Source organism: Lactiplantibacillus sp. 3062 (assembly GCF_055413545.1).
On record NZ_JBVAYE010000004.1, the window covers coordinates 1 to 57,671 of the forward strand.

A 57,671-nucleotide genomic window follows, 5' to 3' on the forward strand; every position below is an offset into this window, starting at 1 on the left:
GTTTCTCGTCCCATTTGCTTATACAGAGGCTAGTTATGTCACAGCCTCTTCGTGTTCAGTTGATTTTTGATTGGCGGTTGCAAGCAATTCAATCTGCCGCAGAATGAGCCTGTCCTTGTCCACAAGCCATCAGTTCAGCTTGGTAGGCATCATTGATGCGATTGAGTGCTTGGTGAAATTCCGTGATAACTTTGTTCATTTGGCGCTGATACTTTTCATCCAACGAATAACCGTTTTGAACTTGAGTTTTAGGCCCCGTTGTTTGATTCAAGTACGCCTTTAAGTCATCGTCTGGCTGTAACTTTTCGTATAAATCGACATTGTCTAGTAAGCGGACGATCCGGTTGTATTTACCCGTAAAGGTCCGCCGAATAATCTGTATTCGGTGACGAAAGACATAGCAACCGGCCTGAATGACGGCTTGAGGTTCTGGATAGGTTGTCGTTTGTTGGTAGTGTTGGACGATTTCAGGAACAATCTGCCGAATCGCATTATTGATAGTCGGTGTAATTAAGGCCGCCGCGATTTTAGTTGGGTCGGATACGCCCTGTTCAGTCTGTGAGGCCGAACTGAACAAGTCACTAGAAAGAATGTTCGGATTGGTCGTAGTTAGGTCCACATATTCCCATAGTAGGACATTGAATTCTGAATGATTGAGACCACCATTTTGAAAGACAGCGGTGACATATTCAGTCAAACTACCGTATAAAAGGTAATTAGTGGATACGTCAAAGTATGCAGCTACTTTAGCGAGTCGGTCCGCGTTAGCTAGCGTACGTCCCTTTTCCCAGTCATTAATTGTGCTTTTTCCAGCCAAGCCAATCGCAGATGCAAGTTTGGCCATACTTAAACCAGCGGCAATTCGAAGTTGGTGAATACGATTACCAACTTGTTGTTTATCAATCTGCAATTTGATTTCCCCCCTGATTGGTTCTTAGTATATTCTAACATAGGGAGGGAAGCGCTCGCATTGTTAACACTGAATATATTAGCACTTTCGATGATTGGCGTGGTAACGACAGATAAGTAGTATCAAGTGCTTAGTGATACTTATGAATAATTGTCATAAAAGCGGTGCTATTATTTACCGGCCAGCCGTCTAGTTGGATTTCATAAGGTTGTTCCGTACCAGGATAAATATGACCGGGAATCGCAACCTTTTGCCGGTGGTCGTGAATGATCAGGAAAAACATCGCAGGTCGACAAAGGATGGTCACGTGTGCGGCCAGGCAGTCGCTAAGCGTGGCTGCTAAATGCTGGCGAATGGTCGTTAGTCCCGCAGCCCCTTCATTAATAACGATCGACCAATCGAATGCCAAGTCTGAATAGGCGGCTAATGGTGTTAATTGTTGCATGTTGAATGCCTCCTCCAAGGTATTAATTAGACTAAATATTACTATTAGCATACATGCAAATAGTTGTGATGACGACCATCTGCGCTTGTTATGGCCAATTAATAAGCTGGCTTAACAGAGATCATGCGACAAGTGTAAATTGCCAGCGTATACTAGAAGTATTATGTGCAAAAGGAAGTGTCGAGAAATGCAACACCGGATTGCTGTGCTGGCAGATATTCATGGAAACTTGACGGCGCTTAATGCTGTGTTGGCGGATGCGCGTCAGCAAGCCGCGACGGATTATTGGTTCCTCGGTGATCTATTCTTACCCGGCCCGGGTGCCGAAAAGCTCTACCAGACCTTAGCGGACACTGCGCCGTCAGTATGGTTGCAAGGTAATTGGGAACAGGGGATTAATGCGGTCATGACTGGAAACGGGCGACTGGATGATCCTTCACAGATTTATTTTGCACGATTGACCGCGTATCTGGTGACCCATCTGAGCAAATCACATTACGCTGAATTAGTGCAACGGCCCATTGCGACAACGATGGTCGTGAACGGGTTAACTTTTCAACTGGCCCATAATCAGCCGGAACGCTCGACTGGTCACGACCTGTATCCGGATGAACGCCAGTCTAATTTTGATCACCTAGCTGGTGATGCGGATGTGGCCGTTTACGGCCATACCCACCAACAAATTATGCGGGTGAGTCAGCGGGGCCAGCTCATTATTAATCCCGGGGCGACAGGCCAACCTTATAGTCCATACGCTAAGTTCATGGCTGATCAGCGTGCTCACTATGCAATCTTAACGGTGGATGACGCGGGTCGAATCAGTGTGGATTTTCGAAAAGTTGATTATGATATTAGCCTTGAGTTGACCGTTGCGCGTGAACAACAATTACCATATTTAGACTTATATGAACATCTTCGCCGGACTGGTTTTACGAGTACCCATGACCAAGCCTTATTGGGCAAACTGAACGCTAAGTTTAATTACGCTAATGAGGTACGACGATTTTTTGGCATGCAAGCGTGATAGTTAGTGGTAAGTTAGTGAGTTAACTCTTATAATGATTGAACAGGATACGAGGAGGGTTTTCATGAACTTTGCACCATCAGAATGGTTTGGCTTTAACAAGCGAGCTAGACATGATATGACGTTTACTAAGACTATCAATGGCGAGACCAGTACCAAGCAAGTGTACGGGCACTTTAACGTGTGGGCCCTGTTGTTCACGTGGTTTTATGCGCTGTTCAGTGTGCGGTGTCGAACCTCGTTTTTCTTACTGAAAACGGCGGTGCCATTCTTAGGCATGCTGTCGTTAAATATGGTGACGCAGCTGTTTTTTAGTGACCAAGTTGTCATGAGTATCGGGTTACTAGGCGATATTTGGTATGGTTTTATGTTTGAGACGTGGTTTAGAAATCAGCTGGTTGCAAATGGCTATCAACAAACGGCTTAGTGCGACAGGAATAGATTAGCTTATCAGGCTTCCCAGCAAGACGTGGGGAGCTTTTTTGATTGGGGTCGTTGACAAGTTTCTGGCTGGTAAAGTATCGCAACATAAATAATATCGTTTCTTTACAAACATCTGACTAAACACTTTACATTCCTTAACTATTCTTAAAAGTGCAGTTTGTTTTACGATAAAAAAGATGGAGTGATAATTTTATAATGATAAAGCCGCGTGTTTTAACGACCTTATTAGTTTGTTCAGCAATCTTAACAACGACGGTGACCCCGGCCGTCGCTGCAGTAACCCCGATGGCGACTCCGAGTGAGCAAGTTGCCGAACCAGTTGCCAGCCCGGCAGTTCCAACAGCAACCTTGAGTTTGGCAGTTCAAAATCAACAATTGGTTGATTTAATTGGGCAGACGCAGTGGCAAAACTATGGGCAGCCTGCCGTGACGAAGGACCCTGAATTTAACGACCAAGTGTTGAACTTGGATGGCAAATCAGCGTTTTACACGACCTTCACGGATCAGCAGTTTGCAAAGTTACAGAATGGGATGGCGATCGAGGCGTACTTTAAATATGATCCAGCCGCCGATGCCAATGGTGAACATGAGATCTTTTCTAGCCAACAGGGTGGTGGTTTAGGACTTGGGGTGCAAAACAATCAAGTCGTTTTCTTCGCCCATGATGGTTCCGGCTATAAGACTCCTAAAGGCACCTTACATAAGGGGCAGTGGGTGCATGCGGTTGGTGTGATCGATAAGAATAAGACGGCTAGCTTGTATTTGGATGGCCAGTTAGTCCAACAAGTGGCTATGCCCGGTGATTTAAAGCTGGCACAAGGAACCAAAGACTTTGTGCTGGGTGGTGACGCGGTTCCTGGAAGTCACGTTCAGTCAATGATGACCGGTCAAATTAGACAGGCCCGCTTGTACGATCAGACATTGACGTCCCAACAAGTAAGTCAATTGAACGTTGAAGCACAGGTCGGCAAGCAGCCGGTCGCACCCGTACCAGTCGACCAAACGATTGCGACGAAGCTCGTTGGCCCGAAGCGAATTGCGAGTGGGCACATTTATGGTCTTAATGTACACGCCCGGCAAATTAAAGCTACCGGTGCCGCCCCAATCACCATGGATGTCGTGTATGATGCGGCTAAGTTTGACTATGTCGGTGCAGAACGTCTCTTACAAGGGGGAAAGACGCAGATCCAACTGATTGCGCCTGGCCGTATTCGCCTGACTACGACGGCGAACCTTTCAAAAGCTGAATTTAAAATGTATGCGCAAACGCGGTTAGCGCACCTTAATTTGAAAGCTAAGGCCGCTGGTGAGACGCAGATCAAGTTTGAGCAGCTAACTAAAGATACAACCATTGAACTAGGGCCAGCCCAAACTGTTGAAATTCAAGGTAAGTACGCGCTAGATTACAACGGTGATGGGATTATTGGTGTTGGTGACGTGGCCCTGGCAAACGCAGCCGATAAAGTGGCAGCCGCCAAAGCAGCTGAAATCAAGCCTTATAAACACGTGGTCGTTTTAACGACTGATGGTGGTGGGAACCCCTGGGATCCGAAGGGAATGTACTATGCACAAGGTGCGGAGCAAGGAACTAAGACTCCCGTATGGACAACCAACCCAGAAATCATGAAGAAACGTCGGAATACGTATACGATGGACTTATTCAATAAGCAGTTTGCAATGAGTACGTCAGCGCGGGCCGTTTCACCAGCGATTTCGGCACAAAACTACATTTCCATGTTACATGGTCGGCCATGGGACACGCTACCTAAGGAATATCAAGGGACTAACGCGACCATGGGACAAGAATACTTTGCAGACTTTAACAAACCACAAGCAATGTTCCCATCAGTATTTAAGATGTTACAAGCCGATAATCCAACTCGGGGCGCTGCGGCTTTCTCAGAATGGGGACCAATCGTCAATAGCATCATTGAACCAGATGCCGCGGTGACTACTAAACAGTCAGCTTCGCTGAAATCCTTTGATGATGTGGCTAACTATATCGGCACGCCAGAATTTCAAAGTACTGGGTTAGTCTACATGCAAAGTGATTATATGGACGGTCAGGGACACGGTCACGGCTGGTACAATGACAATTACTGGGATAAGTACGCGCAATATGATGCGCTGTTCAAGCGAGTAATGGATAAGCTTGAAGCAACCGGTCACATTCATGATACGTTAGTCATTGCCAACGCTGATCATGGCGGTTCTGGCAAGAATCATGGTGGTTGGGATGAATATAACCGCAGTATTTTCATGGCGCTCGGTGGCGAAACGGTCGATAATGGCCGCCGTTTGCATGGTGGAAGCAATGCTGATATCAGTGCGCTCATCCTGAATGCTTTGCAAGTCCCACAGACACCACAGATGTTTGACAGTCAGGTCTTTGACTCATCGGCTTTTCTTAAGCAGACTGACCTATCGAAGAAGAAACGTTCAGTTGAAACGTTAAAGCTCAGTCGCAATGATCAGGAAGCAAAAGTTCAATTGACTCATAACCAAAACCGGCAACTGACGGCATTTGATCTGCAATTGGACTTAGCAGGTCGGGAAGTCGCTGACGTTAAGGTTCCAACCGGCGTGCAGATTTTACGGCAGACGGTCGCTAATGGTCAATTAAGATTAACAGTCAGTGCCAGCCAACCCGTGACTGACCTGGTGACGATTAAACTCGTACCAAGTAAGACGCGTGCGGCTAAGACCATCATGTTAAGTCAAGCAATGGCTGCCACTGCCGACGGTACAGAAGTGCTTGTGGATTTGGATAATGATAATCCACTGACGAGTACGGCTAAACCCGACGAAAACGGCAGCACGACGACTAAACCAGATGGCAATGGTACTGCGGTCAAGCCGGATGAAAATGGCAGCACGACAACTAAACCAGATAGCAATGGTACTGCCGTTAAACCGGATGAAAATGGTAGCACGACAACTAAACCAGATGGCAATGGTACTGCCGTTAAACCGGATGAAAATGGTAGCGCGACAACTAAACCAGATGGCAATGGTACTGCCGTTAAACCGGATGAAAATGGCAGCACGACAACTAAACCAGATGGTAACGGTACTGCCGTTAAACCGGATGAAAATGGTAGCAACACGACTAAACCAGGTGGCAATGGTACTACCGTTAAGCCGGACAAAAATGGTAGTAGCACAACTAAACCGAATGGCAACGGTACTGCTGTCAAACCCGACAAGCATGAAACTAGCACCACGGGGAGTGGGACAGTTAATACATCAGGTGCAGACAAAACGAGCACCAACGACAATGGCACTTCAATGACGGCCGGTACAGCTAGTTCGCATGCAAGTACAGTCACGGATCGGGTGACGAGTGGCACGGTATTGCCTGAAACTAGCTCGAGTGCAGCTACTAATCATGGCAGTCATTCGACAGGTCATCATGGTAGCGGCTGGTTACCACAGACAGGTGAAGCGGTGCAACGCTGGCTAGCAGTCGCCGGCGGTGTGTTCCTCATGCTGACTGGTGCAATCGCGGTTTGGTGGCGGAAGCGACGCGCCTAGGTAAATATAACTTGGCACGATAATTTTGGAAGTAAGCACGGATGAGGCAGTTTCTGGGAACGGTGTGTTTCTCGAAACTGCCTTTTGTGCACGCTGATCGACGGTGGTGATGTCGGTTGAAGTACCAGAGCGAACCAGGTTGTAATGTCACTCCTTAATAATTAATTTCAAATTATTTAGCCTAATAGTTAGTTTTTGTTGTTATAGTCTAACTAAAGTGCTATGATAAGATTCAATAAAAATAAGGTATAAGATTTTTTCCACAGTTGTTTTTTTGGTAAACTTAATGACTAATAGTCACAGTTAAAGCCCTTGATATAAATAAAGGGGAGTTGGCACACGATATTGACGTACAGTAAGGTAGGGTGAGCGAGGATGAGCTACTTAGAATTAAAAGATATTCACAAGGCCTATTATTTAGGCAAGGAAGCTTTCCCAGTCTTGAATGGGATTAATCTAACTTTTGAACGAGGTGAATTCGTCGCGATTTTAGGGGAATCTGGCGGTGGTAAGTCAACGTTGATGAATATCATTGGTGGCTTGGATCGGCAATTTCAGGGACAAGTGTTATTGCAAGGAACCGCGTTAGATCATCACCAAGAGAAACAGATGGATCAGTATCGGCGTGAAACAGTCGGTTATATTTATCAATCATATAATTTGATCAACCATCTGTCCGTGTTAGACAATGTCCTGATCTCGTTAGATATGACCAAGTTAAATCGGTCAGAACGTGAGCAACGAGCTAAGCAACTGTTAACTCAGGTGGGGTTAGCGGATCAAATTAAAAAGTACCCGAACCAATTATCTGGTGGCCAGAAGCAGCGAGTTGCGATTGCCCGGGCTTTAGCGAGTGATCCGCAGATTATTATCGCGGATGAACCGACTGGCGCATTGGATTCTGAAAATACCACGGAAGTTTTGAAAATTTTGGATCAGATTGCGGCGGAAGGTCGGCTTGTAATTTGTGTGACACATTCGCAGGATGTTGCGAATGCGGGTACTCGAATCGTGCGCTTAGCTGATGGTAAAATCACGGATGACGAGCGGGTGAAACCCGCTTATCCGGTCGATGAAAATCGCCAACAGATTGCGGCACGTAAGTTACCGTGGTATGTGCCACTGAACACGGCGTTTAAACATCTACGCTATACTTGGACTTGGAACTTGATTATTATCATTGGGACAGCGATTGGTTTATTCGCAGTGATGTTGTTTAACGGGTTAGGTAATGGCCTCAAGGGGTATATTAATCAGGAAATCAATGATATGGTCAATCCCCGTGTCGTGACAGTGAGTCGGTATCAAAAATCGAGTCAAAGTCAGCGAGGCGGCAGCCAAGAAGGTAACCAGCAGGCAGCTGCCATGGGGGCGAGTGTGGCGACGACCAATCAGCCAACGTTCAGTACGGCCCAACTGAGTAAACTGAAAAAAGTTGCGCATGTTCAGACCGTTCAGCCAATTTTGAGTGCAAGCAACGCGACAATTACAGTTGGTAATAAAGACTACACCGCTTCATCGTTAACAACGTGGACGGCTTCTAACCGGAAGTCGATTATTAAAGCTGGTCACGTGGCTGGTAAGAATGAAATCGTCGTCGATAAGAGTAGTGTGGCGAAGAAATGGTCATCTAAGAATTGGAAGCAATTGGTCGGTAAGAAAGTGACTGTGGCTTTTCAGACAACGAATAAGAGTGGTAAAAGTGTCACGGTTAAACGGCAATTAACGGTTGCTGGGATCACGGACAGCACGACTGGAAGTGGTGTGAACGCCGTGACCTACGCCACTATGAAAGATATGCGGTCAGCAAAGAATTTAAGTACGCAGCCAACTTCAGTTGCGGTGAAAGTTGATTCGCGGGAGCATAATGATGCTGTAACCAAGCAGATTAATAAGCTAAAGATTGATGGCAAACGGGTTTACCGTGCCACCAGTATTGCCAGCATGCTTGATACGGTCAATACGTATGTTAACTTAGCAACCACGATTTTGGCGGCAATCGCTGGAATTTCCCTACTAGTCTCAGCGTTAATGATCATCGTGACCATGTTCATGTCGGTCAGTGCCCGGAAGAAAGAAATCGGAATCTTACGTGCGCTGGGTGAAAGTCGCCGTGATATTCGGCGATTGTTCACGAGTGAATCATTGATCATTGGGGTCATCAGTGCACTACTAGCTACTGGAATTGCTTATGGTATTGGAGCTGCCTTGAATAAGGTCCTCTACCAAATCGCCAGCTACAATATGATTGAGATTCAGGTAAGTAATATTATCTCGACCTTTATCATTGCCCTGGTGATTGCTTTATTAGCAGCCATCTTACCAGCTTGGCGCGCCGCTCGGTTGAATCCAATCGATGCCCTCGCCGCTGATTAAGTAATTGTGAGTCATTAACTAAAATAGTCTGTTAGTAAAACGGTAATGAAGCCCAGAACGGGATTCATTACCGTTTTTTGTGCGTGGGGCCTTTGATGCTAATTTGCTTTACATATGTCGAAATTGACATATAATGAAGACAACTAAATAGAACACACATTGCGCGAGCCAATTTGTCATGAATCGTGATTAAAATGTGCAAAGTTTTTAAGTTCAAAAGCAGCCAGCTATGGACCGCTGGGAAAGTTCGACTCAGCGTAAACTTGCTTAGTTAGTTCGTCCTACACCGACCTCCAGGCATTTCTGCCAATTGCCGGAACGTGGTGGGCACAGATTTGAGCCGAAAAACCACGTCTCAAATACTGGCCTTTCACTAACCAAGCACAGGACGCTTGCTAAGTGAAATTTCACCACTGGGCATTGTCAGAAACACCTTCCAGTCGGGATAGCGTTCGAATGGCTGATAGGGATGTACTCAACTTTTGCTGGATTTGTCGTTGTTTTTCATAAACGGTAGTTTTCTCAATCAACTGTCAGATTGAAAAAGTCTTGTGATAACTCACTGTTTCTAAATTACCGTAGTAATAATTGAATATTTCGAAAAAGTGGAGAAGGCACTCTGATATTTAACTGAAAGGGTTCAGTATCAAAATAGCCAACGACAAATTGTACCGAGTTCAGTGGCTGTTCATCAGCCATTCGAGTGGCTTCCCGACTGGAGGGGCTGGGTGACAATGCTCAGTAGCCAAATTATTCTTAGCTGGAAGTGGGTTGCTTCCGGCTTAGAATAAGACTCGTATTTGAGATGACGCGGGTTATGCGTTAGCTCAAATCGACGTCGGCTGCGTTCCAGCAATTGTCACCCAGCCCCGGAGGTCGGATTAGGACGCGCACCGGCTGACGAACAACAATCTAAACTTGGCACGTTTTAATCACAGTTGATGCTAAATACTAGCATAACGCGTAAAGAAGAGTGGGTGAAATGATGCATTATGGGGTTTTAGCGTTAACGTTTTTGAGTGTCAATTTGGATTTTTTCTTGATGTTGGTTTTTTTATTGAAAAAGTATCGGTTGTGGCAGGTCTTGTTGGGCTATTTATTGGGCAATCTTATTCTACTAACGGCAAGCTTCTTTGTGGGTAAAGCACTGACCTTATTTTTGCCAGAATGGTTATTAGGATTCTTGGGTGTGCTGCCGATTTGGCTTGCGTTTCACGACGATGATGATGATACCGCCGATCGGGCTGGTGGGTCGCCGGTGATTAACGTACTAGTCACTTATTTGGCCGTATGTGCTGGTTGTAATTTATCGATCTTTTTACCTGTGCTCGTTGGGGAAAGCATGGTACACTTTGTGATGACTTTAGGATTTATTGGTATATTGACGATGCTTGTCGTGCTTATCATTAACCAGGTGGCGGAAATCAAGGCTGTTCAAAAGCAAATAGCGGCTCATGGTGAACGGTTGATGAAAATTTGTTACGTGGTGATTGGCTTATATGTTTTCTGGGATAGTGGGCTAATTAGCCATTTAATCGCATTCCTATGATTGGTGAGAACGGAGGAACTGGCATGGAGGTCAGCGGGCCACTATTAACTGAGGCGGCTAAAATATACAAAGTACTGAGTAATGTTAATCGGATTAAAATCCTAATTTTTTTAGAACACCATGAAGCGGACGTCACGCAAATCGTTGAACATGTTCATTTGGCGCAGCCATTAGTCTCGCATCAGTTAGCAATTTTGTTTCAGTATCAGTTGGTATCTAAAACGAAGCGGGGGAAGCATGTCTACTATTGTCTAGACGATCCCCATATTTTGGAAATGGTTGATGCCATGATTGGACATGTGGCTCATGAAATTAAACATGAACCGCATCATGATTAATGACGGGAGGAAGTTGTGAAGGTTAAGATAACGAAACGACAGCTTATCAGTGGGGCAGTACTGCTAGCATTACTATTAATTGGACTGTTGATCTATCGCTACCATGGTACTTGGGAGATCATTCAGCATCGGGTATTTGATCAATCAGCACTGGTGGCCCAAGTTCGACGACACCGCGCGATTGATATTTTATTAGTAGTTCCCTTATTGATTTGCTTTTCAATTATTCCAGGTGCCCCCGTGGCGACGATCAGTGTCGTTGCTGGCATCTGTTTCGGCAAAGGGCTTGGGGCAGTGTTAAATATTATTGGCATTACGCTGGGCAACTTGATTGCACAACGCTTTTTCGGACGGGTAACGGCTCGACGTGATCAACAGCCGTCAAAACTCGTGACGGCCATTGGTAAGATGCGGCACCCCTTATTAGGAATCGTGATTGGGTATACGATACCGTTTATTCCAACGTCATTAGTTAGTTTAGCGGCCATTGAAACGGCGGTGACACCCCGGCAGCTAGCCGCAGCAACGCTACTGGGCAGCATGCCCACGGCGATTATCTATGCTTGGGGTGGCGATGAACTGATTAAAGCGCACTTCAAGAATGCGTTGATGTTGGTTGGACTCTTGGTGCTCTTATTGGGATTGTTGTGGTTGATCCACCATGATCGTCAACGAGCAGTTGATTTGGATCATTAATAATTGAAATTATAAGCGGCGGGCACGCCTTCTTAATCATTGACTAAGAGGGTGTGCCCGCCGCTTTGCCCGTAGCCGTTATGATGCAACTGGCTGGGTATGCTTGAATTGATTGATTTGAGTTGTGGTTAGTGTAACTGTCTTATATGGTAAGAAATGTTCAGACAGTTCTGAGCCTGGATCGGCCTGAAAGATCTCGACCGTGTCGTCAGCTAAGTCTAGCTGATAGACACGCCGCGCATGCGGGCTGTCAACATAAATAGCGGTAGCGGTGAAGGGCCGCCAGGTAAAATTAGTCGCCGGTAATAAGTGCCATTGTTCTAATGCGTCGTAGGTTTCGTTTGGTGTCATAATCGAATCCCCCTTCAGTGACTATTATAGTATGTTTAGGCTAATAGTCAAATAATGTTTGACGAACCTAAAACCCCCGTTTCCACATTGAAAACGGGGGTTTTGAGGTTATTTTAATTGATTTAACGAATAACTAAAACTGAAATCGGTGCGTATTTTGCCATATAAGCAGCTTGGCTACCAAAGTGTTTGGCAATCCCCTTTTTGGCTAGGGAGCCAATAATGAGTAAGTCCGGTTGAACGTGGGGGATGACTTCCTTAACGATGGTCTCGCCAGGTTCGCCTTCCGCAATCATTGCGTGGACTTTGGTGACACCAGCAGCTTGGGCTTGCTTTTGATATTTCAAAATATGCTGTTCAAGTTCTTGGCGTTCACCATGAATGTAGTCTTTACTGAGCGCTTGATAGACGTTCATTTCATCATTTTCAAGAATCGAGATAATGACCAGTTCGGCACCATCTTGCTTCGCTTGATGGATTGCATAGTCAAAAGCAAGTAAAGCATCGGCAGAATCATCAACACCAACGAGAATCCGGTTGAATTTAGTCGCCATTATTTGTTGGCCTCCTTTGCTGCTGCAGCAAGTTGCTGTTCAACGTAACGTTTGTTACCGCGTTGTAGGTCGAAGACGGTCCAGACAAGTAGGGCTAAGATAGCGGCAATCAAAAGGTAGGCTAGAATTTTAGAAAAAGTCTGTTCGCCAGCTGAAGGATTATCGCCAAAGAAGCCTAAGATTGAATCTGGTAGACCGAGTAAGTTTAAGAAAGTCAAACCGATGACGGATAACCAACCTAAACCTTTGATCCAAAGTGAGTTTTTGAATCGTTTGCCCATTTCTGCCGCGCTGTCAGTCATCATTAATAGTGGCAACATGGAGAATGGAAGGGCGAAAGCCAGAAAGACTTGTGAGTTATTCATCAGATTATTCAATGCAGTATGCTCGTCGATTGCACTCTTACCACTAGTTAATAGCACGCAAATGAGGACGGGAATAACGGAGATCAACCGGGTCACTAACCGCCGTAACCAGAGTGGCATCCGCATGTGGACGAACCCTTCCATGATGACTTGCCCAGTTAACGTACCGGTAATTGTGGAGTTTTGCCCAGAAGCCAGTAACGCGATGGCGAAGAGGGCTGAGAGCGCCCCAGATTTAGCAACACTGATTAAAATACCATTGCTTAACATTGATGTATTGGATAATGCTTCATAAAGACCGAAGAATGAAGGATCTTTAACAGCGCCACTCTTAAAGACGGCAACGCCCATAATCAATAATAGTGAATTAACCACGAAAGCGAATGAAAGTTGGATATTGGAATCCCAAGCAGCGAATTTAACGGTCCGCGCGACATTTTCCTCATCGTTGTGGTCAATCTTCCGCGTTTGTGAGATGGCTGAATGTAAGTACAAATTGTGTGGCATGACGGTGGCACCGATAATCCCTAAAGCACCAGAAAGTGGCGTCATACCGTTTACTGAACGACTTGTCGAGAAAGTGTCAGCGGTTGGGACTAGGCCCTTGATCACACCGCCCCAATCAGGGTTGGACAGTGCGACTTGATAAACGAATACGAATAAGATAACTAAAATCAAACAAACCACGATGGCTTCGATTTTCCGAAAACCGATTTTGGTCAATAATAGCAAAACTAAAACGTCAAGCACGGTAATAAACACCGCAATGACTAACGGAATGTTGAATAATAAATAGAGGGCAATCGCAGCACCGATAACTTCGGCAATGTCGGTCGCCATGATGGCTAATTCGGTTAAAATCCACAAGACGATTCCGAGTGATTTACTCGTCCGCGCCCGAATCGCTTGGGCCAGATCCATCTGACTCACGATACCAAGTTTAGCCGCCATGTATTGTAGTAGCATCGCAATCAAACTTGATATCAAGATGACAGACATTAGCATGTATTGGTAGTTTTGACCACCGGTGATGGAAGTTGACCAGTTACCGGGATCCATGTAACCTACCGCAACTAAGGCACCAGGACCTGAATACGCAAAGAGGGTTTTCCAGAAGTTCAGATTCTTGGGAACCTCGATGGTACCGTTAATTTCCTCTAGTGAGGGGCCGTTAGCATATTCAATCAATTTATGCTTCCGGTTTGGGGTGTTCGTCTTTTCGCTCAATTAAAAGACCACCTTTCTATATCTCTAAATCTTTGAGCCGTTGTCATTGTACAATAAATAAAAGTAAATGGAAATACTTTTTTAGGTATGCCTACAAAATAATTAAAACAGTTTGATATAAAACATTCTAATTGATAATAATATTTTTAACTTACTAAGCAGTCAACCAAGCAGACTAAAACGCTATGACGGAAATCATTGTCGTAGCGTTTTGGTTCGCGATTCTCAAAAAATACAACACGCGCAAATCGCCGGCTTCATCGACTTGCTTAGAAACTTATCTTGCCGAACAATCACCCGTCGCGTACGATGTGCTTGGAGGTGTGAAAATGAATTTTTCAGATAATTTAAAAATTATTCGGCAACAAAAGAAGATGACTCAAACTGACATCGCGACACAATTACACGTTTCACGACAGACGATTTCAAGCTGGGAGAATGGTCGAAGCTATCCAGATATTGGCATGTTGGTGCAAATTAGTATGGCGTATGATTTTTCAGTCGATCAACTATTGAAGGGAGATTTAGGGATGTTAAAACACTACGAGGCTCAGTCGGCAAATAATCGGCGGCAGCAGCGCTTGGTGGCAATCAGTTATGACTTAGTCGTTGGCCTACTATTTTTAAGCTATTTGCACTATTTTTTGCATTGGAACGACGGCATCGTGACGATGGTCATTAATGGTGGGTTGATTGTGATGACCACGACGTTGATTATGAATTATAATTATTTTGATGATTGGGCAACCACTAAACGCCAGGCGTGGCAATTAGTGGGGGTTATTACGATGTTGGCGGTTTTAAATATCGCGTTGGTGTGGCCACAACTAGCTAGTCAGATCCCATCAACCCAGTTCTTAAATCAACATGCTGGTGCATATTTAGCGGGGAATGTGAGCGGAAAATTAGTTGGTGACTTCTTGCATCTCTTTATTTGGACAGCGGCGGCCGTGATGGCGATTGAAATTCCGCTCAATCGGGCGAGAAAGACTTCAGATTAGGTGTTCAGGTTGTGGATGGTGTTATTAAGTGCTGCGACCACTATTTAGTAGCGATCGAGTCACGCTCAACGGTCATTTTGGCACCTATGATAATGATGAGTTATCGGCTACGGCAAGCCGTTTTTAATTCATGATTGTCGCAGATTTTGGTTATTCGTTGATGTGCAACGGCCCCATGATGATGCCAACTAGCTGCAGAATTAGCTGATGCGGACAGTTAAAGCTGGTTGGCGTTTTGTGTATGTGAATTATTGGGGTAAAACTGAATAGTTGCCATCGCCAATAGTTAACTGCTGTGCTAAGATTAAGTTGTGTTATTTTTACTCATAAAAATGAAGATACAACTTAAACAGAATTCTTTCACAATAATCATGTTTAAGTGAAGAAAGTCAGGTGTAGTAACCATGAGTAAGCCAGATTCGATTAAAGTTGATCAAAATGAGGAAACGGTTACTGAAATTTTAGAGCCAGCAGCAGAATTAGATAAAAAAATTATTTCACCCGTTAAAGAAACCCGTAATCAGGCGATTCGCTATATCTTGTGGGGATTGATCAGTGTTGCGGTCAACTTTGCAACTTTCTATACGATGTACCACCTAATCGGACTCGAATACCAGGTCGCTAATGTTATTTCCTGGGTCATTGCCGTTCAAGTCGCGTTCTGGGTGGACCGCTTGAAAGTGTTCGACCATCATTCACACCACGTTTATCGTGAAATGGGTAAGTTCTATGCGACCCGGATCGTGACGTACGTCGTTGAAGCGATTATTTTATGGTTGTTGATGTCAGTATTGGGGAGCTCGGCGGTACTAGCCAAGATTCTTGGGCAGGCCGGCGCCATCATTGGGAACTTCTTGTTCTCGAAACTGTATGTTTTTCGAAATAAGTAGCCACATCAAGACGGAAATGAAAATTCACGTCTTTTTTTGTTCAGTGGGGTGCCGCGGTTGTTAGAATGACGAGTAGGTGTGTGAAAGCGGATTAAGATTACAAGTAGATTGCGGTAATCCTAAATATTCTTAATGATTCACTAAGAGCTATGTTTAAGCGGGGTGTCATGTGGTTTAATAAACTTAAATTATTGCTTGTCACCATGTTAAAAAATTAAGAGGAGCGCACAGCATGCTAAAAAATCTAATGCGCGGAATCAAAGCGCTGTGTCTAATCGGCCTCGTGTTATTTGGGTGGCGCAACTATGATACGCTTGCCCCGCGCGCGGCAGCTTTATATCAGACGAGTCGTCAGAATCTAGCGGCTGCCTTGTCGGGTGACTTATCTAGTCATTTGTTGGGTGCTGATGATACTAGCAGTGCTACCGAAGATTCGGCGACTAACTCAAGTAAGCAATCATCAGGTCAGCAGACGGATAAGACTGCGAGTGCCAGTTCGGTCACTAGCTCGAGTTCGCAAGCAACTAGTTCAACAACGCAAGCAACACCGATTGAATCGATCGTGCAGAACGCCACCTTAAAGAAGACGTATTATTATTCCTTCGATCATAATGTTCCCAAAGCGGCCCGGCAGGTCTTTCTTGAAGCTGTCGCGACTTATAACCAGACTGGGTTAGTCCATCTGGTAGCTGGTCAAGCCAGCGGGTCACAAAATTCAGTGACTTTTTCGATGTATCATAAAAAAATGACGACTGGTGCGACCAGTGTTGAACTTGGTCATGGTGGCCCTGATATTACTAAGCAAATCAGCTGGCGGGGTACTCAATATTGGAATAACGCGACGGCTAGTCTTAACGGCTCATACGCTTCAGCTTTCAGTAAATCGGTCGCAGTTCATGAGTTAGGTCATGCGTTAGGGTTGGATCACAGTTCATCGACTGAATCCGTGATGTACCCAGTTTCACAAGGCAAGAGCACGTTATCAAGTGCTGATATTGCGGCCCTGCAAACAATTTATCAAAAGAATGCGTAATTTATTTTCGTAATACCAAACAAAATTTAACCACTTTTCAAATTTTGACCTATAATCAAGGTGTATCAAAAATTAGAAAGGAAGTTGTTTTAGTATGGCTGCAGCAGTTGAAATGAACAGTATGTTAGACGAAAAGATGACGGACGTGTTTGATTGGAGCGACTCTAAGTTACCCGTACGGGATGCGATTTGGAATCACTTTATGGACGCTGATAGTCATGATACTGACAAGACGGCTGACGAAGTAGCGCCTTATATGAGTATGGACGAAGCTAAGCTCAAGAGCGAAGTTGAAAAACTCTTAAAGGCTTAACTAGAATAACGACCATGACGGCCTAATTTTTGAATGGGAACTGATTGCCAGTTTAGTAATCAGTTCTTTTTTTATGCTTTTAATCCGGCTGAATAAGCTGGTTGGTCAGGGGGGCCTCTCAACCGAAGCTAATCAAGACCAAAAATAATTTTTTCGAATTACTGTCGACACTATGAGCCCGTAGTGGTTTACCTTTTAATTAATATAAAAACAATTAAAAATTCACTTGACTTATAATTAAAAGTTAATTAATCTAAGAAACATCAACATTACAAAAACTTTTGAAAGCGAGGCGCGTCAATTATGAAAATTCAATCTAACCTAACCAACTTGTTGACAACCCTTGCTGTTCAAAATTTAGCCTTATTATTAACGAAGAAGGACCCGGTCACTTGACCTTGAGTATAACTCAAAATTCAAGTGAACTGAGCCCTTCTTTCCCATTGTGGTAATGAGGCTCAGTTCCGGGTAAAGGCCTCATTCACTACGGTGGATGAGGCCTTTTTGTGACTTAAGGAGGATCGGGGTCAACAACGTAGCAATAAAAAAACGAAAGTGGGAATAACTAATGAAAAAATGGGAAAAACAAACGATGAAGATTGCAGCACTTGGTGCGATGGCGTTGACACTGGCAGGGTGTGCCACTGCCAAATCAAGTTCAAGTCAAGGAAATAATCCTGGCAAGACTATTAAAATTGGGGTCAATATGGAATTGTCTGGATCTGCGGCCGGTTATGGAGAACAGCAAAAGCAAGGCATTCAGTTAGCCGTCAAGAAAATCAATAAGAGCGGTGGAATCGAGGTTGGGGGGACCAAGAAGAAAATTCAGTTGGTGATCCGGGACAATAAGACATCGAACACGACTGCTGCTTCCGTGGCTGCCCAGCTCGTGAATAACGATAAGGTCGTGGCCGTAGTTGGTCCCGCGACAACTAGCGCCGGGACTGCGGCGATCCCTAATATGACTAAGGCGGCAGTACCATCAGTCAGTCCATCAGCGACCGATCCGGATTATACGTTGCAAAAGAGTGGCAAAGTTCAAAAGTACATATTCCGAGCTTGCTATCAGAATAATTTTCAAGGAGCCACGGCAGCAACCTTTGTGACTAAGAACTTGAAGGCGAAACGCGTCGCCATTTTGACTGATAACTCCAGTGATTACGGCACGGGCCTAACAAAGGCGTTTAAGAAGCAGTATCGGGGCACGGTCGTTAGCAGCCAAACGTTCCAAGAGGGCGATAAGGACTTTAATGCCATCCTAACTGCGTTGAAACATAAAAAGATCGATGCCATCTATGCGCCTGGTTACTATTCAGAAATCGGTCTAATCGTTAAGCAAGCGCGGCAAGCGGGAATCAAGGCTCCAATCGTTGGTAGTGACGGGATGGCGGATGCTAAATTAGCCCAAATTGCTGGCAAGTCTAATGCTACCAATGTTTATTACACGACGCCATTTTCTACTAAGGCTTCGGCAACGAACAAAGTTGCTTCGAAATTTATGAGTGCTTACAAGGCAAAGTATGGTAGTGCCGCACCAACTTTTTCAGCACTCGCTTATGATTCGGTTTATATGATCAAAGCAGCCATCGAAAAGGAAGGCTCGGCTAATTCTGTTAAAATCGCCGATGGTTTGGCCAAACTTAAGAACTTCAAGGGTGTCACTGGGACGACGACTATCGATAAGCAACATAATCCTGAAAAGACGATTTCAATTGAACAATTGACGAATGGCGTGGTCAGCAAGGTTTATAACGTCAAATAGTCAGACTAGTGAAAGCGTGGGGGAACACATATGCAGACATTTGGACAACAATTGATCAACGGACTATCGCTAGGAAGTATCTACGCGTTATTGGCGCTAGGCTACACGATGGTTTATGGCATTATCAAATTAATTAATTTTGCACATGGCGATATTTATATGTTGGGGGCCTTTTGGGGCTATTACAGTTTGAAGTCACTACACTTTAACTTTGTTGCGGCGCTCCTGTCCGCAATGGTGATCTGCGCAGTTAGTGGTGTGATTATTGAATATTTCGCGTACCGCCCATTACGCCATTCACCGCGAATTACCGCGCTAATCACGGCAATCGGTGTTTCATTCTTGCTTGAGAATGGAATGTCATACTTTGTTGGTGCGAGTGCCCGTTCATTTCCCCAAGCAATCAAAGTGGTGACTTATCACTGGGGCGGATTGCGGGTATCGAATGTGCAGCTACTGATCTTAGGAACGGCGTGCCTATTAATGATTCTATTGGAATTAATTATCAAACGTACCAAAATGGGTAAAGCAATGCGGGCCGTTTCTGTTGATCCCGAAGCTGCACAGTTGGTGGGCATCAATCTTAACCATACGATTTCGTTCACGTTCGCATTAGGGTCTGCAATGGCCGGCGCTGCCGGAGTCTTGATTGGCCTATACTATAATTCGATTGATCCGTTGATGGGCATGACGCCCGGTATCAAGGCCTTTGTCGCAGCCGTGATTGGTGGGATTGGTTCTGTGCCTGGGGCTTCATTGGGGGGCTTTATTATCGGCATCCTGGAGACTGGTGTTCAGGCGATTGGCCTATCCGCATACAAGGACGCGGTGGTTTACTTTGTCTTAATTGTTATTTTGCTCGTGTTGCCGGCTGGAATATTCGGTAAACGAACCAAGGAAAAAGTCTGAGGGAGGCGCCAAATTAATGAAAGCAAATTTGAAAACTAACATGGCGTGGCTCGGTGTGATGGTTATCGGCTTTGTTGTGATTGACGGTTTAGAGCTGATGGGCGTCATTAACTCGTTTATTGAAAATATGCTGGTGACGATTGGTATCAACGTTATATTGGCGGTGGGACTCAATCTGATTATTGGGTTTGCAGGCCAGTTCTCGCTTGGTCACGCCGGCTTTATGGCAATTGGCGCCTACGCGACTGGTATTATGACCCAAACAATGGCGACGCCCGCGGGATTTTATCTGTCGATGATCGTCGGCATGGTGATTGCCATGGTAGCGGCGGTCATTGTTGGCATCCCAACATTACGATTGCGCGGTGATTACTTAGCCATTGCGACGATGGGGGCGGCCGAAATCATTCGGATTCTAATCAATAATCTGAAAATTACGAACGGTGCAGCGGGGTTATTCAATATCCCGGCACTTGCTTCGTGGGCAACGGTGTACGTCTTAATGTGTCTGACAACGATTATCACGGTCAACTTTATTCACAGTCGCGGTGGTCGGGCCGTGATGGCTGTGCGGGATGATGAACTGGCGGCTGGTGCCATGGGAATCAATACGACGCGCTGGAAGTTGGCCGCTTTCGTCTTTGGCGCGGCGACTGCGGCGATTGGTGGGTCGTTGCACGCGGCCTACATTCAGACGATTGCGCCGGGTGATTTTAATATCATGGCTTCCATTGCGATTCTGATTATTGTCGTACTCGGTGGGGTCGGCAGTATTACCGGGACTTTCGTAGCCGCAATCGTATTAGGAGCGCTCGACACGATCTTACAAAACTTCGGTACGATCCGAATGATTATTTATTCATTGGCACTGATTTTGATTATGATTTTTAAGCCAGCCGGACTGTTAGGAACGTGGGAGTTCTCATTCACGCGTCTATTCAGACGGCGATCAACTAAGGAGGCAGTTAACCATGAGTAGCCGGTTATTAGACGCACAAGGGTTGGTCAAAAACTTTGGCGGCCTGACCGCCGTTGCTGACGTTTCACTCCATTTTGATCAAGACGAGCTGATTGGTTTGATTGGCCCGAATGGTGCTGGTAAAACCACGTTATTCAACTTGTTGACTGGTGAAACGCCGGTTAGTTCGGGTAGCATTAGTTTCTACACAGATCAGGGCGTGGTGTCGTTAAATGGCAAGCAGCCCGCTGCGATTGCTCGGGTTGGTATTTCACGGACATTTCAGAATATCCGGTTGTTCAAGGAGATGAGTGTACTCGATAACGTGCGCATTGCAATGACCAATCATTATCATGAACGGTTTTTGACTAGCATCCTGCGCTTACCTAAGTATTACCAGACTGAGCGGGCAATGACCCAGGCGGCGCAAGCCTTATTAGCGATGTTTGATTTGACCGCCGTCGCTGATCAGCCCGCAAAGAGTTTACCATATGGTATTCAGCGGCGATTAGAGATTGTGCGGGCCCTGGCGACGAAGCCCAAGTTACTCTTCCTTGATGAACCCGCAGCGGGTATGAATCCCGAAGAAACGGCGGATTTGACGCGCTTGATTCGCCGAATTCAACAAGAATTTCATATTACCGTTGTGCTAATTGAACACGACATGTCACTAGTTATGAACGTAGTCGAGCGGCTCTACGTGTTGGAGCACGGGGCGTTACTGGCAACTGGGACGCCAAAAGCCATTCAACATGATCCGGCCGTTATCAAGGCCTATCTAGGAGGGGTGTAAATGCTTAAAGTACGTGATTTAGTCGTTAATTACGGCGCGATTCAGGCAGTCAAAGGTGTTAGTTTTGACGTGCAACAGGGGGAAATCGTTACGTTGATTGGTGCTAACGGCGCCGGGAAATCTACGTTGTTGCACACGATATCTGGCTTGATGCGTCCGGTCAGTGGTTCTATTCACTATTTGGATCAACCCATCCAAAAGACGGCCGCTCCTAAAATTGTGCGGGCGGGTATCTCGCAAGTTCCTGAAGGACGCCATATTTTTCCCGGCCTGTCTGTTCAAGAAAATCTACAAATGGGTGCTTTTTTACGGCAGGATCGGGGTCAATTGGCTCAGACTTATCAGCAAGTTTACGACTACTTTCCAATTTTGAAGAAACGTCGGCATCAAGATGCCGCGACGCTCTCAGGTGGTGAACAACAAATGTTGGCGATGGGCCGCGCACTGATGGCGCAGCCCAAGCTGATGTTGCTTGACGAACCTTCAATGGGATTAGCGCCCATCTTTATTAATGAGATCTTTGAGATCATCAAGGCAATCAATCAGGCTGGAACGACGGTTTTACTAATTGAACAAAATGCCAATCAAGCCCTGAAAATCGCTGACCGCGGCTATGTCTTAGCTAGTGGACAAGTCAAGCTTAGTGGTCGGGGTTCCGAATTATTAGCTAATTCAGAAGTTCAGAAAGCTTATCTAGGGGGTTAAGTATGAGTGTTGCAGATTATATGACACCACGCCTGGTCGTTGTTAGTCCTAAAACGACGATCAGTGTGGCGGTCGAATTAATGAAGAAAAATGCGATTCATCGGTTACCCGTCATGGCAGGTAATCGAATGGTCGGCTTGATCACGCATGGTATCATTCAGCGTGCGATGCCATCACAGGCCACGAGTTTGTCGGTGTATGAATTAAATTACTTACTTACTAAGACGACGGTGGATCAAATCATGGAAACGGCGGTTCAAACTGTCGCAGCAACCGCTCAGTTAGAAACAGCGATTGCAACGATGCGGAAAAATAAGATCGGCGTACTACCAGTCATGACGGGCGACCAAGTTGTGGGCATCATTACTAATAATGATATCTTGGATGCGTTCTTAAATATTGCTGGTTACGGCCAGCCGGGAATCGTAACTCGGGTGGTGGTCCATCATGACCATGTCGGCGTAATTTTTGCCATCGGAAAGGTCTTAACAGAACACGATTTAAGTATTCAGACGTTAATGGTCGTAAATCACCAGGCTGAAAAAGTGATTGAGCTCCACGTGAATAGTGAACAGGCCGCCGATGTTAACCAAGTCTTGACAGCAGCAGGTTTTGAAGTACAACCGGTCAGTGATTAGCTCTGGCGGCTATTGTCTATTATTGGAGATTAGGTGGCTAAAGACATCGCGTTGTACAAAGTTATAGGGCGTGGTGAAAGTGTGTGGGCACAAAAAAGATTCAGGATGATTCAATCCTGAGTCTTTTTTTCGACGTATTGTTACTTAAGACTGCGGTCGACTGAATGTTTTATAGACAGGACATTCGCTAGCTGATGGAAAATTACGGCAACTAACTAGTACTTGTGAGGAGTAGTGATAACTGATTGAGTTCGTTATTACCATGCGGTTTTGAGCGGTACACACAAATTTAAGACCGGATAATAAAATTGATAGCAAACCGAGACTGATCAAGAAGAACGAGACTGACCTGAACGTGACAATAAAAAAAATTATTATTAATTGGATTAAATCCCTATCTGTTGTTTTATTAATGTTGTACAAGTATTAGAAAAACAGCGGATAGAACGTTTTTTAATGCAAAAATGATGAAACAAAAAATTAATGCCGCATACAAAATACGGCCGGAACAGTTGACCTGGTTGATTTTCACGAGTTAACAAAGAAGCAACTCAAAGATTAAGGGGTTGTAATTGTTGGGAAGTGTGGTAAATTATTAGTGCAGTTAATGAATTAGGCAAACTAAAGGGGATGCACGATATGAAAAAAGTAGTAGGCAGTTTACTCATGACCAGTACCATTTTATTGGGGGCCTTAACGCCAATCGTTGGTCACGCGGCCGATGGTGAAAATCGGAGTGGGACGACGAATGCAACGGCAACGTTTACGGCAAATACCACTAATCCAGTTGATCCGGTCGATCCGACTGACCCAACGAAACCACTTGACCCTAAGCCTGGTGATGGCGATAACGGTGCCAATTCCGGTGCTGGTTTGTCACTGATCTATGCGCCCGGTAAACTTGATTTCGGTTCACATGAAATTGACGTGATCAATAACCAAAGCTATAAAGCATTAACAGGTAGCGATGGTAGCACGGTCACCATGGGGTCAACGAGTAAAGTTGGTTTACAAGTCTCTGATCAACGCGGGACGAATGCGGGTTGGACATTGAGTGTTGCCGCTGCGGATGGCACGGATGGTAACTTAAGTACGCTTAAGGGGGCCACGGTCTCCTTACCTGCAGGGACGGTCATTTCTTCCGGATCGGAAGCTAGCAACGGCAGTACCGGTGGTAATGGTGCGGTCGGACAAGCTGTTGAACTTGACTTAGGTAGTCAAGCTTCGACTAGTGCCGGGGCGTCCTTTACGGGGACAACTTCTGGGAATGTTATGACAGCAGCGGATAAGAGTGGGGCGGGGATTACGTCGGACTTGCTTGATCCGGCTGCAGTCAAGTTGAACGTCGTGGCTAACACGGCGGCCGCTACGACTTACAAGGGCGTCCTAAATTGGACATTAACATCATCAGCAGATAATTAAATTAATGAACTTGGAGATGACCACGTAATAGTGGGCGTCTCTTTTACATAATAATCGACGGGGGGACGCAATAATGAAGAAAATGATGCGGTGGTTAGGGGCCATCTTAGTGATGATCAGCGGCTTGGCCGCGGTGGTTCCAGCACAGGCAGCCAATACGGACACCAGTAATAATATTGGTTTTAGTGTCGCGGCCCAAACGCCGAGAAACCAAATTGATAAACAGGCAACGTTTTTTGACCTCAAAATGACGGCAGGGCAGACCCAAACGTTGCAGACGCGAATCTATAATACGACTAACCGGGATATCCGCGTTGCGATGGGGATTCATACGGCATATACCAACAGTGGTGGCGCCATTGAATACGTGACCCCGGCGAAAAAGTATGATGCCTCACTGCAGTATCGGGTCGACCAATTGACTAAAATCAAGGGGCCAACGACGGTGACAGTTCCAGCCAACGGTTCTAAGCTGGTCAGTGCCCAAACGACCATGCCGACTAAGGATTTTAACGGTGCCCTGTTAGGTGGTTGGTATTTTAAACGCGTCGATCAAAAGGTCACTGGTGAAGTGAAGGGTGCTACGAATATTAGCAGTGAATATTCTTATGTGGTGGGCATCAAGTACAGCTTAGGGACTGCGCCCACGCCCGTCTTGAAACTAAGCGATGTCGCTGCTGGAATGGTTAATTATCACCGGAGTATCGTGGTGACGTTACGCAATACTGCAGCAGTGATGATACCACGGGTTACCATGAAGACGACGGTCACAGCCAAAGATAGTGGCAAAACCGTCGTAAAGGCGACCAAACAAGGCGTGATGTTGGCGCCTAATACGACGTTTAATTACCCATTGTTACTCAACAAACAGAAGCTTCAAGCGGGGACGTATCATTTACACTTGGTTGCGCACAATAGCGCTCATAAGTGGACTTTTGACCGCGATTTCAAGATTAGTGCTGCCGCGGCTAAGACGTATAACCAGGATACGGTTGATGATAACGGCATCAGTATCTGGTGGTTGATTGGTCTGGGCGCACTGGGCATGTTGATTGTAGTCTTACTGATTTTGTGGTTAGTGCTTTTCTTGAAGAAGCGGCGGCAATCCCAAGACTAACAGCAATCGGCTCGGTGTTTAGTTTGGGGCCGCTAAGCGTCATGAACAATTAGTAGCTGGGCAAAAAAGGGGGACTGACAAATGATGCGATGGCTGTTGATACGGGGCTTACTGGGCTTATTAATCGGCCTAGGACCATCCATCGGGGGAGCTGCTCAGACGGTGGGCACTTCGTCGACACAAATACAGTTCTATACGTCACGTTCAGCGGACAAACAAACGCCTACGACGGTGCAACAAATTCCGCAGGGCGACGTTGTGTACGCAACGAAGGCTGTCAAAGCCGCGCCCAATCGCTTTGTCGGTCAGTGGCAACAGGTACTAGCAACGGGCCGTTTGCCCCAAACCGGGGTCCAAGCGAATCACTATTATCAGTGGCTCGGGTTCCTGACCTTAATGGCACTCTTATTAGGGTGGCAGGTGCTTAAGTTAATGCGTGAAAGGGGAGCGAACACGTGAAACGACTGCGGCATATTAAGCTAGGCATGCTGTTACTGAGCTGCTTAGCGTTTATCAGCATGCTAGCGATTACGAGTCAGGCAGCGGCGCCCGTGACGTCTGCGACAACGACAATCGCTAATTCGAGTAATAAGTACTACACTTACTTTAATAGCGGTGATGTCGTTGGGTTCAATATCTCGGGTGGAATTGGGATATATCCAAGCTTAACCAAAGTGACGGCCAACTATGCGGATCAGGGACGTATATCGACTAAGACTACCACAATAACGTTGACCTTTAGTGGTTCGTTGTTTGCGAATAGTTCGGAGATTAAAACGCTATATTACGATGTCTTTTATAAGCAAGCAACCGAAGAATTTGGAACTTCACTAGTGACCAAGACTCCGACAAATATGGCGACTGGTTCTAGTACGGTATCGATGAATACTAGCAAGACTTTGACAGTCGATATGAGTAAGTTAAAGGATAATTTGCCAGTATATATTGGGTTTCGATTAACTACAGTAAAGGGTGAGACATCCACGTACCGCTTGGCAGTGTTTAATCGGATTAGCCTTAATACGACGCTGAATACGCCAACAACGACGGATACCACTCTGACAGGAACTGGGATTGCCGGTAATACCGTCAGCACGACAATTAATGGTAAGTCGTACACGGCGACAATCGGTAGTGATGGTAAATATGAAATTAAGTTAAATGATGGCCTCAGTGGGGTCACTTCAGTCACAGTAACGCAGACGGGAGAAGCCGATTATGGCGAATCTGAATCGGTGACTAAGGACGTGACGATACCACCGCTGACAATCAAAAGTAGCAGCACAGCGGTGAATTTGTCCGTGAGTGATCTAGCGGCGTTAACGTCTGATAGCGATGCTGTTAATTGGTTAGTTAAGCAGGCTGGCGTGGTTGCGACGAATCCTAGTAATGCTAATGATACGATGACTTATCATGCGAGTGAGAGCGGTCTGGTCGCGTTATTCAAGGGGCTCGCTGATAATCAGAGTACTGCGGTTCACATTTATGCAACGAGCGCTAGCGGCTTAACGTCTGATAAAATTGCGCTACAAGTGACTAAGTTAGCAGGGACGCTGTCGTTTGGTCAATTAACGACCAATATGAGCTTCGGCGATTTAAAGGTGCCGTTGACACCACAAGTCTATCAACCGACTAATCCACTAGCCATCAGTGTGACTGATACCCGGGCGACCGGGGCTAAGTGGTATTTGTACGTTAGTGCCACGCCGCTGACATCGACAACGGTCAGTGGACGGACGTTGAAGGGCGATTTGGTTTACCGTGATGGTAGTGCACAGACCGTCTTAACGAATCAAGCGACGTTGGTCCAACAGGGACAAAAAGTCGCGGGGACGACCGATACGGTAGTCACTGATGATTGGTCGACAACGAAGGGAATCGGATTATCAGCGCAACCAGGTATTTACGCTGATACTTATCAAGGTACCTTGAGTTGGACTCTGAGTGATACGCCAGATAAATAAGTTAGCGTGTATCAGTTGGGTGACGGGGACTTTGACCAGTTACACTTGAATTTTTTACTGGTTCGCAGTTGACAAGTTAGGTGTCGTCATGGTTTACTATTAGCTATAAATTGAAACGGAGGATGACTAATATGTCATTAGCAACTAACCTTCAATTAAATAATCAATTTGCCTTTAGCTTTTTCTTTAGATAGCGTTTGTATTCGTTTGATGGATACAAGCGCACGCAACGCGTTTGTATCTATCGAGAGCTAAAGTTATTCAACATGACTTAAACGCCAGGTAGATGCAGGGACAATCTATCTGGAAAAATATCGGGCCCGATAAAACACCAGTTAGATTCTTCCCAGAATCTAACTGGTGTTTTTTGTTTTCAGTCCGGTTCATCAAGACGTTGATGAACGTTGGGCGAACCAGACAATTTTTAAGGAGCGTTTCAAGATGAAAAAAACAACTTTAGGGGTATTAATTTTAGGTGCTGGGTTACTATTAGCTGGTTGTGGCAAACAAGCAACGAGTGGTCAGCAAAGCGTGTCGGTGGGCATCTTACAGGTGGTTCAACATGGTTCACTAGACCAAGCGCGCAAGGGGTTCAAAGCCGGATTACAAAAAGAATTAAAAGCGCATAACAGTAAAGTAACGGTCAAGTATCACTATCTAAATGCACAGGGTGATCAGAGTAATTTGAATACAATGAGCCAACAACTCGTCCAACAGAAAAATGATTTGTTAGTTGGCATCGCAACGCCAGCTGCTCAGGCATTAGCCAAGAAAACGACGACGGTGCCGACCTTGGTTACGGCCGTAACTGATTTGAAAGCGGCGGGATTGGTGAAAAGTGATACGAAGCCCCAAACTAATGTGAGCGGCACGAGCGATTTAATGCCCGTCGGCAAACAATTACAGTTATTGAAGAATATGAGTACAGGTAATAAACCGTTGGGGATTATGTATAACTCGTCAGAAGAAAATTCAGTGCTACAAGTCAAGTTGGCGAAGGCTTACGCGAAAAAGCACGGTATCAACTTAAAGGTCGTTAGCGCAACGAGTACTAATGACGTTGCCAGTGTTTTGGCCGGTTTGACGGGTAAGATATCTGGCCTTTACTTACCAACCGATAATTTGATGGCGAGTGCGATGAAGACGATTGGTCAGAAGACCAAGGCTGCAAAGCTACCAGTGGTAACGGGTTCGATTGAAATGGCTGAAGATGGCGGGACTGCGACGTATGGTCTTAACTATTACGAATTAGGTGAACAGACTGGAAAAATGGCTTACCAAGTCTTAATCAAGAAGCAGAAGCCGCAAACAATGGCGGTTCAAACAGCTGACAAGTTACACCTCTACGTCAATAAAGCGAATGCTAAGGCAATCGGCTTACAACCAAGTACAATCAAGCAACCATAAGAGGGGAGCGAGGTAATATGTTAATCACGAGTATTGGACAAGGTTTATTATGGGCGCCACTGGTTATCGGGGTGTTCCTCACTTTCAGAATTTTAAACATCCCTGATTTGACCACCGAGGGTAGTTTTCCATTAGGGGCTGCCGTGACGATTAGTAGCATGTTGGCCGGACAGTCAGCTATCGTGGCGAGTTTATTAGGATTTGTCGCCGGATGTTTGGCCGGTTGGGTCACGGGGGTATTAGATACTAAGCTTAAAATGCCGTCATTATTGGCCGGAATTCTGACGATGACGGGACTATATTCCATCAACATGCACATTATGGGCAAAGCGAATATTCCCTTGCTTGACCAGAAAACGTTGATGGGATGGTTACCAGCGAGCTGGTCTTTGAATTTACAAACCATCGTGATTGGGTCTGTGGTTACGCTGGTCGTCCTGGCCGGGTTGATTTGGTTATTCCAGACGCGTTTGGGACTATCTTTGATGGCAACGGGTAATAATCCTGCGATGAGTGCTGCGAATGGAATCTATACCGATCGGATGGTCATTATTGGCTATATGTTATCTAACGGTTTGATTGCTTTATCGGGTGGTCTGATTGCACAGAGTAACGGTTACGCGGATATTGGGATGGGAATTGGGACGATTGTCATCGGGCTGGCTTCAGTCCTGGTTGGTGAAATCTTCTTACATGGTCGTCAAATCTGGGTCCGTTTGACTGGAATGGTCGTGGGCGCCATTATCTATTGTTATTTGTTGACTTTGGCAATGGGCTTAGGTTTCCCCGTCAATGACTTAAAGATTTTATCAGCGGCGATTCTTGTCATCGTCATCTGCTTGCCACTATTACAAAATAAATACCGGACAAAATGGCAGTTACGCCGGTACCTTAAAGAGATTGGAGTCGATCAACATGCCACAACCAACTATTCTGAACGTCCAACACTTGCAAAAAGTCTTCTTTCCCGGAACCAGCAACGAGCGGCACGTCTTAAAGGACGTGAATCTAACGATTGAACCTGGCGAATTTGTGGCGGTTATTGGGAACAACGGCGCCGGCAAGTCGACCTTGCTCAATACGATTGCAGGAACGTTAAATACGGATGCTGGAGAGATTACACTAGCCAATCATCGTGTGACCAATCGTCCCGTTGCGTATCGGTCACGGTGGGTGGCCCGGGTGTTCCAAGATCCTAAGTTGGGTACCGCTGGCGAACTAAGTGTGGCCCAGAATCTCACGTTAGCCCAACGTCATACGGGGAGCTTGAGTCTGCGCCGTTATCGCCAACGTGGACAGGAAGAACGATATTTAAGGTTGCTGGCTAGTCTTAATATGGGGTTAGAAGCGCGACTGAATACGCAAGTGAAGTATTTATCCGGGGGGCAACGGCAAGCCTTATCCTTACTGATGGCCACCTTGAGCCAACCAGAGCTGTTGTTGCTGGATGAGCATACGGCGGCGCTTGACCCGAAGACGAGTGCGGAAGTGATGGCGCTGACCCAACAAATCGTGACGGCCAATCATCTGACAACGATGATGATTACGCATAAGATGAGCGATGCGTTGACATACGGCGACCGGCTAGTGATGGTACAGGATGGTCAGATCAAGTTGGACGTGTGTGGTGCCGAAAAGCAAGCATTGCGGACGGATGACTTGGTGACGATGTTCGCAGCTGAGGTGTGAGGCTGTCGTTGCAAAAAACGACTTGCAACGGCCGATGATCAATTAGCAGGTCATTATCTTACTTAACGAATTTCGCAATCAAATAAATGATCAGTCCTAAACTGATGAGACCACCGATGATAGATATAATGAAAATTAAATCGCCAAAATACATTGGTTTTCCTTTCTAGCTTAGCGCATGCTGAGCAATACCAAAATATAATTATTGTAGGTTCGGTTAGTCACCGCTTCGTGCAAATCATGATTAAGGCGTGCTGTTAGTTTAGATTGCAGTTCATCAACACGTGTTCGTCCGACTTCCGAGGCTAGGTGACAATCGTTTTAGCATACCATATTAGTTTCGTGGCGATAATATTCATATGACGTATAATTCTGGAAAAATAAGTTAATTGAATAATCCATAATTGCCGGTAAACGTTGCTAAATGGCGAATGAGTTACGTTAAGGAAAATTTAAAGAATTGTCCGGCGACTAGATTATCGAAAATAGCCCTCTGCGTATCAAATACGTAGGGGGCTATTCATATAATTGGCGCATGTAACAAGTTATTTCGTCGTGACCAACATAATCTCATCACTGACTTTGACTTGGTTGGTCAACATCTTGAATTTCATCAAATTGACAGCATCCATGTTAATGATGATAACCATCATGGTTGTGGCCTTACCAGCAGCCTTAATCGCTGCCAGGTCAGCTTTGGCAACTACTTCGCCATGGTGAACGGGTTGACCGGTTTGGACTAGTACTTCAAAGGGAGCACCGTTCAACTCAACGGTATCAATACCCATATGCAGCAGAATTTCTAACCCTGAATCGGTTTTAAAACCGATTGCATGCTTGGTAGGAAAGACGGTGCTGACCGTCCCGTCGACCGGCGCCGTAATCGTCCCGTCTGCGGGATCAATTGCGAAGCCATCGCCCAGCATCTTCTTAGCAAATGTGTCGTCGGCGACGTTTTCAATATCTACGTACTGACCGTTAGCGACGCTGTAAAAGTCGGTGGTCACACCACTAGTGATATTAGTCGCAGTTGGTGCTGTCGCAACAGCTTCATCGCTAGTCGTGGTCTTAGTAATGGGTGCGTTCGTGAGCTTTAAGTGGCTCAACGCGTCGGCGACGAATTGGACTTCGGTCCCAATAATGATTTGTAGATTATGGTCGTCTAATTTGTTAATACCAGCAGCACCACTGTGTTTGATAGCGGCTTCATTAATGGTTGACGTATCGGCTAATTGCAATCGGAGACGGGTCGTGCAGTTATCGACAACCGTTAAATTATCGGCACCACCGAGCGCAGCGTAAATTTGCTTGGCTTGACGTGTGTATTTGTCATCATCCACATCAGTGGCGATGGCTAAATCATCGGCGTCATCGGCTGTCACTGGTTCGCGGCCCGGTGTCATCAAATGGAACTTCTTGATTGCGAAGTCAAAGCCAAAGTAGTAAATGACGGCTAGAACCAATCCTTGTAAGATTAACATTAAAGGTTGATTAGCAATCGGGTTTTTAAGGCTTAAAATGTAGTCAACTAACCCGGCGGAGAAGGCAAAACCGGCTGTCCAGTGCATGAAGGCAGCAAAGGCTAGCGATAAACCAGTGAAGATTGCGTGTAAAACATAGAGTGGCCAAGCTACGAACATAAATGAGAACTCTAATGGTTCGGTCACACCGGTAAAGAAGGACGCAAACGCACCGGCCATCATCAGGGATGCTGTTTCAACTTTACGTTCTGGTAACGCATTGCGGTAAATCGCGTAGGCCCCAGCTGGTAAACCAAACATCATGACTGGGAAGAAACCAGCTTGGTACATCCCAGTCACACCCTTGATCCCCTTGTGTGCTAAGAATTTACCAATATCATTGATGCCAGCAACGTCAAACCAGAAAACGGAGTTGAGTGCTTGGTGCAACCCAGTTGGAATCAATAGGCGGTTGAAGAAGCCATAGAGACCGGCCCCAACGGCACCGAGACCCACGATGAATTTGCCAAAGGTAACTAATGCATCATAGACGGGCGGCCAAACAATGAGAAGCGCAACGCTGACTAATAACATGGTCAGCGCGGCTAAGATTGGGACTAGACGTTTACCACTGAAAAATGAAAGAGCCATCGGTAGTTTGGTCTCGTGGAAGCGATTGTAAAGAGCTGCGGCAATCAGACCAGAGATGATCCCAATGAAGGCGTTGCCAATTTGACCAAACGCTGGATTAACAGTGGCTACCTTGATATTCAAGAGTGTGGCGACCGATTCTGGTTTTAAAACGTTAGTTGGTAATTCAAAGGCAACTAAACCAGCAAGAGCGGCTGCGCCATCTTTATCTTTTGACATACCGAGTGCCAAACCAACTGCAAATAGTAGTGGTAATTGGCTCAGAACAGCGTTACCACCGGCTTGTAAGAAGTGTGCGACGATGTCGTTACTAGCAGATGCCCACCAGTTACCAATTCCCACAAGTAAAGCTGCTGCGGGTAGAACGGCAACGGGTAATTGCAGTGAACGGCCCATACGTTGCAAATAATTCTTCATGTACAAAATCCCCCTAAAAAGATAGTTTTGAATAAGTGCAATCATTATTGTACGGTGCTGAAAGCGCTATTACAACCGCTTTTTATTGGTATAGTCCATTGGTTTAATAAGATTAACAGTACAATTGGGAGTGGTCTAATATAAATACAAATACGGAACTACAAGTCCGACAAGCATAAGTAATACTGGTATAAACGATGACCCCAGGTAATGAGCATAAAAAATAAATATTGGTCGGAATAATAGGTGCTAATGATAGCGATTTCAAAATAATTGTGAAAACAAATACAAAATCAGTTATAATAAGATTGATTAATGAATTTGTTACTTTTAAAAAAGGAGTTGTTTAGGATGCCAACAACCATGACGACTAATATTAAAAATAATGATTTTAAAGACGTGGTGTTTAACCGCCAATCAGTACGGCAGTTTGATCCGACTGTCAAAATTGACCGTGAAGAATTGCAAACGATTATTGATGAGACAATCAGCGCACCATCAGCATGCAACTTGCAATCCTGGCATTTTGTGGTTGCCGATAGTGCGGACGGTAAGGCAAAGGCGAAGTCGGTTTTAATGCCATTTAATTATCCACAAATTGATTCTTGTTCAGCCATGATTTTTGTCCTGGGCGATACGCAATCGCATTTGGTCTATCGGGACGTGTGGAATAAAGCTTGTGAAGAAGGACGCATTACCCCGGAAAAGCGGGATCAAATCTTCAAGACGTTCTTACCAATGTATGAAAATGCGAGTCCAGAATTTCTACAAGCTGATGCGATGATTGATAGTAGTATGGCCGCAATGCAATTACTATTGATTGCCCGCGCACATGGCTATGATGCTAATCCAATTGCGGGTTATGCGGCAGATAAAGTCGCGACGACCTTTGGCTTGGATGCCAAGCGCTATGTACCAGTGATGGCTATTGCACTTGGCAAGGCAGCTAGCGAACCAATCACGACAACGCGTTACGCTGGCACGCAGGTTACCGAATTCATTTAATTGAGTTAACCTTTTGATATCTCAAACCTTGATTTAATAGGGCTTGAGATATTTTTTGAACTTTTGGTTAGAATTTTAGTTAGTTTTTGTTGTATTTATCTAACTATCGTGCTAACATAAGCATCATTCAAATCAAGGAGGACAAAAATTCATGACAGTTAATAATCGTGATTTATTTAGTAGTTTTGGGAAGTTATTTCAAAATCGAGCCTTCGTCATGGCGGTTGCGCAACAATTTCATTTTGGCGACCATGGTTCTGAGCGTGGCGGGCGTGGTCAAATGGGCATTTTACGGGTATTGGCGGATGCACCCGCTGGTTTAACCAATGCTGAGATTGCTGAGATCTTAGATATTCGGCCGAGTTCAGTCAGCGCCACATTGAACCGTTTGGAAGATGGCGGCTTGATCGAACGTGAACCTAGTGCTCATGACAAACGCGTGGTCATCGTGCGGTTAAGTGACCGTGGTCGTGAGATGGCGGACCATCGCGCGCAAGGAACGAGTGATCTGGCGGATCAGTTATTTGGTAATCTGACGGATGATGAGCGCGATCAGTTACAACATTTATTAGATAAGTTGCGGGCCAATGCGGATGACATCGATATTCAAGATTTAATGCAATTTGGTCAACAACACGGTTTTGGCCCACGTCCCGGTTGGGGTCATGGGCATCATTGGTTTAATTAAATTTTAGAAACACGAGGCATAAGAGCAGATGGAACGACCACAAGCAGCATACTCGCGTCCAGCGGGTGGTAAATTTGATTTAAAACAATTCTTACAATTGATTCGGCACGCTAGCCCTCGTTATTGGCAACTCTGGTTGGGCTTGGCATTAGGCTTATTGGCGACTGGTGCGCAGTTGATGGTGCCCAAGTTTGCCCAAACGTTGATTAATGGGTTTAGTCACGGCGTTAATCAGACCTTACTAATTGGTGTGATTGGCTTATTCTTGATCAGTGCAGTCATTAGCGCGTTATCAGGTTCCTTATTGGGGATTTTTGGTGAAAATGTTGTCGCTAATTTACGGGGGACTTTATGGCATAAATTAGTCCGGCTCCCGGTTCGCTACTTTGACAACGTTAAGACGGGTGAGATGACGTCGCGGTTGGTGAATGATTCGACGCAGATCAAAGACTTGCTCGCTAACGCATTTCCACAAGTCGTGACGTCACTGATGCAACTGGTTGGGGCCATCGCAATCATGGTCTTAATGGACTGGCGAATGACCTTGATTATGGTCTTGGCGATTCCAGTTGTCTTATTAGTCATGTTTCCAATCATGCGGCAGACGGGCAAGATTGGTCATGAACGCCAAGATGCTTTAGCTAATTTTAGCGGGACGGCAGAAGAAACGCTGAGTGAGATTCGCTTAGTGAAATCGTCCAATGCTGAACCAGTGGAAACAACGACTGGTGCACATCAGATCAAGACGTTGTATCGAATTGGACTACGCGAAGCCATTTATGATTCCATCTCAAGTCCAGTGATGACGGCAACGATGATGGCGTTATTCGTTGGGGTACTATTGTATGCGTCTGCGCGGGTTGCCAGTGGAACGATGACGATGGGGACTTTGGTCTCATTTCTAATGTATCTGTTCCAAATCATTGGCCCAGCTGGGATGCTTGGTCAGTTCTTCACCACGTTAGCAAAGGCCAGTGGCTCGACGGCACGGATTCGGGAGTTATTGAATGAACCAGAAGAACAATTGACGGTTGGTGTTGAACACGCAGTCGCCAATGAGACTTTGGCGATGCACCATGTTGACTTTGCCTATGATGATGATCAACAAATTTTGCACGATGTCAGTTTTGAAGCTAAACCAAATACGGTGGTGGCGTTTGCGGGACCGTCTGGTGGTGGTAAGTCGACTATCTTTGGCCTTCTGGAACGTTATTATCAACCAACTGCTGGCGAAATTAGTATTGGCGGGCAAGATGTTAATGAACTAAGTCTCAATAGTTGGCGGTCACAAATCGGGTATGTCAGTCAGGACTCGGCAATCATGGCCGGCACGATTCGTCAAAACTTAACGTACGGTGCTGATCGGTTATACTCCGACAATGAGTTGTGGCACGTCTTAGAATTAGCTTCCGCGGCTGACTTTGTACGCGCCATGGCAGATGGCCTTGAGACGCAAGTTGGCGAACGTGGGGTTAAAGTCAGTGGTGGTCAACGGCAACGGTTAGCCATTGCCCGGGCCTTTCTACGGGACCCCAAGATTCTAATGCTCGATGAAGCCACTGCTAGTCTGGATTCTGAATCAGAAGCGATGGTACAACAAGCCCTCGGCGAATTAATGAAGGGCCGGACGACCCTAGTGATCGCCCATCGGCTGAGTACAATCGTGGATGCGGATCAGATTTACTTCATTGAAGATGGGCATGTGAGTGGTTCAGGTACGCATCAAGAGCTAATGGCGAACGTCCCACTCTATCGGGATTACGTTAAAATTCAATTTAAAGATTAACTAAAAACAGTTGGTTACCATGACGTGGGCACGTGGCAATCAACTGTTTTTGTTGTCTAGTATCGGTCAGAAAAGCATAATTTGATGAAATATGTCGGGATGGATTGTTATTATAAAAGAATATACATTTTCTGAATTAAACGCTATCATTGTTATGATAACTAGTTTAATTGATAAAGGAATGATAAAACGATGCAGTCATTAGGAGTTATTGATATTGGTGGAACGACCATTAAGTTTGCTGTGTGGCAAGATCAGCAATTAGTTGCTAAGACCAAAGTTACGACGCCCACAACGCTAGCTGAATTTTACACTTTGCTAACCACGCAGGTCGCGCAGATGAAACGCGATTATCAAATTGCTGGTGTAGGCATTAGTTCGCCCGGGGCTGTCAACAAGGCAACTGGAATTATTGAGGGTGCCAGCGCACTGCCGTATATTCATAATTTTCGGATTCAGCCGGAATTACAACGCCGTTTTGAATTACCGGTCAGTATGGAAAATGACGCCAATTGTGCGGCGTTGGCTGAATTGGCGGATGGGGCTGGGAAGCAGGTTGCTAGCCTGTGCTTCTTAATTGTGGGAACCGGTGTTGGTGGGTCGGTCATTGTGAATCATCAAATTTGGCACGGCGCGCACTTATTCGGTGGTGAGTTTGGATTCACGCTCATGAATGACCATCAGATCTTAAGTGAGTTAGGCACCGCGGTAGCTGTTGCAAAGCGGTACAACGCGAGCCATCCAGCTCAACCTGAGCTAGACGGGCAAGCCGTGTTTGAACTGGCTGCCAAGGGTGATACTGATGCTCAAGCCGAAGTTCAAGTTATGGTTCGGGCCTTAGCGCGGGCCATCTACAACTTACAATACAGCTTTGACCCGGAATTGATCGTGATGGGCGGGGCGGTCTCAAATAATCCGCACCTACTCCCAGCAATCAATGCTGAAATTGAAAAATTGCGGGCAACGGTCAAAATTGCTTCTATAAAACCAGATGTTGTGGCTTGTCATTTCACCGATGAAGCTAATTTACGGGGAGCGGTCGTTGACTTTTGTCAGACGTATCTGGACATTCAAAAATAAAAGTCTGAAAAGTCGATGGCAAGCAAGTTATTCGCATTCCAACGCAAACTTACTTAGAATAGTCATAATGATTATAAATTCTAAGTAAGGAAGTATGGACTGATGGTAATGCGTGATCTAAATATTGGCACGAAAGTCGGGTTAGGCGTGCTCAATGACCGGTGGGCCGCGTTAGTACTGATCAACCTGAAGGCGGCGCCAACTGAGATTATGAATTTGCGCCAGCGAGTTAGGGGTCTTAGCACGCTTAAACTACTGAATGTTTTAGCTAAATTAACCGAATTAGGATTAGTTGCGACTGCAGGGAACTATCAATTTCAGTTGACGACTGCGGGCATTAGTTTTCAAAAGCAACTGCATCAGTTGGAAGTGTGGGGCGATCAAATGATCGTGGCCATGCACTGAATATAATAAGTATTGACTGTCGTGACTAAAAGCTGGTCGTAATCCACAATTATGGGATTATGACCAGTTTTTAGTTTGGTTTCTAGTTATTATCGGCCCCAAGCGGACGATCGGAAAAGAGATGGTAAGCTGCGGTGTAGCGGCTCTGAACGATAATGTTGGCAACCACTTCAGGTGGCTCCGGATGGGCCTTGGTCAGCCAGTGCTGAATAATTGCCAGCACGCCACTAAAGTAGATTGGCATGGCGTAGTCAGCCGGAATCGACTGGAAATATTGATGATTTAAGGGCGCCTGCTCAGTAGTGGCGAGTAAATTATCAATGAGACCGGCCTGAAACTGATCAAGAAACTGTGGATCACCATGGGGGCCAAGCAAGGCCTGAAAACTAGCTAATTGGGTGTTGATATTCGTTGTTAATTCCAGATAGGTTGGATAAGCATTCCGCGGGTCAGGATGAACCAAGGCAGCTTGAATCCCTTGGTTAAGGACTTGCTTTGAAACGGTTGCTTGTTCGATTAAAGCATGTTCGAAAGCGTGAATGAAGTCGTAAATATCTTGAAAGTGACTGTAAAAACTCCCACGACTAACGTGGGCTGCTTTGACGACCATGGTGACAGTCAATTTAAAGATGGGTGTCGCTGTCAGTAGTGTTGGGACAGTTGCGAACATTTTCTGTACGGCAAGCGGATAGTTAGTTGTCATCATGTCACCTCCTGTAAATGGTCAATTTGACATCAATTGTACATTTCCAACGCACTCGTTTGGTCTTAGACTATGGTTATTCTAAAAAACGAGGTGCAGCTAATGTCAAAAATTGATTTTCATACCCACTATTTACCAACGAGTTACGTTGAGGCACTAAAGCGTCATGTTCCAGGTGATCCTGATGGCTGGCCGACACCTGAGTGGACACCACAGCTTACGCTTAACTTTATGCGTGATAATGATATTAGTTACTCGATTTTATCGCTATCATCCCCACACGTGAACTTCGGTGATAAGGCGGAAACCATACGCTTAGTTGAAGCGGCTAACGACGATGGTAAAAGCTTGGCCCAGCAATATCCAGATCAATTAGGATACTTGGCGAGTCTACCAATCCCTTATGAACTGGATGCTGTCAAAACGGTGCAACAGGCTTTGGACCAGGATGGTGCTTTAGGCGTCACAGTGCCAACCAACTCACGTGGACTTTACTTTGGATCACCAGTCTTGGAACGGGTCTACCAAGAACTAGATGCTCGCCAAGCGATTGTGGCTTTGCATCCAAATGAACCAGCAATCTTGCCTAAAAACGTTGATATTGATTTACCAGTGCCATTGTTGGGATTCTTCATGGATACCACGATGACGTTTATTAATATGTTGAAATATCATTTCTTTGAAAAATATCCTAATATCAAGGTGATTATACCGCATGCTGGTGCTTTTTTGGGAATTGTTGATGATCGAATCGCACAATATGCTCAGAAGGTTTATCAAGTGGATGTTTACGATGTGATGCACCACGTTTATTTTGATGTAGCTGGAGCCGTGCTACCAAGGCAGTTGCCAACTTTAATGAGCTTGGCTCAGCCTGAGCACCTACTTTACGGGAGTGATATTCCATATACGCCGTTAGATGGCTCGCGGCAATTAGGTCACGCTTTAGCAACGACTGATCTATTAACAAATGAGCAGAAACAAGCGATCTTTTACGATAATGCCCATCGCTTACTGACTGAGTAAGTGATGTTAGGATAACTATTGAATTTTTGGCGTGACCAATATTAAAAGACCGGAACACCTGTTAATTACTGGTGTTCCGGTTTTTTACGTTGTTGTTAGCATAATTAGTTGGGCTAATCTGCTGTACGGGTAATGCAAGTAATCAGAACCCTCGTCTAAAAATAAAGTGGCTATGGTGTTGCTGTTTTAGCCATTGTCTGACCGACTGTTGCGGTATATTCACGTTCACCAAGACTGTTGGGATGTAAATTATCTTTGACAAACCAGTTGTCGTTGTCTTGCGCAACGTATAGCCAATCAATGAGATGCACATTGTTATATTTTTTAGCGGCCGCGGCAATCAATTGATTGTTAGGGTCTTGCCAATCTTTGCCTGGAACGCGGGTGTTGACCCAGTAAATCTGGTGGTTGCTGCCAATCTGATCAATGATCCCATCGATTTCGGCGGCACTTGTTGGACCGTTCGTCCCCAAGTTGATCAGCACGTTTTTCTGAATTGCATTATCAGCTTTTAATTGGCTAATGACGGCTGGTGCTTCCGACACTTGGCGACCAACCTTGGCGTTAACGTTAAAATGGTCAAAGATTTGTTTTAAGTCACTCGTGGTGCGGACCATGATTGAATCACCGATCCCCGTCACTTTAAGTTTGCGCAGGACGTGAATTTCACTAGTGGATAATTGATATTTTTCACCAAGGGCACTATCCGAAACGGCGTGTGTAGCGCCCTTAGTTTTAGTATTCCCCGTAATGGCGTTGCCAATACTGACAACCTGTTGCTTAATGGTTGGTGTTGGAATGATTAATGCGCCACCAATGAAGACGACAGCAAAGATTCCGACCAACCAATAAATTAATTTTTGATGTTTCATTTGGCACCTCCATACCCCGCTATAAGATTAGCTTACCACCATTACAGTGTCAATTATGAAATTTATCATAAGGTGCTTAAAGTGGTGTGATGGCAGGTTTGTCAGTCGGACTGTCTAAGTTGAATTTGAAAAGATCATTGGAAAGTCAACTGGTGCTTGTTAGACTAAGGCTAGTGCTTTTGGAGGTGGTTAAATGCAAAAGAAAACGGTGGGACTGTTATTAGCCAGTGCCGGGCCTTTTTTGTGGGGAAGCTCGGGAACGGTGGCACAACATCTATTTGACACCACAACGATTTCGCCGTTGTGGTTAGTGGCGGTGCGGATGCTAGTATCTGGAGGTCTGTTAATTTTATATGGATTTAGTCGCCGGTTACCGGTCATAGCCGTGTTTCATGACTGGCGGGCAACGGTGCGTCTGATTGTGTTCAGCCTGTTCGGGATGGCTGGCGTTCAATTGACTTATTTTATGGCAATCAGTACTGGTAATGCGGCGATGGCCGCAATTTTGCAATTCTTGTCACCGGTGATGATTATTATCTTTATCACCGCCACGACTTGGCAGCTTCCAGGGAAAGTGGATGTCATTTCTGTGGTCTCCGCAATCGCTGGGACGGTTCTAATCGTCACGGAGGGGCACACTGACTCGCTGGCTTTGCCAGTAATTGCAATTATCTGGGGATTGTTGGCCGCGGTTGGTGCAACCATCTACACATTAATGCCAACAAAATTATTAAAAGTGTATGGCGCCACACCCATTGTTGGTTGGTCAATGCTGATTGGTGGTGGCTTGGTGCTAGTCGGAACAGGTGCTTGGCACCATTCGCCACAGCTAACCTGGGTGGCGTGGGGGCAAGTCGGCTTCGTCGTGATTTTTGGCACGATGCTGGCCTACTTGTTCTTTTTACAGAGCTTGGAATACATCCTACCAACGACTGCTAGTGTTCTGGGAGCTATTGAACCCCTAGCAGCAACCATTTTAAGCGTCTTATTTTTGCACGTTCACTTTAACTGGGTCGGACTGCTTGGGGCGATAATGATTGTCGGGGTAACTATATTGCAATTTGCAGCGACACGCGCCAATCAGTTTGTCTCTAAGTGAGCATTGATTGGTATAGATGGGGACCAAACAATATATGAACATATTAATCGTTTTATTCACAAATTCTATTGAAAATCCATCTTGCTAGCGTATACTTTTCGATGAAGGATATTATGTTACGAGGGGGATTTTTTTATGAAGTTAAGTAAGCGGGGACTATTCTGGCTACTTGGGTTAGTAAGTTTTGCAATTTTACTACTATTTAGTCAGCCACTAGGGGCCCAAGCCGCAACTAATTATCATGCGAAGGATTACACAACTGCCGCATCGGTCATCAATGGCCCTGATTTTAAGCACGCTGATACCATTCAAATTCAGTATCAAATGAGTTTTGGGGATACGGCTTTCAAAGCTGGAGACACAGTCACCATTGATATGCCAGCTAATTTGGAACCACGGACCGTTGGGGCTACTTTTGATGTGACTGATGCTGAGACTGGTACTGTGATTGGTACGGGTGTCGTTGGCGGGGATGGTCAGGTCGTACTGACCATGAATTCGGCGATTGAAGGTAAAACTAATGTTAAGATTGATGTTAACCTGGGAATGAAGTACCGTTATGATGACTTAGGGGAACAAGACGTTGTGTTTGATACCCAAGACGGTCAAGATACATCAGTGATCAATATGGTTGCTAATGAAGCTAATATGTCTAAAAAAGGCACCATTGATAAAGAAAATGGCACGATTAAGTGGACCTTACTTGTTGATCGGCGTGAAATTACCATGAAAAACTTATCGATTGCTGATACCATTGGTGATCATCAGCAAATGATCAAAGGTATTGAAGTCTACAATGGTGAATGGTCGAGTGCCAACACTTACAAGCGGCGTGATAAGCTTAGTGACGATGCTTATCAAGTCAACTACAGCGATAATGGTTTTGACCTGAAATTCAACGATACAGTCAGCAACCTAGTTGTCATCGATTACTATACTAAAATTACGGATACAGAATTAATTGATCAAAATTATCATTTTAAAAATAAAGCTGTAATGGAATGGGGCGGCGGCACGTCCGGTGGCAAGAACAGCGAAGAAGCTAACGGTAAGGTCTACGAAAAAGTCGTTAACGGTGGGAGCGGTACTGGCGACTTAAGTTCCAGCTCGAGTTCGAACAGTTCTAGCTCAAATAATTCGAGTGACGTCGATTCCAGTTCCGACGATTCTAGTTCTGAAAGTTCAAGCGCTGTGGACTCCAGTTCCGACGATTCTAGTTCTGAAAGTTCAAGCGCTGTGGACTCCAGTTCCGACCACTCTAGTTCGGAAAGTTCAAGCGCTGTGGACTCCAGTTCCGACGATTCTAGTTCTGAAAGTTCGAGCGCTGTGGACTCCAGTTCCGACCACTCTAGTTCTGAAAGTTCGAGCGCTGTGGACTCCAGTTCCGACCACTCTAGTTCTGAAAGTTCGAGCGTTGTGGACTCCAGTTCCGACCACTCTAGTTCGGAAAGTTCAAGCGCTGTGGACTCTAGTTCTGACCACTCCGGCTCTGAAAGCTCGAGTGATGTAAATACTAGTTCTGAGAGTTCTGACAATACGACTACGGAACCAGACAATGGCCATCAGACTGGTGACATTGAAGATCCCGAAGATAATACGGCGGTTTATCCAGATATCGATGAAGATACTGGGACCATCGATGTTGATGGTGGGTTCGATAGTAACTACGATGGGAGTACGACTTCCAACAGTACTAATTCGTCAAAACCATTGAAAGATTCAACTTCGAGTGTCTTTACGAGTACGCCCGCTAACACAACGACGGGCCAAGATGGTGCTGATCAAACGCCAGCAGCGGATACTAAAAAGTCTAGTGCTAAGACAACGGTATCTGAAAGTGACGCGTTGACCCCATCAACGCCTAACCAAGTTGCTAAATTGCCACAAACTAACGAAGCTAAGATGGACAGTCAAGCGCTTCGTTCAGTCGGCATTTTGTTAGGTGTATTAACGCTAGGTGGCGGTGCACTTATCCGTCATTGGTTTTAAGGCTAACTGATAGCCCTAAAATGATGCACATATAATGTTATTTTTTAAAACGGCCTTCTGTTAATTCAGAAAGCCGTTTTTAGTTAGCGGTCATTTAATAGCTAACTTGAAATAGTTAGATTAGTTAGCAATGGCGACCATGGTCGTTAGAAGGGCTCACTGGTTAACGCACGGCAACATTAGTTTACGACGGGTTCACAAGCGGCTGCTGACTACGTTAATCGTTATTAGTCGCAATTGGCATAACTGGTTGCGCAATTCGATTTGATTTTAACTGGATAATGGGGGTAAAGTAACGAATAGATAGAAATGGAGGTCACAAGATGAGTAACCGATTGATTTTTGATGCTGACTGGCTGGTGCCGGAACAGGTCCAAGTTGCCGGGCAGGCTATTCAATATTATGCTGCCCGTAATATTCAGTACGTTCAGCATCCAGTCGCAGCGATTCAGGTCCTAAACGTTTTTGTACCAGCCGCATACTTGCATGGCAGTTCAGTCAATGGTTATCAGCGGGCAACGGCGCCAATTCTGATGCCGAATACGGTCGGCGGTTATTTGCCAGGACCGGCGGATGATCCGCAACGTGTCACTTGGCCGACGAATGCAGGGACGATTCAACAGGCACTTAAACGCGGTTACGTTGTGGTGGCCGCTGGAATTCGCGGTCGTACGACGGTTGATAAGTCTGGGCAACGGGTCGGGCAAGCGCCGGCTTTTATCGTAGATATGAAGGCGGCAATCCGTTACGTTAAGTATAATCAGGGCCGGCTGCCAGGTGACACGAACCGGATCATCACGAATGGAACGAGTGCTGGGGGTGCCACTTCGGCTTTAGCGGGTGCGAGTGGCAATTCGGCTTATTTTGAACCAGCCTTAACTGCGCTCGGGGCAGCACCGGCGACTGACGATATCTTTGCGGTGTCAGCTTACTGCCCGATTCATAATCTGGAACACGCAGACATGGCCTACGAGTGGCAGTTTAATGGTATTAATGACTGGCACCGTTATCAGCCTGTTGCGGGGACGACCAAGAATGGGCGACCAAAATTTGAACCGGTTAGTGGTCAGCTCACAGTTGAAGAACAGGCCCTTTCGTTGGCGTTAAAAGCCCAGTTCAGTACCTACTTGAACCAGTTGAAACTCACGGCCAGTGACGGGACGCACTTGACGCTTAATGAGGCGGGAATGGGTTCATTTCGTGATGTTGTTCGCCAATTATTGATATCATCTGCTCAGACGGCATTCGATCAAGGGACGGATATTCATAAGTACGCAGGCTTTGTCGTTACTGGAAATCAGGTGACGGACTTGGATTTATCAGCTTATTTGAAGTCGTTAACTCGCATGAAAGCCGTCCCGGCGTTTGACCAATTAGATTTGACGAGTCCAGAGAATAATTTGTTTGGCGATGCAACGGCGAAAGCCAAGCACTTTACGGCCTTGGCACAGACGCGAAGTACGGTGACGGCACAACTAGCGGACGCTGAGCTGATTCAGGCGATTAATCCGCTCAGTTACTTAACGACAACTTCGTCACAAGTTGCTAAGCACTGGCGGATTCGCCACGGTGCGGCCGACCGAGATACGAGTTTTGCAATCCCGATTATTCTAGCAATAATGTTAGAAAATCATGGTTATGGCATTGATTTTGCGCTACCGTGGGATATTCCCCACAGTGGTGACTATGATTTAGGCGATTTATTTTCCTGGATTGATGGCTTGTGCCAATGATTTGAATACGATGAGTGAAAGCGACCAGCGAGGGCATCGTGCCTGGCTGGTCTTTTCGTTTAGTTGGCAACGATAATGTGATGAAAATACGTTGACAATTTTCAAAACACGTGGTTAAATGTAGCTATTCTCATTTTTATCTAATCATATTCTTATTAATTTAAATGGAGGTCTACATATGGAAGCAACTACGACCGCGGCTACCGCGACACATAAGATGAGTACCATGGATTACGTTTATAAAGTTTCGGCAGGTGTTTCTAATGCTATTTTAGTTTGTTTAGGGATTGGATTGTTATTGCAGTCACTCGCGAATTTTGTTCACTGGACGGCATTATACCAAGTCGGTGCGATTGCGCAAGTGTTATTGGGACCGGCATTTGGAGTCGCGATTGCCACGATGCTCAACAGCAACACGTTAGTTACGTTTAGCGCCATGATTTCGTCGACGATCGGGGCGAACGCCGTCTTTTTCTCGCAGTCCGCAACTAACGGCGTCACAGCGACGGGACATACGTTGGCCCAAGCAGCTCAGAGCTCGATCTTTACCACCGGTCAACCGATTTCGGCCGTTGCGGCTGGATTAGTCGCGGTTCTGATTGGTAATTATTTAACTGGTAAGACGCCGCTTGATATGATGTTGGTCCCGTTAGCGGCCACTTTTGTCGGTGCGGTGGTTGGTCTCGGGTTAGCAGCCGTAACGACGCCCGCGTTGGTCTGGCTGAGCAAGTTCATCGCGACTTCGATGAAGGTCAACCCGTTGATCGGTTCGATGGCCGTTTCACTTGCCTGGGCGTTATTTTTAATGACACCTGCGTCTTCGGCCGCATTGGCGGTGGCGGTCATGTTAGATCCCGTCTCATCGGGCGCGGCCTTAATTGGAACAACCGCCCAGTTCGTGGGCTTTACGATTATGTCTTTTCGCCAAAACAACTTGGGGGCCAATATCGCGCAGGGGATTATCACGCCTAAAGTCCAATTTCCAAACTTGCTGGTGAATCCACGGTTAGCGATTCCACCAATGGTTGCTGCGGTTATTGCCGCCCCGGTGGCGACGATTGCCTTTCATTTTTCAACCAGTTACAAGCTGGCCGGCTTAGGATTGAATTCGTTAATTGCACCGATTTCGTTAGCATCGACGAACTTTAACAGTTTTATGGTCTATCTCTTGACCGGGGTGCTGATGCCAGCAGTTATTTCAATCGTGCTGTACCGCATTCTAGTTGCGGCAAAGTGGGTCGAATCGCAGCAGCTACAGTTGGAAATCGTTTGATGTCCAGCCGATATTAAGAGCCTGTTTCTATGACTGATGTGAAGGTCATGGAAACAGGTTTTTTGTATAGTGTTAGCTGTTTGTTCAGGATAGGGTGAGTGCTCAGGACTATGAAATGGGACGTAAATTCACTATATTAAAGGTATGAATAATGAATAAGTGAGATGACATCGATGGAATTTAAGATTAAACGGGATGGGCTGGCGTTACAGGCAAGGTTGGAGACTCCGGCGGCACCGAGCTCAACGCTAGTCATCTTAATGCATGGGTTTACGGCCGATATGGGATATGATACGACCCAATTTGTGCCGCAATTGGCGCAAGCATTAGTTGCTCACGGCTTGGCAGTTCTGCGTTTTGACTTCAATGGTCATGGCCGTAGTGAAGGTCGGTTTCAAGATATGACAGTGATTAATGAGATTGCGGACGCTAAAGCAGTTTTAGATGAAGCGTTGACCTTACATTATGACCACATTGTCTTGGCAGGGCATTCGCAAGGCGGGGTGGTAGCCAGCATGTTAGCAGGATATTATCCAGACGTGGTCGACAAACTGATCTTGATGGCGCCGGCCGCAACGTTAAAGTCCGATGCGCAACAAGGTGTTCTGCAAGGTGCGACCTATGATCCACAACATATTCCGACCTATTTGAATATTCGTGATGGCCTTAAAGTTGGTGGCTTTTATTTGCGGACCGCACAACAGTTGCCGATTTATGAGGTAGCTCAGCAGTATGCCGGTTCGGTGATATTGATTCACGGTACGGCCGACACGGTGGTCTCGCCACAGGCTTCTGAAAAGTATCATGAGGTCTATCAGCACAGTCAGTTGCATTGGGTTCAGGACGGTGACCATCGCTTTAGCGGCGATGCGCGTGCTACCGCGATCCAATTAGCACTGGCCGCGTTTAAATGATGACTTACGCCAGTTAATATAATGTTAGGTTAGTTAACGTTGGTGAGTTTAAAGGCGGTGTGGATAAATTAGTTTAATGTTCAATGAAAATAACCTTAATCTTTTACCGGAAGACGCCTATACTAAGAGTAGTTAGTTTTCTGAAAGTAAGGTGTGCAACGTGAAAAGTGAAGTACAGGGAATCATTCAAGATTTATATCAAGAATTAGCACCAACTGCGGCGAATCAAGAAATTCGGGCAGCACTATTGAAGGCACACCAACAATTGAAACAGGCGCCCCAGCTTGATCATGCGCTAATTAAGCGGTTAACGAATGACGTGACTTATAATATCTTTACTAAACAGTTGCGCTTGACGCCAACTGAAAACTTATTGGTTAGTGAGTTACTATCGGTCAGTCATCGGTTGAGTGCGTAATGGCTGAACCGGCGACTCATTTTGGAGGTGGGACGATGCGCCGAATCATCGCAATCGGGAAAGCACTAGTGACGGCCGGATGGTTAATAACGATTATTCTGGTGGGCTACGGTGTTAGCCGTCAGCTCAAGCGGACACTATTCGAGTAGCACTCTGGTATCGGTTACAAATTAATTTGCTCAATCTAATGAATATAAAAAGCCTCGTAAATTAACGCATTATCATAAGCGTTAATTTACGAGGCTTTATTTGTGATACCTTCGAACAACTAGTATTGACTACCGAACAAGTTACCAATTTGATTGGCAAAGTCAGTTGCGTGACTGAGAAGTGCAGTCTGTAAATCCTGCAGAATAATTTTATCCATAAAGTAGAACAGCAGGCTAACGACTAGAACCGCAATAAGGTCTAGGTAGACGCGGCTAATTAATGGTTGGGTCACCGACTTGTTAATGACGAAGATCAAACCTAATTGCCAGACAAGGACACTGACACTCAACAGGATAATCGACCATCTGAAGCTAGCCGCAATGGTAAAGAAGTTATCAACACTGAAGTTAACTAGGGACGAAGCAAACCATAATAATAGGTTCACAATAATTGCGTAATTGGTTAACTGACCGAAGCGTTTCATATAGGTCGTAAAGCCGACTTTGGTCCCACGACTGCCAAGTAAGCAAGTGACATAGCCGACAGCCAGGTAGAAGCACATGCCGATTAGGAGACATAAGAAAATCTTTAAGTCGGTGGAAAAAGCTAATTTACTAATATGGAAATAGCTTTGACTGTCATTGGCAGTGGTCAGAAACTTATTGCTAATGGTTACAGCGGCCAACGTCATGAATAGTGCTTCAATGACAAAGGAAATGTAACTAAAATAACTTTCAGTTCGGACTTCACAGCTAGGATTTTTCCAGCTAGCCAAGAGCCAACTAAAATAATTCTTAGCAGATGATTGCAGCTGTTGGACTTGTTGGTTAGTAGCCGTCCGTGTCGTATCAGCAGCTGCTGAACGTGATGCTGCTTGTTTTTCAGCGCTGGCCGATTGTTGTTGATTGGCTGAAGCTGTGCTGGTATGGACAGCTGCTTGCGTCGTTGCAGTCGTTGTTTGGGTAGCTGTGGCTGAAGTGGCGTTGGCCGTTGCCGAGGCCGGTGTCGCTTTGGTTAGATCGTAACCACAGTGGGTACAGAACTTTGCATTGGCAGCAATCTCAGTGCCGCAGTTGGGACATTTTTTCATAAGTTAAATTCTCCTTCATTAATCATCAGAATCATCGGATTTAGTGTACGACCGAATTTTTTGGGCCGGCGTGATTTTAACAATCTTGTAGTGCCCCCCGGTTTTCTCGACCGTCGCGGTGTAACGAAAGACCTGAATGCGTTCATCTTCAGAGTTGGTAAAGTCATATTTGACGTCATAAGTGATCTGGCTTTGTTGCTTAGCTGCTGGAACCGTTGATAAGACAGTCGGTTCATAGGTGACATCGAGGACGTCATCATTGTCGTAGTAGCCCTTCGCCATTTGGACCAGTTCTTTGTAGTCAGTGTTATCGGTACCGTTGACGAAGTAGTCGTCCAAAGTGCGGTCATCGTAATCCGAAGCATCCGATAGGTCACCGGTGGACGTATAACTGCTGACAGCGGTGAAGATACCGTTCAGGTAGTCCGAGGCAGTATCTTTACTCATCACACCAGCAAATTTGAGGTCCACGTCTTGACCCTCAGCGTCACTAACGTTAGTCTGTTTGGCGGTCAATGTTTGTGAACCGGCTTTGTATTTACCAGTCAACATCATGCGATTAGACCAGGGAATATCATTCAGCGCCAGTGTGCCACTGCTATTAATCGTCCCTTCATTTTCGCCATTGATATAAACGGTGGTATTCGGTGTACCATTAACGGTGAAGGAAATTGTACGTAAATCTAAGTCGTAAGTTTGGCCGTTTGCCCGGAGGTAATAAGTGCCCTTATTGGTAATCTGATGGCCGCTAACCGTTCCCTTGGCAGTCAAGGTGTATGAACCAGGAACATACGGCCCGATTTTATGCTCGTAAGTTGCTTTATTAGATGTTGCGACGTGCTTACCATTAACGCTGAGTGCAACGTTACGGTGGTTCGTCGCCAGTGTGGCATAAACGGAAGTGACTTGTAGTTGATACTTATCGAAAAACAACCAGGCTTTACCGGTTTTAACGAACTGGATACCGTAATCATTAGTCGCAGAACGACTTTTAAGCGAACTAGCCAGTGATGCTAATGATTTTCGATTGTTTTTAAAGTAAGTGACCATCGGCTTGACGCTATCATTTGTAATCTTGAGTGATGGGTCAGTGCTAGTTACTTGCTTCGCTAAACCTTTTCCAGTCTTGAGTGCGGTTAAGTCACGGTCGAGCTGATTGAGCGGTTGATAATAATTCTGTCCATACAGATAGCCGCCAATCAGAATGACAACGATAACGGCAATCAGACCCCAACCCCAAGTTGGCATATGGCGTTGGGTTTGTTGTCGAACCTTGCGCGTCGAACTTGCTGTTGACTGCGCGGTGTTTACTGATGGCGATGGCTGATCAGTGGTTGCGTGCAACTTAAAACCGCAATTAGGACAAAATTCATCCGTTGCGACCACCGCTTGCCCACAGTTAGGACAAAACGATGCTTGGCCGCGACGATCGTCAGCGGCTTTAAAAAATTGGTGCTGTTTATACATTCCCCGATGCTCCTCCAAAAATAGATTGATTAGTCGACAATAAAAAACTATTTACTGGAGTCTTCACAGTAAATAGCCGCTACTATCAATCGAGTTAAAATTCTGAATAAGACGTGTCACTTGAATATGAATAATAAGTGCTAATCGATGAATAAGGCTATTGATGACTAATCATCGTTAATAACTTAAGAAAGTCTAAAAATTATTAACATATTTTAAAGTATAAACATGATTAAACTGTTTATCAATGTTTACACGGCGTATTTATTTAGTAATGCCCCAGTTTGCACAATAAACGACATGTCACGCATTAAAAATACGACTCGGCTAAATGCTGTGCCGGTTCGTTAGTCATGAATTATGATTGAAACGTGCCAAGTTTAGATTGTTATTCGTCAGCCGTTGCGCGTCCTATTCCGACCTCCGGGGCTGGGTGACAATTGCTGGAACGTAGCCGACGTCGATTTGAGCTAACGCCCAACCCGCGTCATCTCAAATACGAGTCTTATTCTAAGCCGGAAGCAACCCACTTCCAGCTAAGAATAATTTGGCTACTGAGCATTGTCACCCAGCCCCTCCAGTCGGGAACCCGCTCGAATGGCTAATGAACGACCACCGAACTCGGTACAATTTGTCGTTGGCTATTTTGATTAAACAAAGCGTTAGGTGTATTAAGCCCTCTGTCAAGAGCTTAAATCTCACTACACCAATTCAGGATTAGTGAGCTATCTCAATATCATTTTCACCCTGACAGTTGATTGACAAAGTTATTGTTTATGAAAAACAATGACGAATTCACCAAAAGTTGGGTACGCACATGTCCGCCATTCGAACACTGTTCCGACTGGAAGGCGTTTCAGCCAATGCTCAGCACTGCCAAGAGTGTGAGGTTCAGACGGGGTGAGACTGAGGATTAGCCTAGCTAGGGCGTTAAGCGGTGAATTTCCGCTTGACGTCATAGCGTAGCTAACCGGAAGTCTCAGTCTGACCCGAGCACGTTTCACCAATATGGCATTAAAGCGTGGAAGACCAGTATTTAAGACGTGGGTTGCGGCTTAAATCTGTGTCCACCGCGTTCCAGCAATTGGCAGAAATGCCTGGAAGTCGGCGTAAGACGCGCCAACTAAGCAATTTTACGCTAACTCGAACTTTTTCCAGCGGGCCTAAGCTGGCTGCTTTTGACTTTGGAAATCAGCACGTTTCAATCATAATTAATACATAACAATCATCGACCTAATGCGTTTAGTTGTATTATTCCATTCACGAATAACATATCTGCGCAATCCGAATTGAACCCGCTTACGAGTGGCCGTATGATGGTCTTGTAAACTTTAAGGGAGATGAATGAAATGGCAGAACAACCATGGGATTTGCGTCGCGTGCTTGATGAGATCAAGGATGATCCAAAGAACTATCATGAAACTGACGTCGAAGTTGATCCAAATGCGGAACTTTCTGGTGTTTATCGGTATATCGGTGCTGGTGGGACCGTTCAACGGCCAACGCAAGAGGGTCCAGCAATGATGTTTAACAACGTTAAGGGGTTTCCTGATACGCGGGTCTTGACTGGATTGATGGCGAGTCGCCGGCGCGTTGGTAAGATGTTCCACCACGATTATCAGACGTTAGGGCAATACTTGAACGAAGCAGTCTCTAATCCAGTGGCGCCAGAAACGGTTGCTGAAGCGGATGCGCCAGCTCACGATGTCGTTTATAAAGCGACGGATGAAGGCTTTGATATTCGTAAGTTAGTGGCAGCACCAACGAATACGCCCCAAGATGCTGGACCATATATTACGGTCGGTGTGGTGTTTGGCTCAAGCATGGACAAGTCTAAGAGTGATGTGACGATTCACCGAATGGTCCTTGAAGATAAGGATAAGTTAGGGATTTATATCATGCCTGGCGGTCGGCACATTGGTGCGTTTGCGGAAGAGTATGAGAAAGCTAACAAGCCAATGCCAATTACAATTAATATTGGTTTGGATCCAGCCATTACGATTGGTGCAACTTTCGAACCACCGACCACGCCATTCGGTTATAACGAATTAGGTGTTGCTGGTGCGATTCGGAACCAAGCTGTTCAATTAGTTGACGGGGTGACCGTCGATGAAAAGGCGATTGCGCGTTCTGAATATACGCTTGAGGGGTACATTATGCCTAACGAACGTATTCAGGAAGATATCAATACGCATACGGGCAAGGCGATGCCTGAATTCCCGGGTTATGATGGTGACGCCAACCCAGCTTTACAAGTGATTAAGGTGACGGCGGTGACTCATCGGAAGAATGCCATCATGCAAAGCGTGATTGGACCATCCGAAGAACATGTCAGCATGGCGGGAATTCCAACTGAAGCTAGTATCTTACAATTGGTTAACCGTGCCATTCCTGGTAAAGTGACGAATGTTTATAATCCGCCGGCTGGTGGTGGTAAGTTGATGACCATCATGCAGATTCACAAGGATAATGAAGCGGATGAAGGAATTCAACGGCAAGCTGCCTTGCTTGCGTTTTCAGCCTTTAAGGAATTGAAGACTGTTATCCTGGTTGATGAAGATGTTGATATTTTTGATATGAATGATGTGATTTGGACGATGAATACCCGTTTCCAAGCCGATCAGGACTTGATGGTCTTATCAGGCATGCGGAATCATCCGTTGGACCCATCGGAACGCCCACAATATGATCCAAAGTCGATTCGTTTCCGTGGGATGAGTTCTAAACTAGTGATTGATGGCACCGTACCATTCGATATGAAGGACCAATTTGAACGGGCCCAATTCATGAAAGTGGCTGACTGGGAGAAGTATTTGAAGTAACGTCATCCATTGCACTTGATGAGCGTATTTTTATCGCATTGAACCAAAATTTAATCTTACAAAGAGCCGCCAGACCAACGGAAGTGTGCTGGTCGGGGGGCTTTTTGCTGTCAAAATTGAAGGGAGCATGTAGCTCGTGAACAAGAAAACGATTGGCTTTTTCAGCGGAATCGCCGTATTTGCCATTATTTACTTCTTGCCGATTGCCGGCTTGTCAGCTAAGGGTCAGATGGACTTGGCACTTAGTTTGATGACGGTCGTCTGGTGGGCCACCCAAATCGCGCAACCCGCGTTCGTTGGTGGGATTTACTTAATGTTGCTCATTATTATGAACGTGGCGACACCGTCACAGGTCTTCTCGTCGGCGTGGACTGGTTCAATTATGTGGCTCGTAATTGGGGCGTACTTGATTGCGGGAGCGGTTAATGAATCTGGTTTGGGTCAACGCATCGCGTACGCATTCATTATCAAGTTTGTGCGGAGTTGGAAAGGGATTGTGATTTCGATTTTTGCCCTGACCTTTATCCTCGCACTCCTGATTCCCCATCCATGGCCTCGGGCGTTCATGATTATGTCCGTCATTACGGTGGTCGCGGAAACGGCGAAGATGCCCAAACGCGATTTGGCTAAGCTAGGCCTCGCTGTCTTTGCTGCGTCCTGTCCACTATCCGGGGTCTTTTATACTGGTGACACGTCACTAAATCCGTTGGCAGTACAGGCCTCTGGTCAAAGCGTCAACTTTGTCTCTTACTTTATCTACATGGGCGTGCCCATGATCATTGCGGCCATCTTAACCATGTTTCTGTTCTTATTCCTCTTCAAGCCTAGTCAGGAAGTCCACATCGATGTGGAAGCGTTAAAGCAACAACAAGCCCAGTTGGGTGGTATGACGGGGAAGGAAGTTCGAACAATTATTTGGCTGATCATTGCGATTGCACTCTGGTTAACGAGTGGGATCACCGGTTTGGACGTTGGTTGGTTGACGTTGATCGTTGCGCTGATGATGAGTCTCCCGGTAGTTGGCGGGATCTTGACGGCCAAATCATGGGAAGGTGTTCCCGTGAACGTGCTCGTGTTCTTGACTTCGGCAATCGCAATCGGGAATGTCGGTGGTGTGACTGGCATGAATAATTGGATTGCGAAGACCTTGATTCCAAGCAACTTGCCAACTAATATTTATTTATTAGCGATTGTGATTACTGTTTTTGCCATGATTATCCACATGTTCATGGGTTCTGTCATTGCGGTGATGGGGATTACGATTCCGGCCTTCGTAGCGGCCACGGCTCATATGGGAATTTCACCCTTGGCCGTATCGTTACTAGTCTTCTCGGTGACAAACTTGCATTATATTTTACCGTTCCACAACCTCGCTGTCTTAGTTGGAAGCGACCCCGATACTGGTGGGGGTTACACACAAAAAGACGTGATGCGGTTAGGAATCCCACTGACGGCGGTTGTCTTTGTCGTTGCGTTAGTTGAGATGTTCTGGTTCCACCTCGTTGGGTTGGCATAAGCGGATAAGTTTAAAAAATACCCTTTTCAAACGGCCGGTTGGTCGGATGAAAAGGGTATTTTTTAAACTTGTTGATTTTCCTGGGCAGTCACCGTCAAGTAGTCAATTAAGTCGGTGAGTAACTGGTTCCCCGTTCGCTGGGGATATACAAAGTTCAGTTGACTGATGAACGGGATGGCGAGTGAGCGCATGACCACGTGTTCAGTCATGAACGGAAGTACCGATTGTTTAAATAAGAAAGTCACGTTATTTTGATTGAGAATGCCCAGGAGCGTTTCAATATGCGTACTTTCAAAGAAGAATTGGGGCGTCATGCCTTGCTGAGCAAAGAGTGCGTTGATCGGTTCGTAAACACCGGAGCCCGGTGGTAACGTTGCAATTTTCTGCCGCGCTAAGTCTTGAATCCGAATGACTGGCTGGGTAGCTAGGGGGTGATCACGCGGTAAAATAATTTTGAGTTCGTCAGCGAGTAGTGGTTGTTTTTGAAATTCGGTGGGTTGCAATTGGGTCGTCTGAGTATCGCGAATGATGGCCGCTTGTAGCTCACCACTCAGTAACCGTTTGACGATTTGGTCGCCCTCATCCTCGATGATTTTGATTTCAGTATCAGGATGCTGAGTATCAAAAGTGGCGATCTTTTTGGCAATGTTATATTGACCTGAGATTGGAATGGCGCCAATGATGAGCTTGGCAAATGTCGTTGGCCGATTCGGTGCCAAATCGTGCATCATGGTCTCATAGTCTGTAATCATTTTATGCGCATGATGATAGAACGTTTCACCAGCTGGCGTGATTTGTAGACGGCGCTTGTTGTGTGTATCTAGTAGTTTAATGTTCAGTTCGTTCTCAAGGGCTCGCATTCGTTTGGACAATTCCGATTGTGATAAGTGGAGTTCTACGGCAGCGTTAGAAATGTGGCGTAAATCGTACACCATCACGAATGCTTGGAGGTCATTAATGGTCATAGCAGTCACACTTTTCTTTAGGTTAAATTCTATTCTAACACCGATGGCGGGGCCCACCTAATTAAGTAACGGTATAAATTAGTATCAATATTGTGAGGCCGCTACGGTAATCGAAATATTAGTTATTTTTTTTATTGAGAATGGGTCACTAATGAAATCATGGTGCGGGTTAACATTTGTTAGCGGTGATGATTATTCGTTACCGTTTAATTGTGGATGGGGACTCGTGTTGAGGGAGGCAGTAATGACATCTAGATATAATTATTTTGGTGATGTGGATGAAAGTTGTTGAGTGGTTGGTGATTACAAATACGCTGAATCACTAGCTTTCCTTGCTTTTGAAATTGAATCCGGCAAAATGAAATAGTTCCAGCAGTTTCATATTGATCATCATGCTGGTCATGGCTGGGCAATACTTTTTAAAAGGGGATTAGTTTAGTATGTCAAAAGCGCTTAAGATAGTGATGGGAATCACCATGTTAACAGGGGGCATCATGGCCCAGAAAATGACGGTACATGCAGCCGAATCTAACACTCGAACCGGTCAGGCAGTAAGGATGAATGGCACGGTCAGTTTAGCAAGTCAGGTCGAAAATAACCCAGCTGTTAAGGCGGCCCACTACCAGGTAACGCAAGCGGTGCAAGCATTAACCATGGCTACTACGGCAGTCAAAACGGCTATGAGTGATCTGCAAGCGGCGCAAACCACGTTAGACGCTGCCAACAAAACGTTAGCCAAGAATCAAAAGATTCAGACGCATATGGGCGTACTTAAGCAAGCAGCCACTGACCGGCACGTCAAGGCAACGAAAGCACTTGATGAACAATTGGCAACTAAAAAGACAAGCCAAACTGCGGTAACGACGGCGCAAGCGGCAGTGACTAAGTCACAAGCTGCTGTTCAAGTAGCCCAGAGCAACTTCGATAAGGATAACAGTGCGGCCAACAAAGTCACGTTACAAACTACTCAGGCAAAGCTGGAAACGGTGCAAGAGACGTTAACAGCGGCACAAGCTAACCTTGATAAGACTAATGAGCACGTGATGATGGCAGAAGAAGAATTAGCCAACGCCAAAATTGAAGTCAGTGGCACGAGCCGCGACTTCCAAATGGCACAAAGAGATTATGATATTGTTCAGCCCCAAGCAGCAGTTAATCAGGCGAAAGCAGCGGTGACAGCTAAGTTGCAGCGCGTTGCGGGTACTCAAGATCAGGTCGTTACTGCACAGCGGGAATTGTCCCAAGCTCAAGCTGGATTAACGACCGTGCGCGCCCGGACCTTGGCAACCTTAACAGCAGCGGCCGAAAAGCCAATGACTGAAAAACCTGTGGGCGAACGACCAGTCGTTAGTCATTCAACTGGCACGTCAACCAGCACTAATCAGTCGGCGGCACCACAAGCGACCCCGGCCAAGCCCACTCTTAATCAGTCAAGTTCAGCTTCCGTCCCAACAGCGCAGCGGGTTGTTACGACGCAGCCACGACAAGCCACAACGGTATTGCGGACGACGACGAGTCCGGCAATGGCTAAGCCAGTGACTCAGCAGACGGTGCCAACGACCGCAACTAAAACGGCCACGTTACCACAGACTGGTGAACAAACCAATCGAGTTTTGACCGTATTGGGCTTCGTATTATTGGCCGCAACTAGCTTATTTGGTTTTAGCAAGCAACAACGGCGCCATAAAACAACTGATTAATTAACAAGTGTGTGGGCACAATTCGATT

51 protein-coding genes are annotated in these 57,671 nt (G+C 45.7%); 40 read left to right on the forward strand and 11 right to left on the reverse strand.

Annotated features, from left to right (window positions below):
• Positions 1–88 precede the first annotated feature (88 nt).
• Both ACWQAU_RS07735 and ACWQAU_RS07740 read right to left on the reverse strand, forming a co-directional pair.
• Positions 89–910, reverse strand: a complete 822-nt coding sequence (locus ACWQAU_RS07735) for a helix-turn-helix domain-containing protein (RefSeq protein ID WP_011102002.1) — start codon at positions 908–910, stop codon at positions 89–91.
• A gap of 130 nt (positions 911–1,040) precedes the next feature.
• Positions 1,041–1,355, reverse strand: coding sequence for a hypothetical protein (locus ACWQAU_RS07740; protein ID WP_003644899.1), 315 nt, complete (start codon positions 1,353–1,355; stop codon positions 1,041–1,043).
• Between the two features lie 187 nt (positions 1,356–1,542).
• On the opposite strand from ACWQAU_RS07740, the gene ACWQAU_RS07745 reads away from it, so the two are divergent.
• The 7 genes from ACWQAU_RS07745 (at position 1,543) to ACWQAU_RS07775 (ending at position 11,316) form a co-directional block, all read left to right on the forward strand.
• The gene (locus ACWQAU_RS07745) at positions 1,543–2,379 is read left to right on the forward strand and encodes a metallophosphoesterase family protein (RefSeq protein ID WP_003642262.1); all 837 of its coding nucleotides are present in this window, start codon (positions 1,543–1,545) and stop codon (positions 2,377–2,379) included.
• Positions 2,380–2,443: 64 nt separating this feature from the next.
• Entirely contained in the window at positions 2,444–2,806 is a 363-nt protein-coding gene (locus tag ACWQAU_RS07750) for a hypothetical protein (RefSeq protein WP_027821761.1), read from the forward strand.
• 212 nt (positions 2,807–3,018) lie between these two features.
• Complete coding sequence (locus ACWQAU_RS07755; RefSeq protein ID WP_027821762.1) at positions 3,019–6,357, forward strand: alkaline phosphatase family protein; 3,339 nt, start codon at positions 3,019–3,021, stop codon at positions 6,355–6,357.
• Positions 6,358–6,732: 375 nt separating this feature from the next.
• Positions 6,733–8,733: an ABC transporter ATP-binding protein/permease gene (locus ACWQAU_RS07760; RefSeq protein WP_015380873.1), complete on the forward strand. Its 2,001-nt coding sequence runs from the start codon at positions 6,733–6,735 to the stop codon at positions 8,731–8,733.
• 982 nt (positions 8,734–9,715) lie between these two features.
• Positions 9,716–10,282, forward strand: coding sequence for a cadmium resistance transporter (locus ACWQAU_RS07765; RefSeq protein ID WP_003643355.1), 567 nt, complete (start codon positions 9,716–9,718; stop codon positions 10,280–10,282).
• A 23-nt stretch (positions 10,283–10,305) separates the two neighbouring features.
• Positions 10,306–10,620, forward strand: coding sequence for an ArsR/SmtB family transcription factor (locus ACWQAU_RS07770; RefSeq protein WP_003643354.1), 315 nt, complete (start codon positions 10,306–10,308; stop codon positions 10,618–10,620).
• Between the two features lie 15 nt (positions 10,621–10,635).
• Positions 10,636–11,316: a TVP38/TMEM64 family protein gene (locus ACWQAU_RS07775; protein WP_003642256.1), complete on the forward strand. Its 681-nt coding sequence runs from the start codon at positions 10,636–10,638 to the stop codon at positions 11,314–11,316.
• Between the two features lie 78 nt (positions 11,317–11,394).
• Here the strand turns inward: ACWQAU_RS07775 and ACWQAU_RS07780 are convergent, their stop codons facing one another.
• The 3 genes from ACWQAU_RS07780 to ACWQAU_RS07790 all read right to left on the reverse strand — a co-directional run bounded on the left by ACWQAU_RS07780 (position 11,395) and on the right by ACWQAU_RS07790 (position 13,813).
• A complete protein-coding gene (locus tag ACWQAU_RS07780) occupies positions 11,395–11,667 on the reverse strand; it encodes a hypothetical protein (protein ID WP_003642255.1) in 273 nt (90 codons plus the stop codon).
• 122 nt (positions 11,668–11,789) lie between these two features.
• Positions 11,790–12,221 carry a universal stress protein gene (locus ACWQAU_RS07785; protein WP_003642254.1) on the reverse strand — a complete coding sequence of 144 codons (432 nt, stop codon included), beginning with the start codon at positions 12,219–12,221 and terminating at the stop codon, positions 11,790–11,792.
• Positions 12,221–13,813 (reverse strand): Nramp family divalent metal transporter, encoded by a 1,593-nt coding sequence (locus tag ACWQAU_RS07790; protein WP_027821763.1) that lies wholly within the window; start codon positions 13,811–13,813, stop codon positions 12,221–12,223. Before ACWQAU_RS07790 ends, ACWQAU_RS07785 begins: the two co-directional genes overlap by 1 nt.
• A 329-nt stretch (positions 13,814–14,142) precedes the next feature.
• Here ACWQAU_RS07790 and ACWQAU_RS07795 point away from each other — a divergent pair, with 329 nt between their 5' ends.
• From ACWQAU_RS07795 to ACWQAU_RS07875, 17 genes are all read left to right on the forward strand, one after another.
• A complete protein-coding gene (locus ACWQAU_RS07795) occupies positions 14,143–14,814 on the forward strand; it encodes a helix-turn-helix domain-containing protein (RefSeq protein WP_003642252.1) in 672 nt (223 codons plus the stop codon).
• Between the two features lie 404 nt (positions 14,815–15,218).
• Positions 15,219–15,704, forward strand: coding sequence for a GtrA family protein (locus tag ACWQAU_RS07800; RefSeq protein WP_003642250.1), 486 nt, complete (start codon positions 15,219–15,221; stop codon positions 15,702–15,704).
• Between the two features lie 232 nt (positions 15,705–15,936).
• Positions 15,937–16,737, forward strand: a complete 801-nt coding sequence (locus ACWQAU_RS07805; protein WP_003642249.1) for a matrixin family metalloprotease — start codon at positions 15,937–15,939, stop codon at positions 16,735–16,737.
• 94 nt (positions 16,738–16,831) lie between these two features.
• Positions 16,832–17,050 carry a P8 family protein gene (locus ACWQAU_RS07810; protein ID WP_003642248.1) on the forward strand — a complete coding sequence of 73 codons (219 nt, stop codon included), beginning with the start codon at positions 16,832–16,834 and terminating at the stop codon, positions 17,048–17,050.
• Positions 17,051–17,618: 568 nt separating this feature from the next.
• A complete protein-coding gene (locus ACWQAU_RS07815; RefSeq protein WP_079111843.1) occupies positions 17,619–18,812 on the forward strand; it encodes an ABC transporter substrate-binding protein in 1,194 nt (397 codons plus the stop codon).
• A 30-nt stretch (positions 18,813–18,842) separates the two neighbouring features.
• Positions 18,843–19,721, forward strand: coding sequence for a branched-chain amino acid ABC transporter permease (locus ACWQAU_RS07820; RefSeq protein ID WP_003642246.1), 879 nt, complete (start codon positions 18,843–18,845; stop codon positions 19,719–19,721).
• Positions 19,722–19,737: 16 nt separating this feature from the next.
• Entirely contained in the window at positions 19,738–20,700 is a 963-nt protein-coding gene (locus ACWQAU_RS07825) for a branched-chain amino acid ABC transporter permease (protein ID WP_003646066.1), read from the forward strand.
• Positions 20,693–21,472, forward strand: coding sequence for an ABC transporter ATP-binding protein (locus tag ACWQAU_RS07830; RefSeq protein WP_003642244.1), 780 nt, complete (start codon positions 20,693–20,695; stop codon positions 21,470–21,472). Before ACWQAU_RS07825 ends, ACWQAU_RS07830 begins: the two co-directional genes overlap by 8 nt.
• Positions 21,473–22,177 carry an ABC transporter ATP-binding protein gene (locus ACWQAU_RS07835; RefSeq protein ID WP_003646064.1) on the forward strand — a complete coding sequence of 235 codons (705 nt, stop codon included), beginning with the start codon at positions 21,473–21,475 and terminating at the stop codon, positions 22,175–22,177.
• Positions 22,178–22,179: 2 nt separating this feature from the next.
• Positions 22,180–22,815 carry a CBS domain-containing protein gene (locus ACWQAU_RS07840; protein WP_003642242.1) on the forward strand — a complete coding sequence of 212 codons (636 nt, stop codon included), beginning with the start codon at positions 22,180–22,182 and terminating at the stop codon, positions 22,813–22,815.
• A gap of 639 nt (positions 22,816–23,454) precedes the next feature.
• Positions 23,455–24,237 (forward strand): WxL domain-containing protein, encoded by a 783-nt coding sequence (locus tag ACWQAU_RS07845; protein WP_011101992.1) that lies wholly within the window; start codon positions 23,455–23,457, stop codon positions 24,235–24,237.
• A 73-nt stretch (positions 24,238–24,310) separates the two neighbouring features.
• Complete coding sequence (locus tag ACWQAU_RS07850) at positions 24,311–25,354, forward strand: DUF916 and DUF3324 domain-containing protein (RefSeq protein WP_027821765.1); 1,044 nt, start codon at positions 24,311–24,313, stop codon at positions 25,352–25,354.
• 81 nt (positions 25,355–25,435) lie between these two features.
• Positions 25,436–25,813 carry an LPXTG cell wall anchor domain-containing protein gene (locus ACWQAU_RS07855; protein ID WP_013355903.1) on the forward strand — a complete coding sequence of 126 codons (378 nt, stop codon included), beginning with the start codon at positions 25,436–25,438 and terminating at the stop codon, positions 25,811–25,813.
• A complete protein-coding gene (locus tag ACWQAU_RS07860) occupies positions 25,810–27,318 on the forward strand; it encodes a WxL domain-containing protein (protein WP_024002891.1) in 1,509 nt (502 codons plus the stop codon). Before ACWQAU_RS07855 ends, ACWQAU_RS07860 begins: the two co-directional genes overlap by 4 nt.
• A gap of 441 nt (positions 27,319–27,759) precedes the next feature.
• Entirely contained in the window at positions 27,760–28,725 is a 966-nt protein-coding gene (locus tag ACWQAU_RS07865) for an ABC transporter substrate-binding protein (RefSeq protein ID WP_011101988.1), read from the forward strand.
• A 17-nt stretch (positions 28,726–28,742) separates the two neighbouring features.
• Positions 28,743–29,744 carry an ABC transporter permease gene (locus tag ACWQAU_RS07870; protein ID WP_027821766.1) on the forward strand — a complete coding sequence of 334 codons (1,002 nt, stop codon included), beginning with the start codon at positions 28,743–28,745 and terminating at the stop codon, positions 29,742–29,744.
• A complete protein-coding gene (locus tag ACWQAU_RS07875; RefSeq protein ID WP_011101987.1) occupies positions 29,641–30,414 on the forward strand; it encodes an ABC transporter ATP-binding protein in 774 nt (257 codons plus the stop codon). Before ACWQAU_RS07870 ends, ACWQAU_RS07875 begins: the two co-directional genes overlap by 104 nt.
• Positions 30,415–30,959: 545 nt before the next feature.
• Here the strand turns inward: ACWQAU_RS07875 and nagE are convergent.
• Positions 30,960–32,942 carry an N-acetylglucosamine-specific PTS transporter subunit IIBC gene (gene nagE / locus ACWQAU_RS07880; protein WP_079111842.1) on the reverse strand — a complete coding sequence of 661 codons (1,983 nt, stop codon included), beginning with the start codon at positions 32,940–32,942 and terminating at the stop codon, positions 30,960–30,962.
• 351 nt (positions 32,943–33,293) lie between these two features.
• On the opposite strand from nagE, the gene ACWQAU_RS07885 reads away from it, so the two are divergent.
• From ACWQAU_RS07885 to ACWQAU_RS07905, 5 genes are all read left to right on the forward strand, one after another.
• A complete protein-coding gene (locus ACWQAU_RS07885) occupies positions 33,294–33,947 on the forward strand; it encodes a nitroreductase family protein (protein WP_003646055.1) in 654 nt (217 codons plus the stop codon).
• 151 nt (positions 33,948–34,098) lie between these two features.
• Positions 34,099–34,635: a MarR family winged helix-turn-helix transcriptional regulator gene (locus ACWQAU_RS07890; RefSeq protein ID WP_015825904.1), complete on the forward strand. Its 537-nt coding sequence runs from the start codon at positions 34,099–34,101 to the stop codon at positions 34,633–34,635.
• Positions 34,636–34,663: 28 nt separating this feature from the next.
• On the forward strand, positions 34,664–36,421 hold the full coding sequence (locus tag ACWQAU_RS07895) for an ABC transporter ATP-binding protein (RefSeq protein ID WP_003642231.1): 1,758 nt from the start codon (positions 34,664–34,666) through the stop codon (positions 36,419–36,421).
• Between the two features lie 192 nt (positions 36,422–36,613).
• Positions 36,614–37,501, forward strand: coding sequence for an ROK family protein (locus tag ACWQAU_RS07900; RefSeq protein WP_015380854.1), 888 nt, complete (start codon positions 36,614–36,616; stop codon positions 37,499–37,501).
• 102 nt (positions 37,502–37,603) lie between these two features.
• The gene (locus tag ACWQAU_RS07905) at positions 37,604–37,906 is read left to right on the forward strand and encodes a winged helix-turn-helix transcriptional regulator (protein ID WP_003642229.1); all 303 of its coding nucleotides are present in this window, start codon (positions 37,604–37,606) and stop codon (positions 37,904–37,906) included.
• Positions 37,907–37,988: 82 nt separating this feature from the next.
• Here ACWQAU_RS07905 and ACWQAU_RS07910 read toward each other — a convergent pair whose 3' ends face one another.
• Complete coding sequence (locus tag ACWQAU_RS07910; RefSeq protein ID WP_003642228.1) at positions 37,989–38,612, reverse strand: TetR/AcrR family transcriptional regulator; 624 nt, start codon at positions 38,610–38,612, stop codon at positions 37,989–37,991.
• Positions 38,613–38,711: 99 nt separating this feature from the next.
• Between ACWQAU_RS07910 and ACWQAU_RS07915 the strand changes: the two genes are divergently transcribed.
• Positions 38,712–39,635: an amidohydrolase family protein gene (locus ACWQAU_RS07915; RefSeq protein WP_011101982.1), complete on the forward strand. Its 924-nt coding sequence runs from the start codon at positions 38,712–38,714 to the stop codon at positions 39,633–39,635.
• A gap of 170 nt (positions 39,636–39,805) precedes the next feature.
• Here ACWQAU_RS07915 and ACWQAU_RS07920 read toward each other — a convergent pair whose 3' ends face one another.
• Positions 39,806–40,507, reverse strand: coding sequence for an SGNH/GDSL hydrolase family protein (locus ACWQAU_RS07920; RefSeq protein ID WP_003642226.1), 702 nt, complete (start codon positions 40,505–40,507; stop codon positions 39,806–39,808).
• 193 nt (positions 40,508–40,700) lie between these two features.
• Here ACWQAU_RS07920 and ACWQAU_RS07925 point away from each other — a divergent pair, with 193 nt between their 5' ends.
• From ACWQAU_RS07925 to ACWQAU_RS07955, 7 genes are all read left to right on the forward strand, one after another.
• A complete protein-coding gene (locus tag ACWQAU_RS07925) occupies positions 40,701–41,606 on the forward strand; it encodes a DMT family transporter (protein ID WP_027821769.1) in 906 nt (301 codons plus the stop codon).
• Positions 41,607–41,741: 135 nt separating this feature from the next.
• The gene (locus tag ACWQAU_RS07930) at positions 41,742–43,595 is read left to right on the forward strand and encodes a collagen binding domain-containing protein (RefSeq protein WP_027821770.1); all 1,854 of its coding nucleotides are present in this window, start codon (positions 41,742–41,744) and stop codon (positions 43,593–43,595) included.
• A 323-nt stretch (positions 43,596–43,918) separates the two neighbouring features.
• Positions 43,919–45,328: a subtype B tannase gene (locus ACWQAU_RS07935; RefSeq protein ID WP_024002896.1), complete on the forward strand. Its 1,410-nt coding sequence runs from the start codon at positions 43,919–43,921 to the stop codon at positions 45,326–45,328.
• A gap of 178 nt (positions 45,329–45,506) precedes the next feature.
• Entirely contained in the window at positions 45,507–46,601 is a 1,095-nt protein-coding gene (locus ACWQAU_RS07940) for a PTS sugar transporter subunit IIC (RefSeq protein ID WP_003642221.1), read from the forward strand.
• A gap of 173 nt (positions 46,602–46,774) precedes the next feature.
• Entirely contained in the window at positions 46,775–47,515 is a 741-nt protein-coding gene (locus ACWQAU_RS07945) for an alpha/beta hydrolase (RefSeq protein WP_027821771.1), read from the forward strand.
• Positions 47,516–47,675: 160 nt separating this feature from the next.
• Positions 47,676–47,933, forward strand: a complete 258-nt coding sequence (locus ACWQAU_RS07950; protein WP_003642219.1) for a bacteriocin immunity family protein — start codon at positions 47,676–47,678, stop codon at positions 47,931–47,933.
• Positions 47,934–47,968: 35 nt separating this feature from the next.
• Positions 47,969–48,082: a hypothetical protein gene (locus ACWQAU_RS07955; protein ID WP_013355899.1), complete on the forward strand. Its 114-nt coding sequence runs from the start codon at positions 47,969–47,971 to the stop codon at positions 48,080–48,082.
• A gap of 119 nt (positions 48,083–48,201) precedes the next feature.
• Here the strand turns inward: ACWQAU_RS07955 and ACWQAU_RS07960 are convergent, their stop codons facing one another.
• Together ACWQAU_RS07960 and ACWQAU_RS07965 are read right to left on the reverse strand one after the other, a co-directional pair.
• A complete protein-coding gene (locus ACWQAU_RS07960) occupies positions 48,202–49,173 on the reverse strand; it encodes a zinc ribbon domain-containing protein (RefSeq protein WP_027821772.1) in 972 nt (323 codons plus the stop codon).
• An 18-nt stretch (positions 49,174–49,191) separates the two neighbouring features.
• The gene (locus tag ACWQAU_RS07965) at positions 49,192–50,640 is read right to left on the reverse strand and encodes a zinc ribbon domain-containing protein (RefSeq protein ID WP_027821773.1); all 1,449 of its coding nucleotides are present in this window, start codon (positions 50,638–50,640) and stop codon (positions 49,192–49,194) included.
• A 1,349-nt stretch (positions 50,641–51,989) separates the two neighbouring features.
• On the opposite strand from ACWQAU_RS07965, the gene ACWQAU_RS07970 reads away from it, so the two are divergent.
• Together ACWQAU_RS07970 and ACWQAU_RS07975 are read left to right on the forward strand one after the other, a co-directional pair.
• On the forward strand, positions 51,990–53,462 hold the full coding sequence (locus ACWQAU_RS07970; RefSeq protein WP_003644796.1) for a UbiD family decarboxylase: 1,473 nt from the start codon (positions 51,990–51,992) through the stop codon (positions 53,460–53,462).
• A gap of 136 nt (positions 53,463–53,598) precedes the next feature.
• On the forward strand, positions 53,599–54,978 hold the full coding sequence (locus ACWQAU_RS07975; protein WP_003642213.1) for an SLC13 family permease: 1,380 nt from the start codon (positions 53,599–53,601) through the stop codon (positions 54,976–54,978).
• Positions 54,979–55,040: 62 nt separating this feature from the next.
• On the opposite strand, the gene ACWQAU_RS07980 is transcribed toward ACWQAU_RS07975, so the two are convergent.
• Complete coding sequence (locus tag ACWQAU_RS07980) at positions 55,041–55,943, reverse strand: LysR family transcriptional regulator (protein WP_003642212.1); 903 nt, start codon at positions 55,941–55,943, stop codon at positions 55,041–55,043.
• 440 nt (positions 55,944–56,383) lie between these two features.
• On the opposite strand from ACWQAU_RS07980, the gene ACWQAU_RS07985 reads away from it, so the two are divergent.
• Positions 56,384–57,643 (forward strand): LPXTG cell wall anchor domain-containing protein, encoded by a 1,260-nt coding sequence (locus ACWQAU_RS07985; protein ID WP_027821774.1) that lies wholly within the window; start codon positions 56,384–56,386, stop codon positions 57,641–57,643.
• Positions 57,644–57,671: the final 28 nt, after the last annotated feature.

Excerpts from the sequence above, each read along its gene's own strand:
- ACWQAU_RS07740 (WP_003644899.1), bottom strand. The coding sequence starts at position 1,355 with ATGCAACAATTAACACCATTAGCCGCCTATTCAGACTTGGCATTCGAT.
- ACWQAU_RS07745 (WP_003642262.1), top strand. The coding sequence starts at position 1,543 with ATGCAACACCGGATTGCTGTGCTGGCAGATATTCATGGAAACTTGACG.
- ACWQAU_RS07750 (WP_027821761.1), top strand. The coding sequence starts at position 2,444 with ATGAACTTTGCACCATCAGAATGGTTTGGCTTTAACAAGCGAGCTAGA.
- ACWQAU_RS07755 (WP_027821762.1), top strand. The coding sequence starts at position 3,019 with ATGATAAAGCCGCGTGTTTTAACGACCTTATTAGTTTGTTCAGCAATC.
- ACWQAU_RS07760 (WP_015380873.1), top strand. The coding sequence starts at position 6,733 with ATGAGCTACTTAGAATTAAAAGATATTCACAAGGCCTATTATTTAGGC.
- ACWQAU_RS07765 (WP_003643355.1), top strand. The coding sequence starts at position 9,716 with ATGATGCATTATGGGGTTTTAGCGTTAACGTTTTTGAGTGTCAATTTG.
- ACWQAU_RS07770 (WP_003643354.1), top strand. The coding sequence starts at position 10,306 with ATGGAGGTCAGCGGGCCACTATTAACTGAGGCGGCTAAAATATACAAA.
- ACWQAU_RS07780 (WP_003642255.1), bottom strand. The coding sequence starts at position 11,667 with ATGACACCAAACGAAACCTACGACGCATTAGAACAATGGCACTTATTA.
- ACWQAU_RS07785 (WP_003642254.1), bottom strand. The coding sequence starts at position 12,221 with ATGGCGACTAAATTCAACCGGATTCTCGTTGGTGTTGATGATTCTGCC.
- ACWQAU_RS07795 (WP_003642252.1), top strand. The coding sequence starts at position 14,143 with ATGAATTTTTCAGATAATTTAAAAATTATTCGGCAACAAAAGAAGATG.
- ACWQAU_RS07800 (WP_003642250.1), top strand. The coding sequence starts at position 15,219 with ATGAGTAAGCCAGATTCGATTAAAGTTGATCAAAATGAGGAAACGGTT.
- ACWQAU_RS07805 (WP_003642249.1), top strand. The coding sequence starts at position 15,937 with ATGCTAAAAAATCTAATGCGCGGAATCAAAGCGCTGTGTCTAATCGGC.
- ACWQAU_RS07810 (WP_003642248.1), top strand. The coding sequence starts at position 16,832 with ATGGCTGCAGCAGTTGAAATGAACAGTATGTTAGACGAAAAGATGACG.
- ACWQAU_RS07815 (WP_079111843.1), top strand. The coding sequence starts at position 17,619 with ATGAAAAAATGGGAAAAACAAACGATGAAGATTGCAGCACTTGGTGCG.
- ACWQAU_RS07820 (WP_003642246.1), top strand. The coding sequence starts at position 18,843 with ATGCAGACATTTGGACAACAATTGATCAACGGACTATCGCTAGGAAGT.
- ACWQAU_RS07825 (WP_003646066.1), top strand. The coding sequence starts at position 19,738 with ATGAAAGCAAATTTGAAAACTAACATGGCGTGGCTCGGTGTGATGGTT.
- ACWQAU_RS07830 (WP_003642244.1), top strand. The coding sequence starts at position 20,693 with ATGAGTAGCCGGTTATTAGACGCACAAGGGTTGGTCAAAAACTTTGGC.
- ACWQAU_RS07835 (WP_003646064.1), top strand. The coding sequence starts at position 21,473 with ATGCTTAAAGTACGTGATTTAGTCGTTAATTACGGCGCGATTCAGGCA.
- ACWQAU_RS07840 (WP_003642242.1), top strand. The coding sequence starts at position 22,180 with ATGAGTGTTGCAGATTATATGACACCACGCCTGGTCGTTGTTAGTCCT.
- ACWQAU_RS07845 (WP_011101992.1), top strand. The coding sequence starts at position 23,455 with ATGAAAAAAGTAGTAGGCAGTTTACTCATGACCAGTACCATTTTATTG.
- ACWQAU_RS07850 (WP_027821765.1), top strand. The coding sequence starts at position 24,311 with ATGAAGAAAATGATGCGGTGGTTAGGGGCCATCTTAGTGATGATCAGC.
- ACWQAU_RS07855 (WP_013355903.1), top strand. The coding sequence starts at position 25,436 with ATGATGCGATGGCTGTTGATACGGGGCTTACTGGGCTTATTAATCGGC.
- ACWQAU_RS07865 (WP_011101988.1), top strand. The coding sequence starts at position 27,760 with ATGAAAAAAACAACTTTAGGGGTATTAATTTTAGGTGCTGGGTTACTA.
- ACWQAU_RS07870 (WP_027821766.1), top strand. The coding sequence starts at position 28,743 with ATGTTAATCACGAGTATTGGACAAGGTTTATTATGGGCGCCACTGGTT.
- ACWQAU_RS07875 (WP_011101987.1), top strand. The coding sequence starts at position 29,641 with ATGCCACAACCAACTATTCTGAACGTCCAACACTTGCAAAAAGTCTTC.
- nagE (WP_079111842.1), bottom strand. The coding sequence starts at position 32,942 with ATGAAGAATTATTTGCAACGTATGGGCCGTTCACTGCAATTACCCGTT.
- ACWQAU_RS07885 (WP_003646055.1), top strand. The coding sequence starts at position 33,294 with ATGCCAACAACCATGACGACTAATATTAAAAATAATGATTTTAAAGAC.
- ACWQAU_RS07890 (WP_015825904.1), top strand. The coding sequence starts at position 34,099 with ATGACAGTTAATAATCGTGATTTATTTAGTAGTTTTGGGAAGTTATTT.
- ACWQAU_RS07895 (WP_003642231.1), top strand. The coding sequence starts at position 34,664 with ATGGAACGACCACAAGCAGCATACTCGCGTCCAGCGGGTGGTAAATTT.
- ACWQAU_RS07900 (WP_015380854.1), top strand. The coding sequence starts at position 36,614 with ATGCAGTCATTAGGAGTTATTGATATTGGTGGAACGACCATTAAGTTT.
- ACWQAU_RS07905 (WP_003642229.1), top strand. The coding sequence starts at position 37,604 with ATGGTAATGCGTGATCTAAATATTGGCACGAAAGTCGGGTTAGGCGTG.
- ACWQAU_RS07910 (WP_003642228.1), bottom strand. The coding sequence starts at position 38,612 with ATGATGACAACTAACTATCCGCTTGCCGTACAGAAAATGTTCGCAACT.
- ACWQAU_RS07915 (WP_011101982.1), top strand. The coding sequence starts at position 38,712 with ATGTCAAAAATTGATTTTCATACCCACTATTTACCAACGAGTTACGTT.
- ACWQAU_RS07920 (WP_003642226.1), bottom strand. The coding sequence starts at position 40,507 with ATGAAACATCAAAAATTAATTTATTGGTTGGTCGGAATCTTTGCTGTC.
- ACWQAU_RS07925 (WP_027821769.1), top strand. The coding sequence starts at position 40,701 with ATGCAAAAGAAAACGGTGGGACTGTTATTAGCCAGTGCCGGGCCTTTT.
- ACWQAU_RS07930 (WP_027821770.1), top strand. The coding sequence starts at position 41,742 with ATGAAGTTAAGTAAGCGGGGACTATTCTGGCTACTTGGGTTAGTAAGT.
- ACWQAU_RS07935 (WP_024002896.1), top strand. The coding sequence starts at position 43,919 with ATGAGTAACCGATTGATTTTTGATGCTGACTGGCTGGTGCCGGAACAG.
- ACWQAU_RS07940 (WP_003642221.1), top strand. The coding sequence starts at position 45,507 with ATGGAAGCAACTACGACCGCGGCTACCGCGACACATAAGATGAGTACC.
- ACWQAU_RS07945 (WP_027821771.1), top strand. The coding sequence starts at position 46,775 with ATGGAATTTAAGATTAAACGGGATGGGCTGGCGTTACAGGCAAGGTTG.
- ACWQAU_RS07955 (WP_013355899.1), top strand. The coding sequence starts at position 47,969 with ATGCGCCGAATCATCGCAATCGGGAAAGCACTAGTGACGGCCGGATGG.
- ACWQAU_RS07960 (WP_027821772.1), bottom strand. The coding sequence starts at position 49,173 with ATGAAAAAATGTCCCAACTGCGGCACTGAGATTGCTGCCAATGCAAAG.
- ACWQAU_RS07965 (WP_027821773.1), bottom strand. The coding sequence starts at position 50,640 with ATGTATAAACAGCACCAATTTTTTAAAGCCGCTGACGATCGTCGCGGC.
- ACWQAU_RS07970 (WP_003644796.1), top strand. The coding sequence starts at position 51,990 with ATGGCAGAACAACCATGGGATTTGCGTCGCGTGCTTGATGAGATCAAG.
- ACWQAU_RS07980 (WP_003642212.1), bottom strand. The coding sequence starts at position 55,943 with ATGACCATTAATGACCTCCAAGCATTCGTGATGGTGTACGATTTACGC.
- ACWQAU_RS07985 (WP_027821774.1), top strand. The coding sequence starts at position 56,384 with ATGTCAAAAGCGCTTAAGATAGTGATGGGAATCACCATGTTAACAGGG.